Annotated in this window: 53 protein-coding genes (2 of these 53 cut by a window edge); 25 read left to right on the top strand and 28 right to left on the bottom strand. The window is 71.7% G+C overall.

What is annotated here, in order from left to right; genetic code table 11:
- Together OIE67_RS53805 and OIE67_RS53800 are read left to right on the top strand one after the other, a co-directional pair.
- Window positions 1-357 carry the final stretch of a protein kinase domain-containing protein gene (locus tag OIE67_RS53805; RefSeq protein WP_407674819.1) on the top strand. Its footprint begins 2,226 nt before the window's first position, so only the last 357 of its 2,583 coding nucleotides appear in the window; its start codon lies beyond the left edge, outside the window; the stop codon is at window positions 355-357.
- Window positions 357-1,586 carry a hypothetical protein gene (locus OIE67_RS53800; RefSeq protein WP_326645781.1) on the top strand — a complete coding sequence of 410 codons (1,230 nt, stop codon included), beginning with the start codon at window positions 357-359 and terminating at the stop codon, window positions 1,584-1,586. Before OIE67_RS53805 ends, OIE67_RS53800 begins: the two co-directional genes overlap by 1 nt.
- Before the next feature lie 195 nt (window positions 1,587-1,781).
- Here the strand turns inward: OIE67_RS53800 and OIE67_RS53795 are convergent, their stop codons facing one another.
- Window positions 1,782-2,717 (bottom strand): ubiquitin-like domain-containing protein, encoded by a 936-nt coding sequence (locus tag OIE67_RS53795; protein ID WP_326634936.1) that lies wholly within the window; start codon window positions 2,715-2,717, stop codon window positions 1,782-1,784.
- An 83-nt stretch (window positions 2,718-2,800) separates the two neighbouring features.
- Window positions 2,801-3,688 carry a TatD family hydrolase gene (locus OIE67_RS53790; RefSeq protein ID WP_326634934.1) on the bottom strand — a complete coding sequence of 296 codons (888 nt, stop codon included), beginning with the start codon at window positions 3,686-3,688 and terminating at the stop codon, window positions 2,801-2,803.
- Between OIE67_RS53790 and OIE67_RS53785 the strand changes: the two genes are divergently transcribed.
- Both OIE67_RS53785 and OIE67_RS53780 read left to right on the top strand, forming a co-directional pair.
- Window positions 3,675-7,034, top strand: a complete 3,360-nt coding sequence (locus tag OIE67_RS53785; protein ID WP_326634932.1) for an AfsR/SARP family transcriptional regulator — start codon at window positions 3,675-3,677, stop codon at window positions 7,032-7,034. The genes OIE67_RS53790 and OIE67_RS53785 overlap by 14 nt on opposite strands.
- 46 nt (window positions 7,035-7,080) lie before the next feature.
- A complete protein-coding gene (locus OIE67_RS53780) occupies window positions 7,081-8,313 on the top strand; it encodes an FAD-dependent monooxygenase (RefSeq protein ID WP_326634930.1) in 1,233 nt (410 codons plus the stop codon).
- On the opposite strand, the gene metG is transcribed toward OIE67_RS53780, so the two are convergent.
- Together metG and OIE67_RS53770 are read right to left on the bottom strand one after the other, a co-directional pair.
- On the bottom strand, window positions 8,258-10,039 hold the full coding sequence (metG, locus tag OIE67_RS53775) for a methionine--tRNA ligase (RefSeq protein ID WP_326634928.1): 1,782 nt from the start codon (window positions 10,037-10,039) through the stop codon (window positions 8,258-8,260). The genes OIE67_RS53780 and metG overlap by 56 nt on opposite strands.
- Window positions 10,040-10,111: 72 nt before the next feature.
- The gene (locus tag OIE67_RS53770; protein ID WP_326634926.1) at window positions 10,112-11,338 is read right to left on the bottom strand and encodes a glycosyltransferase family 2 protein; all 1,227 of its coding nucleotides are present in this window, start codon (window positions 11,336-11,338) and stop codon (window positions 10,112-10,114) included.
- A gap of 99 nt (window positions 11,339-11,437) precedes the next feature.
- On the opposite strand from OIE67_RS53770, the gene OIE67_RS53765 reads away from it, so the two are divergent.
- The gene (locus OIE67_RS53765) at window positions 11,438-12,985 is read left to right on the top strand and encodes a hypothetical protein (protein ID WP_326634924.1); all 1,548 of its coding nucleotides are present in this window, start codon (window positions 11,438-11,440) and stop codon (window positions 12,983-12,985) included.
- On the opposite strand, the gene OIE67_RS53760 is transcribed toward OIE67_RS53765, so the two are convergent.
- Complete coding sequence (locus OIE67_RS53760) at window positions 12,921-14,507, bottom strand: dolichyl-phosphate-mannose--protein mannosyltransferase (RefSeq protein ID WP_326634922.1); 1,587 nt, start codon at window positions 14,505-14,507, stop codon at window positions 12,921-12,923. The two genes, OIE67_RS53765 and OIE67_RS53760, sit on opposite strands and share 65 nt — an antisense overlap.
- Window positions 14,508-14,517: 10 nt before the next feature.
- The gene (gene rsmI, locus OIE67_RS53755; protein ID WP_407674818.1) at window positions 14,518-15,387 is read right to left on the bottom strand and encodes a 16S rRNA (cytidine(1402)-2'-O)-methyltransferase; all 870 of its coding nucleotides are present in this window, start codon (window positions 15,385-15,387) and stop codon (window positions 14,518-14,520) included.
- A 57-nt stretch (window positions 15,388-15,444) separates the two neighbouring features.
- On the opposite strand from rsmI, the gene OIE67_RS53750 reads away from it, so the two are divergent.
- Together OIE67_RS53750 and OIE67_RS53745 are read left to right on the top strand one after the other, a co-directional pair.
- Window positions 15,445-17,106: a dolichyl-phosphate-mannose--protein mannosyltransferase gene (locus tag OIE67_RS53750; protein ID WP_326634917.1), complete on the top strand. Its 1,662-nt coding sequence runs from the start codon at window positions 15,445-15,447 to the stop codon at window positions 17,104-17,106.
- 112 nt (window positions 17,107-17,218) lie between these two features.
- A complete protein-coding gene (locus OIE67_RS53745; RefSeq protein ID WP_326634915.1) occupies window positions 17,219-18,418 on the top strand; it encodes a hypothetical protein in 1,200 nt (399 codons plus the stop codon).
- A gap of 80 nt (window positions 18,419-18,498) precedes the next feature.
- Here the strand turns inward: OIE67_RS53745 and OIE67_RS53740 are convergent, their stop codons facing one another.
- Window positions 18,499-18,897: a MerR family transcriptional regulator gene (locus tag OIE67_RS53740; RefSeq protein WP_326634913.1), complete on the bottom strand. Its 399-nt coding sequence runs from the start codon at window positions 18,895-18,897 to the stop codon at window positions 18,499-18,501.
- A gap of 47 nt (window positions 18,898-18,944) precedes the next feature.
- Between OIE67_RS53740 and OIE67_RS53735 the strand changes: the two genes are divergently transcribed.
- On the top strand, window positions 18,945-19,733 hold the full coding sequence (locus OIE67_RS53735; protein ID WP_326634911.1) for an MBL fold metallo-hydrolase: 789 nt from the start codon (window positions 18,945-18,947) through the stop codon (window positions 19,731-19,733).
- 46 nt (window positions 19,734-19,779) lie between these two features.
- Complete coding sequence (locus OIE67_RS53730) at window positions 19,780-20,712, top strand: DUF5996 family protein (RefSeq protein ID WP_326634909.1); 933 nt, start codon at window positions 19,780-19,782, stop codon at window positions 20,710-20,712.
- A 205-nt stretch (window positions 20,713-20,917) separates the two neighbouring features.
- Here the strand turns inward: OIE67_RS53730 and OIE67_RS53725 are convergent, their stop codons facing one another.
- Genes OIE67_RS53725 through OIE67_RS53715 form a run of 3 tightly spaced genes read right to left on the bottom strand, consistent with a single transcriptional unit; the run spans window position 20,918 to window position 23,332 of the window.
- Window positions 20,918-21,649 (bottom strand): TetR/AcrR family transcriptional regulator, encoded by a 732-nt coding sequence (locus tag OIE67_RS53725; protein WP_326634907.1) that lies wholly within the window; start codon window positions 21,647-21,649, stop codon window positions 20,918-20,920.
- A 25-nt stretch (window positions 21,650-21,674) separates the two neighbouring features.
- Window positions 21,675-22,916, bottom strand: coding sequence for an RNA polymerase sigma factor (locus tag OIE67_RS53720; protein ID WP_326634905.1), 1,242 nt, complete (start codon window positions 22,914-22,916; stop codon window positions 21,675-21,677).
- A 5-nt stretch (window positions 22,917-22,921) separates the two neighbouring features.
- Window positions 22,922-23,332 (bottom strand): YciI family protein, encoded by a 411-nt coding sequence (locus OIE67_RS53715; RefSeq protein WP_106240384.1) that lies wholly within the window; start codon window positions 23,330-23,332, stop codon window positions 22,922-22,924.
- Window positions 23,333-23,447: 115 nt separating this feature from the next.
- Between OIE67_RS53715 and OIE67_RS53710 the strand changes: the two genes are divergently transcribed.
- Window positions 23,448-24,242 (top strand): alpha/beta fold hydrolase, encoded by a 795-nt coding sequence (locus OIE67_RS53710; RefSeq protein ID WP_326634901.1) that lies wholly within the window; start codon window positions 23,448-23,450, stop codon window positions 24,240-24,242.
- Here the strand turns inward: OIE67_RS53710 and OIE67_RS53705 are convergent.
- Window positions 24,223-25,161 (bottom strand): helix-turn-helix transcriptional regulator, encoded by a 939-nt coding sequence (locus OIE67_RS53705; RefSeq protein ID WP_326634899.1) that lies wholly within the window; start codon window positions 25,159-25,161, stop codon window positions 24,223-24,225. The genes OIE67_RS53710 and OIE67_RS53705 overlap by 20 nt on opposite strands.
- Before the next feature lie 87 nt (window positions 25,162-25,248).
- Here OIE67_RS53705 and OIE67_RS53700 point away from each other — a divergent pair, with 87 nt between their 5' ends.
- Together OIE67_RS53700 and OIE67_RS53695 are read left to right on the top strand one after the other, a co-directional pair.
- A complete protein-coding gene (locus OIE67_RS53700) occupies window positions 25,249-25,722 on the top strand; it encodes a VOC family protein (RefSeq protein WP_326634897.1) in 474 nt (157 codons plus the stop codon).
- Window positions 25,723-26,084: 362 nt separating this feature from the next.
- Window positions 26,085-27,299 carry a Cmx/CmrA family chloramphenicol efflux MFS transporter gene (locus tag OIE67_RS53695; RefSeq protein WP_326634895.1) on the top strand — a complete coding sequence of 405 codons (1,215 nt, stop codon included), beginning with the start codon at window positions 26,085-26,087 and terminating at the stop codon, window positions 27,297-27,299.
- An 18-nt stretch (window positions 27,300-27,317) separates the two neighbouring features.
- Here OIE67_RS53695 and OIE67_RS53690 read toward each other — a convergent pair whose 3' ends face one another.
- A complete protein-coding gene (locus OIE67_RS53690; protein WP_326634894.1) occupies window positions 27,318-27,770 on the bottom strand; it encodes a DUF2000 family protein in 453 nt (150 codons plus the stop codon).
- Between the two features lie 114 nt (window positions 27,771-27,884).
- Between OIE67_RS53690 and OIE67_RS53685 the strand changes: the two genes are divergently transcribed.
- Window positions 27,885-28,382 carry an Lrp/AsnC family transcriptional regulator gene (locus tag OIE67_RS53685; RefSeq protein WP_326634892.1) on the top strand — a complete coding sequence of 166 codons (498 nt, stop codon included), beginning with the start codon at window positions 27,885-27,887 and terminating at the stop codon, window positions 28,380-28,382.
- 208 nt (window positions 28,383-28,590) lie between these two features.
- On the opposite strand, the gene pip is transcribed toward OIE67_RS53685, so the two are convergent.
- On the bottom strand, window positions 28,591-29,541 hold the full coding sequence (gene pip / locus OIE67_RS53680; protein ID WP_326634891.1) for a prolyl aminopeptidase: 951 nt from the start codon (window positions 29,539-29,541) through the stop codon (window positions 28,591-28,593).
- 163 nt (window positions 29,542-29,704) lie between these two features.
- On the opposite strand from pip, the gene OIE67_RS53675 reads away from it, so the two are divergent.
- The gene (locus OIE67_RS53675) at window positions 29,705-30,415 is read left to right on the top strand and encodes a hypothetical protein (protein ID WP_326634890.1); all 711 of its coding nucleotides are present in this window, start codon (window positions 29,705-29,707) and stop codon (window positions 30,413-30,415) included.
- Between the two features lie 50 nt (window positions 30,416-30,465).
- Here OIE67_RS53675 and OIE67_RS53670 read toward each other — a convergent pair whose 3' ends face one another.
- A complete protein-coding gene (locus OIE67_RS53670) occupies window positions 30,466-31,680 on the bottom strand; it encodes a cytochrome P450 family protein (RefSeq protein WP_326634889.1) in 1,215 nt (404 codons plus the stop codon).
- 129 nt (window positions 31,681-31,809) lie between these two features.
- On the opposite strand from OIE67_RS53670, the gene OIE67_RS53665 reads away from it, so the two are divergent.
- A complete protein-coding gene (locus OIE67_RS53665; protein ID WP_326634888.1) occupies window positions 31,810-32,286 on the top strand; it encodes a GNAT family N-acetyltransferase in 477 nt (158 codons plus the stop codon).
- Window positions 32,287-32,353: 67 nt separating this feature from the next.
- On the opposite strand, the gene OIE67_RS53660 is transcribed toward OIE67_RS53665, so the two are convergent.
- Window positions 32,354-33,901: an N-acyl-D-amino-acid deacylase family protein gene (locus OIE67_RS53660; protein ID WP_326634887.1), complete on the bottom strand. Its 1,548-nt coding sequence runs from the start codon at window positions 33,899-33,901 to the stop codon at window positions 32,354-32,356.
- A 401-nt stretch (window positions 33,902-34,302) separates the two neighbouring features.
- Here OIE67_RS53660 and OIE67_RS53655 point away from each other — a divergent pair, with 401 nt between their 5' ends.
- Complete coding sequence (locus OIE67_RS53655) at window positions 34,303-36,123, top strand: rhamnogalacturonan lyase (protein ID WP_326634886.1); 1,821 nt, start codon at window positions 34,303-34,305, stop codon at window positions 36,121-36,123.
- Window positions 36,124-36,178: 55 nt separating this feature from the next.
- Here the strand turns inward: OIE67_RS53655 and OIE67_RS53650 are convergent, their stop codons facing one another.
- Both OIE67_RS53650 and OIE67_RS53645 read right to left on the bottom strand, forming a co-directional pair.
- On the bottom strand, window positions 36,179-37,657 hold the full coding sequence (locus tag OIE67_RS53650; RefSeq protein ID WP_326634885.1) for an MFS transporter: 1,479 nt from the start codon (window positions 37,655-37,657) through the stop codon (window positions 36,179-36,181).
- Between the two features lie 118 nt (window positions 37,658-37,775).
- Window positions 37,776-38,264, bottom strand: a complete 489-nt coding sequence (locus OIE67_RS53645; RefSeq protein ID WP_326634884.1) for a MarR family winged helix-turn-helix transcriptional regulator — start codon at window positions 38,262-38,264, stop codon at window positions 37,776-37,778.
- Between the two features lie 198 nt (window positions 38,265-38,462).
- On the opposite strand from OIE67_RS53645, the gene OIE67_RS53640 reads away from it, so the two are divergent.
- From OIE67_RS53640 to OIE67_RS53630, 3 genes are all read left to right on the top strand, one after another.
- Window positions 38,463-41,795: a glycosyl hydrolase family 95 catalytic domain-containing protein gene (locus OIE67_RS53640; protein WP_326634883.1), complete on the top strand. Its 3,333-nt coding sequence runs from the start codon at window positions 38,463-38,465 to the stop codon at window positions 41,793-41,795.
- Window positions 41,796-41,839: 44 nt separating this feature from the next.
- A complete protein-coding gene (locus tag OIE67_RS53635) occupies window positions 41,840-42,532 on the top strand; it encodes a transglutaminase domain-containing protein (RefSeq protein WP_326634882.1) in 693 nt (230 codons plus the stop codon).
- A gap of 98 nt (window positions 42,533-42,630) precedes the next feature.
- Window positions 42,631-42,804 (top strand): hypothetical protein, encoded by a 174-nt coding sequence (locus OIE67_RS53630; protein ID WP_326634881.1) that lies wholly within the window; start codon window positions 42,631-42,633, stop codon window positions 42,802-42,804.
- Between the two features lie 20 nt (window positions 42,805-42,824).
- On the opposite strand, the gene OIE67_RS53625 is transcribed toward OIE67_RS53630, so the two are convergent.
- Together OIE67_RS53625 and OIE67_RS53620 are read right to left on the bottom strand one after the other, a co-directional pair.
- Complete coding sequence (locus OIE67_RS53625) at window positions 42,825-43,031, bottom strand: hypothetical protein (protein WP_326634880.1); 207 nt, start codon at window positions 43,029-43,031, stop codon at window positions 42,825-42,827.
- A complete protein-coding gene (locus OIE67_RS53620) occupies window positions 43,028-43,786 on the bottom strand; it encodes an SDR family NAD(P)-dependent oxidoreductase (RefSeq protein WP_326634879.1) in 759 nt (252 codons plus the stop codon). Before OIE67_RS53620 ends, OIE67_RS53625 begins: the two co-directional genes overlap by 4 nt.
- Window positions 43,787-43,848: 62 nt before the next feature.
- On the opposite strand from OIE67_RS53620, the gene OIE67_RS53615 reads away from it, so the two are divergent.
- A complete protein-coding gene (locus OIE67_RS53615; RefSeq protein WP_106240350.1) occupies window positions 43,849-44,310 on the top strand; it encodes a MarR family winged helix-turn-helix transcriptional regulator in 462 nt (153 codons plus the stop codon).
- A gap of 107 nt (window positions 44,311-44,417) precedes the next feature.
- Here the strand turns inward: OIE67_RS53615 and OIE67_RS53610 are convergent, their stop codons facing one another.
- A complete protein-coding gene (locus OIE67_RS53610; RefSeq protein WP_326634878.1) occupies window positions 44,418-44,930 on the bottom strand; it encodes a histidine phosphatase family protein in 513 nt (170 codons plus the stop codon).
- A gap of 10 nt (window positions 44,931-44,940) precedes the next feature.
- Complete coding sequence (locus OIE67_RS53605) at window positions 44,941-45,933, bottom strand: MerR family transcriptional regulator (RefSeq protein WP_326634877.1); 993 nt, start codon at window positions 45,931-45,933, stop codon at window positions 44,941-44,943.
- Between the two features lie 79 nt (window positions 45,934-46,012).
- Between OIE67_RS53605 and OIE67_RS53600 the strand changes: the two genes are divergently transcribed.
- On the top strand, window positions 46,013-46,780 hold the full coding sequence (locus OIE67_RS53600) for a class I SAM-dependent methyltransferase (protein ID WP_326634876.1): 768 nt from the start codon (window positions 46,013-46,015) through the stop codon (window positions 46,778-46,780).
- Window positions 46,781-46,794: 14 nt separating this feature from the next.
- Here the strand turns inward: OIE67_RS53600 and OIE67_RS53595 are convergent, their stop codons facing one another.
- Together OIE67_RS53595 and OIE67_RS53590 are read right to left on the bottom strand one after the other, a co-directional pair.
- Window positions 46,795-46,953, bottom strand: coding sequence for an O-methyltransferase (locus OIE67_RS53595; protein ID WP_326634875.1), 159 nt, complete (start codon window positions 46,951-46,953; stop codon window positions 46,795-46,797).
- A 105-nt stretch (window positions 46,954-47,058) separates the two neighbouring features.
- Window positions 47,059-47,613 (bottom strand): dihydrofolate reductase family protein, encoded by a 555-nt coding sequence (locus OIE67_RS53590; protein ID WP_326634874.1) that lies wholly within the window; start codon window positions 47,611-47,613, stop codon window positions 47,059-47,061.
- Between the two features lie 137 nt (window positions 47,614-47,750).
- Between OIE67_RS53590 and OIE67_RS53585 the strand changes: the two genes are divergently transcribed.
- Window positions 47,751-50,648 carry an AfsR/SARP family transcriptional regulator gene (locus OIE67_RS53585; RefSeq protein WP_326634873.1) on the top strand — a complete coding sequence of 966 codons (2,898 nt, stop codon included), beginning with the start codon at window positions 47,751-47,753 and terminating at the stop codon, window positions 50,646-50,648.
- A gap of 52 nt (window positions 50,649-50,700) precedes the next feature.
- Here OIE67_RS53585 and OIE67_RS53580 read toward each other — a convergent pair whose 3' ends face one another.
- Both OIE67_RS53580 and OIE67_RS53575 read right to left on the bottom strand, forming a co-directional pair.
- Window positions 50,701-51,423, bottom strand: a complete 723-nt coding sequence (locus OIE67_RS53580; protein ID WP_326634872.1) for a hypothetical protein — start codon at window positions 51,421-51,423, stop codon at window positions 50,701-50,703.
- A complete protein-coding gene (locus tag OIE67_RS53575) occupies window positions 51,416-52,003 on the bottom strand; it encodes an RNA polymerase sigma factor (protein ID WP_326634871.1) in 588 nt (195 codons plus the stop codon). The genes OIE67_RS53580 and OIE67_RS53575 overlap by 8 nt, the downstream gene beginning before the upstream one ends.
- A gap of 109 nt (window positions 52,004-52,112) precedes the next feature.
- On the opposite strand from OIE67_RS53575, the gene OIE67_RS53570 reads away from it, so the two are divergent.
- Entirely contained in the window at window positions 52,113-52,493 is a 381-nt protein-coding gene (locus OIE67_RS53570; RefSeq protein ID WP_326634870.1) for an ACT domain-containing protein, read from the top strand.
- A 66-nt stretch (window positions 52,494-52,559) separates the two neighbouring features.
- Here the strand turns inward: OIE67_RS53570 and OIE67_RS53565 are convergent, their stop codons facing one another.
- Window positions 52,560-53,444 carry an NAD(P)-dependent oxidoreductase gene (locus tag OIE67_RS53565; RefSeq protein WP_326634869.1) on the bottom strand — a complete coding sequence of 295 codons (885 nt, stop codon included), beginning with the start codon at window positions 53,442-53,444 and terminating at the stop codon, window positions 52,560-52,562.
- Window positions 53,445-53,493: 49 nt separating this feature from the next.
- Here OIE67_RS53565 and OIE67_RS53560 point away from each other — a divergent pair, with 49 nt between their 5' ends.
- Window positions 53,494-53,901: a MerR family transcriptional regulator gene (locus tag OIE67_RS53560; protein WP_326634868.1), complete on the top strand. Its 408-nt coding sequence runs from the start codon at window positions 53,494-53,496 to the stop codon at window positions 53,899-53,901.
- Window positions 53,902-53,917: 16 nt separating this feature from the next.
- On the opposite strand, the gene OIE67_RS53555 is transcribed toward OIE67_RS53560, so the two are convergent.
- Window positions 53,918-54,730: a hypothetical protein gene (locus tag OIE67_RS53555; RefSeq protein ID WP_326634867.1), complete on the bottom strand. Its 813-nt coding sequence runs from the start codon at window positions 54,728-54,730 to the stop codon at window positions 53,918-53,920.
- Between the two features lie 158 nt (window positions 54,731-54,888).
- On the opposite strand from OIE67_RS53555, the gene OIE67_RS53550 reads away from it, so the two are divergent.
- A complete protein-coding gene (locus OIE67_RS53550) occupies window positions 54,889-55,407 on the top strand; it encodes a hypothetical protein (protein ID WP_326634866.1) in 519 nt (172 codons plus the stop codon).
- A 143-nt stretch (window positions 55,408-55,550) separates the two neighbouring features.
- On the opposite strand, the gene OIE67_RS53545 is transcribed toward OIE67_RS53550, so the two are convergent.
- On the bottom strand, window positions 55,551-56,021 hold the 3' portion of the coding sequence (locus OIE67_RS53545; protein WP_326634865.1) for a helix-turn-helix transcriptional regulator. The gene runs 423 nt beyond the window's last position; 471 of the gene's 894 nt are visible here — the last part of the coding sequence; the start codon falls outside the window, past its right edge; it ends in the stop codon at window positions 55,551-55,553.

The raw sequence follows: 56,021 nt of genomic DNA, 5'->3' as shown, positions 1-56,021 counted from the left end.
CGCAGGTTCGCCCTGGGCGCGAACTTCGACGACCCGGTGGCGATCGTGTCGGCGGCGCCGGAATGCGGGCTGAAGGAGTACGAGGGCGTCACCGCGACCAAGGGACAGCTCTGCGTGATCCGCTGGACGATGCTCAATCCGGGCGGCGAGCGAAGGGTGCTGGTCCAGCCGGTGGTGACCATGGTCGACGACCGGGGCGGCGAGCACGACTCGATCCCCGTCACGCTGCCGCCGGCGATCCTGCCCGGCGCCCGGGTGGACAGCGCCTTCGTGTTCGACCTGGCGACGTACCGCAAGCCCGTGAGCATGACGGCGAACATGCTGGAGAACGGTCAGCAGATCGAGGTGGCGCTGTGATGATCGGATCCGCGCTCGCCGCGATCATGCTGGTGGCGGCGGCCGGTGCCCCGGCCGCCGCCACGACGACGGCCACAGACACGACCGAATCCGCGACGAAAGCCGTCGTCGCCTGTGCCGGGGCCGCCGACTTCGACGGTGACGGTGTGGACGACGTGGCGGTGGGCGACCCCTTCGGCGACGACCTGAAGGGGGCCGTGCACGTGCTGTCCGCCGGCAAGGTGACGCCGGTGAGCGTGCCGGGGCTGAGCAAGGGCGACGGGTTCGGCTGGTCCGTACGGCTGGCGCAGGTCAACGGCGACACCTGCGCCGACCTGGTGATCGGCGCCCCGTACGCGGACGTGGACGGCGTCGAGGACGCCGGGGCCGCGTACGTCGTCTACGGCGGCGGCGCCGCTCCCCCGCAGCGCCTGGTGCCGCCGCAGCCGCAGCGGTTCGCGCACTTCGGCTGGGCGTTGGCCGGGCGGGGTGACCTGGTCGCTATCGGGGCGCCGTACGAGGACGAGGGCGACCTTCTGGACGTCGGCGCCGTCTACGTGCGCAAGGGCGCGGGTGACCTGCGCCGGATCAGCCAGGAGAGCGTGGACGTGCGGGGCAACAGCGAGGTGGGCGACCAGTTCGGCTACTCGCTGGCGTTCGGGGCGAAGAACGGGCTGGTCGTCGGCGTGCCGTACGAGAACGACGACGGCCTGGGCCGCCAGATCGAGAAGGGCAAGATCGACTCGGGTTGCGTCGTCTTCATCGACGACGTGATGGCCGAGAGGCTGACGACGCTGAAGCTGGACTCGCCGACCGCCGAGTCCGGCGACCGGTACGGGTACGCGGTCGTCTACGCGGAGGGCGCCGGTTACGCCGTCAGCTCACCGGGACCCGGATACGTGGAGCTGCTGGACACCGCCAGAAAGCCCACCAGCCGGGTGACGCAGGGGGGCAAGCAGGCGTTCGGGTTCTCGATGGCGACCTCGACGGACGGCCGGCTGGCGATCGGCGCTCCCTACGGGGGCGGCGTCCGGGTGGTGTCCTGGAAGGACGCGGCCGAGGACCGGAAGCTGACGACCGGGGACGGGCTGTTCGGGTGGTCGGTGGCCTTCAGCGGGAACCGGCTCTATGTGGGGCAGCCGGACGGGGGGCCGTTCGGGAAGGTCGCGGTGGCCGGGCGCAACGCCGAGAAACTGCAACCGCTCCAGCCCCCCGAGGGCGCCGACTTCGGGGTCTCCGTGTCGGGGTGACGATCCCGTGCGCCGGGCCGACGGTCTCGGCGCCGGCTCGCGCAGGGCTCGGACCGGATCAGCAACCCGGCTTACATAGGGCTCGGACCGGATCAGCAACCCGGCTTGCGCAGGGTTCAAACGGATCAGCGACCCCGGCTTCGGACCGGGTCAGCGGTCTCGGCTGACCGGGTTCGTATGCCAGTCCAGGCGAGGTCAGCGGCGCAGGGCCGTGACCGTGGCGCGGCCGAAGAGGCGGTCGCCGCAGTTCGGCCACTGGCCCCGCCACCTGCCCCCCACCTTCTGGTAGAGCAGCTGAGCCCGATAGGTCTGCTCGTCCTCCGGCCAGTTGGACGGCAGCCCCATGCCGCCGACCGCCTGCCACATCGGCAGGCTGAACTGGTACATGCCGTAGTAGGGCCCGTCGGGGTTGTAGGCCCGCGGGTCCCCGTGCGACTCGCACTCGGCCAGCGCCCGCCAGTCGAGCCGCGCGGTGGCGGGGTCGATCTGCGTGGCACGGGGCGGGACGATCGTGATGACCGTCCCGTCCTCGGGGAAGCTGTCCAGCGGCGGGTCCACGTGGTAGCCGCGGCGCAGCTCGACGCGCTTCTGCCTGAGCACCTGGCGCACCGTCCTGGCGGTGGTCCGCGAGGTCAGCCGGGTGGTGCCCGCGACCACGTACACCTTGCGCCGGGTGTAGACCGTGAGCTCCATCCCCTCCAGCGGCACCGCGTCGCCGGGCGGCGCGGACAGCCGGCCGGCGGCGGGGGTGATGTCCAGCTCGGCCAGGGCCTCGCCCACGTTCGAGGCGGTGACCAGGTGCTTGCTGGTGTGGCCGTCGAGGGTCAGGGTGAGGGGGCGGGCGCGGCGCACCTCGATCGTGGCGCCGTCGCGCACCTCCTCCTGGGCGGATGGACGGACGACGTCGCCGTACGCCATCGTGACGCCCGCGGCGGCGAGCACCTCTTCGACGGTGCCGCCGAAGGCGTGGACGGGCCTGCGTTCGCCGTCCACGACCAGCACGACCTCTTTGACGAGGAACGACACCGCTACGAGCGCGCTCGCGGCCACCACGCCGGCCACGCACACGACGGGCGTCCACGGGGAGCGCCACGGGAGCGGCGGACGGGGCGCACGCCTCTTACCTCGCACGAACCACCTCCGGTAGCGGGGCAGGATCGCCCGAACGCTAACGGCGGCCGCGCGCCGACATCCGCCGCTTCACCGAAAGATGGTCACCACTCGCCGAAGACCGTGACTCCGTTGCCGCTGATCACCTCGCACAGCAGGTCAGGATGGACGTTCTTGACCTCGGCGAGGCAGCGCAGGGTGAGCGGGACGAGGTAGGGGGCGTTGGGCTTGCCTCGGTGCGGGACGGGCGGCAGGTAGGGGGCGTCGGTCTCGACCAGCATGAGCTCGGCGGGCGCGACCTCGGCGGCCGCGCGCAGGTAGGAGGCGTTCTTGTACGTCACCGGCCCGGAAAATGACATGAAATATCCGGCTTCAACGCACTTTTTTGCCATTTCGGCGTCGCCGGAGAAGCTGTGGAAGACCACCTTGTCCGGAGCGCCCTCGGCGGCCAGCACCTTGAGCACGTCGTCGTGCGCGTCGCGGTCGTGGATCACCAGCGCCTTGCCGGTGCGCTTGGCGATCTCGATGTGCGCACGGAAGCTCGCGTGCTGGTCGTCCTTGCTCGCCCAGTCGCGGTAGTAGTCGAGCCCCGTCTCCCCCACCGCGCGCACCGCGTCCTGCCCGGCCAGCGCCTCGATCTCGGCCAGCACCTCGGGCGTGGACTCGTGGGCCTCGTTGGGGTGGATCGCCACGCCCGCGTACACGCCCTCCTGCCCGGCGGCCACCTCCGCGTTCCACCGGGACGACGCCAGGTCGTAGCCGATCGTGACCAGCCGCGTCACGCCCACGGCCCGCGCGTCGTCGAGGATGCTGCGCACGCTGGCCGCCGCCTGCTGCGCGGCCTGCGCCACCGGGTCGCCGGACGACGCCTGCCGGTTGCCGACCATGATGTCGAGGTGGCAGTGGCTGTCGAACACGGGTGCGGAGAGCGGCTCTGGGGCGGCGGGAAGCTTGGTCACGGCATCTAAAGTAGCCCCCATGCGGTACGGCATCCTCGGCACCACCCGCGCGTGGCGGGCCGACGGGAACGAGGTGCCCCTGGGCGGTCCCGCGCGGCGGGCGTTGCTGGCGCTGCTGCTGCTCAGGCCCGGAGAGGTGCTCGGTCGCGATCGGCTCGTCGAGGCGCTGTACGGGGAGCGGGCCCTGGAGGACGGCGTCCATGCCCTGCACGCGCAGGTGTCGCGGCTGCGGCGGGAGGGGGTGGCGATCGAGCTGGTACGAGACGGGTACCGGCTGGCCGTGCGGCCCGACGACGTCGACGCCCATCGATTCCGGCACCTGGCCGAAGCCGGCCGGAAAGCGCTCGACCCTGACGCGGGGGATCCCGCCCGGGCGGCGGGCCTGCTGCGCGAGGCGCTGGCGCTGTGGCGTGGGCCGGCGGTCGCCGACCTCGACCCCTCGTACGGAGCCGCGCTGGAAGAGCGCCGGTTGGGGGCGATCGAGGACCGGATCGAGGCCGACCTGCGCCGCGGCCGGCATCGCGAGGTGGTCGCCGAACTGACCGAGCTGGTCGGACGGCATCCGCTGCGGGAAGGGCTGCACGGCCGGCTCATGCGGGCCCTGCGGGCCGACGGGCGTCCTGGCGAGGCGCTGGCGGCGTACGAGTCGGCCAGGCGGATCCTCGCCGACGAGCTGGGCGCCGACCCGTCCCCCGAACTGGCCGGCCTGCATGAGGAACTGCTGCGCGGCACGCCCGGACGGCCGGCCGGCGACTCGGTCGCGGCACGGACCCGGCCGGGACGGTCGCCGCACGGCACACCCGGGCGGCCGGCCGGCGAACCGGTCGCGGTGCGGGCCCTGCCGGGACGGCTGACGAGTTTCGTGGGACGTGACCGCGATGTCGCGCGGGTGTCGGAGCTGCTGGCGTCCGCCCGGCTGGTCACCCTGCTGGGACCGGGCGGCGCGGGCAAGACCAGCCTGGCCGTCGAGGTGGCCCGCACGACCGTGCCGGCGTCGACGCCCACCGCACCGGAGTCGACGCCCACCCGGCCGCACACCACGCCCGCCGCGCCGGACGCATCGTCCACCGCACCGACCGGCAGCACCGCGTCCGAAGTGGTGCTGGTCGAGCTGGCCGGTGTGGTTTCCGGCACTGATCTCGCCCGTACGGCGCTGGCGGCGCTCGGCGTCCGTGAGAGCGGGCTGCTGGGCGGGCCGGCGACGGGCAGGGGCCAGGAGGGCACCACCGTGGCCAGGCTGGAAGCGGCTCTGCGTAACCGGCCGGCGCTGCTCGTGCTCGACAACTGCGAGCACGTCGTGCACGACGCCGCCGTGCTCGCCGAACGCCTGCTGTCCGCCTGCCCCGCCCTCCGCGTCCTCGCCACCAGCCGCGAGCCGCTCGCCCTCACCGCCGAACACCTCTGGCCGGTGCGCCCCCTCTCCCCCTCCGACGCCGTCCGCCTGTTCACCGACAGGGCCAGGGCCGTGCGTCCCGGTTACGTCCCCGACGAGGCGGCCGGGCGGATCTGCGCCGCGCTGGACGGGCTGCCGCTGGCGATCGAGCTGGCCGCTGCCCGGCTGCGTACGCACGAGGCCGGCGAGCTGGCCGGACGGCTCGCGGCCCAGGACCGGTTCAGGCTGCTCTCGCGTGGCAGCCGTACCGCGGAGGTACGTCACCAGACCCTGCGCGCGGTCGTCGCGTGGAGCTGGGACCTGCTCACCGAGCAAGAGCGGGCCGTGGCCAGGCGCCTGACCGTGTTCTCCGGCGGCGCCACCGCGCGGGCCGCCGTCGAGGTGTGCGGGACGCCCGACGCCGAGGACGTGCTCGACTCCCTGGCCGACAAGTCGCTGCTGGAGGTGTCCGGCGGCCGCTATCGCATGCTGGAGACCATTCGCGCCTTCTGTGCCGAACAGCTGGGCGACGAGGAGCCGGCCGTTCGGCGGGCACACGCCCGGTACTTCCTGGAGCTCGCCGAACGAGCCGATCCCAAGCTGCGTGGCGCCGGGCAGCTGCGCTGGCTGGAGGTGCTGGCGGCCGAGCACGGCAACCTGGCGGCGGCATCGCGCTGGGCGGCGGAGGCCGGGGAGGTCGCGCTGGGTATGCGGCTGCTGGCCGCCCAGTCGTCGTACCAGTACATGCGCGGCACCCGTACCGCGGCTAAGGGCGTGGCGGCGGCCCTGCTGGCGGCGGCGGGGCCCGAGCCCGACCCCGAGCTGGGCGACGCGTACGTGCTGTGCCTGCTCGCCGCGCTGACCGACGGCGAATCGCCGGCCGGGGACCCCGTCGAGGGACGGCGTGACTACTGGGAGCGGCACAGGAGCAGGGCCGAGCGGATGATCGGCGGCACGGTGGGCGGCCGGCGGTATCCGATGGTCACCTACCTGTGGCCGATCGTCACGGCGGGCTCCATCGACCCGGCGGTGGCGCTGACGGTGCTCAGGCGGGCCGAGCGGAGCCAGGACACCTGGGAACGGACGATGGCCCGGTTCATCTGTGCGTATCCGCGGATGGCGGCCGGTGAGTTCGCCTCGGCGGAGGTGGAGCTGACCGGGGCGCTCGACGCGTTCAGAGCGCTCGGCGACAGGTGGGGCGCGGCGCTGGCACTGGACGGGCTGGCCTGGCTGGCGGCCACCTGCGGGGACGACCAGACGGCGCTGGCCCGCACGGACGAGGCGCTGGCCCTGGCCGAGCTGCTCGGCGCGCGGGAGGACCTGCCCGACCTGTTGTGCAACCGGGGTGATCAACGCATCGGGAACGACCCCGCCGGGGCGCGGGCCGACTACGAGCGGGCGGCCGAGCTGGCGCGGCGGGTGGGCCTGATGACGTATCTGAGTTCCGCGCTGCGCGGGCTGGGCGACGTCGCGGCCGGTGAGGGCCGTCTGGAGCAGGCCAGGGAACTGTACGAGCAGGCGTTGCGCCACTCCGACCCCCTGTGGGTGCGGTCGGCGGGCAACCTGACCCGGGTGCTGGTCGGGCTGGGCCGGGTGGCCGAGGCCGATGGGGATCGGCGGGCGGCCAAGTCCTGCTACGAGCGGGCCGTGAGCTGCGCGGTCGCCTCGGGGGCACTGGCCGAGACGGCACGGGCGTTCGAGGCGCTGGCCGGGCTCGCGTTCGGCGGCGGCGCCCGGGACGCGGCGGTCGCGGCGGCCACGCTGCTGGGTGCGGCGGTCGCCATGCGGGGCGTCGCCCTGCCCGAAGAGCCGGAGGTGGCCGGACGGGTGCGGGAGGTGCTGGGCGAGCGGGAGTACACGCGGGCGCGGCGGGCGGGCGCGCGGCTCTCGCACCGGGAGGCCCTGGCCCTGGCCGGAGTCCCCCAGGAGGTCATCGACCGCTCACCGCTGCCCGCCATCACCGCGCTCGCCGGCGACCGCACCGACCGGCCCGACCGGCTCAGGTGAGCGGCCGGTGAGGGTGTGGTGAGGGGTCCCGGGCAGGCTCGGCCGCATGGACATCCTGATCTCCGGCGCCGGCGTCGCCGGCCCCTCGCTCGCCCTCTGGCTCAACCGCTACGGCCACCGCACCACCATCGTCGAACGCGCCCCCGCCCTGCGCGAAGGCGGCTACGCCGTCGACTTCCGTGGCGAACCCCACCTCACCGTGCTGCGCGAGATGGGCGTGCTCGACGTCGTCGAGCGGGCCAGGACGAACATGGGCGCCATGTGGAACGTCAACGCGGCCGGCCGGAAGCTGGCGGCGATGCCGGCGGACCTGTTCGCCGGTGACGTCGAGATCCTGCGCGGCGACCTGGCCCGCATCCTGTACGAGGCCACCAGGGCCGGCACCGAGTACGTCTTCGACGACTCCGTCACCTCGATCGACCAGGACCCCGACGGGGTGACGGTCGGCTTCGAGCGCGCGGCGCGGCGGCGGTTCGACCTGGTCGTGGGCGCGGACGGGCTGCACTCCACCGTACGGTCCCTGGCCTTCGGCCCCGAGCCGCCGTACCTGAAGTATCTCGGCCTGCACTGCGCCGTCTTCACCACGGACAACTACCTGGGGCTCGACCACACCGGGCACGCCTACACCACGCCGGGCCGGATGGTGGCCCTCTACAGCGCCAGGGAGAACACGGAGGCCAAGGCGGTGTTCTGGTTCGGCTCGCCGGTGCTCGACTACGACCGGCGCGACGTGGGCAGGCAGCGGGAGCTGCTGGCGGCGGCGTACGAGGGAGTGGGCTGGGAGGCGGACGAGCTGATCCGGCGCATGTGGCGGGCGGAGGACTTCTACTTCGACTCGATCAGCCAGGTCCGCATGGAGTCGTGGTCGCGCGGCCGGGTGGTGCTGCTGGGTGACGCCGCCGCGTGCCCGTCGCCGCTGTCGGGCATGGGCACGGGGCTGGCCGTGGTCAGCGCGTACGTGCTGGCGGGCGAGCTGGCCGCGACCCCCGACCACCGCACAGCCTTCGCCGCCTACGAGCGCGAGGTGCGCGGCTACGCCGAGGGGTGCCGTCGTTCGGCCGAGGGCGTCGCCGGGTTCATGGTGCCGGAGAGCAGGTTCATGGCCTGGTTCGTCAACCAGAACCACCGGTTGCTGCCCTACCTGCCGTGGAAGGGCCTGATGGCGAAGTCGGCCAGGAAGACCGCCTCCGCCATCGGGCTCAAGGACTACACGGGCTTCGAGGTCACTCGCCCAGGCGGGCCAGCTCCTCGTCGACGACCTTCGGGTCGAGCTTCTTGAACAGCGGCACGGGCGGCGCGAGCGGGGTGCCCGGCTTGATCGGCCGGTGCTCCCAGCGGGCGGCCCCGTCGTACTCGCCGGTGATCACCGGGTAGGGGGTGCCGCCGTCCTCGTCGACCTCGCGGATCTCCGGCATGCCGGACCAGACGCCCTCGCCGCCCAGCATGGCGGACACCTTGTTGGACGAGCCGGGCAGGAACGGCGTGAGCATCGTCTTGGCGTCGTCGACGACCTGGAGCGCGACGTGCAGGATCGACTTCTGCCGCTCAGGGTCGTCCTTGAGCTTCCACGGCTCCTGCTCGGCCAGGTATTTGTTGGCCTCGCGCACGACGTCGAACGCCTCGGTGATGGCGTTCTTGAAGCGCGAGCGGCCCAGCTCGGCCCCGACGGGGGCGAAGGCGGACCGGGAGCGCTCCAGCAGCGCCCGGTCGGCGTCGGTGAGGTCGCCGGGCTCGGGCACCGCCCCGAAGTTCTTCGCGGCCATCGAGATGGACCGGTTGACCAGGTTGCCCCAGGCCGCGACCAGTTCGCCGTTGTTGCGGTTGACGAACTCCTGCCAGGTGAAGTCGGTGTCCTGGTTTTCCGGCCCGGCCACCGCGATGTAGTAGCGCAGCGCGTCGGCGTCGTAGCGGGCCAGGAAGTCGCGCACGTAGATGACGACCTGGCGGGAGGAGGAGAACTTCTTGCCCTCCATGGTCAGGAACTCACTGGAGACCACCTCGGACGGCACGTCGAGCGCGCCGAGCGAGCCCGGAGAGCCGTCACGGGCGCCGATGCCGCTGTAGCCGAACAGCATCGCCGGCCAGATCTCGGCGTGGAAGACGATGTTGTCCTTGCCCATGAAGTAGTAGCCGCGGGCGTCGGGATTCTGCCACCACTGGCGCCAGGCGTCGGGGTCGCCGGAGCGCCTGGCCCACTCGATGGAGGCGGACAGGTAGCCGATGACCGCGTCGAACCACACGTAGAGCCGCTTGTTGGGCTGCTCGCTCCAGCCGTCGAGCGGGATCGGCACGCCCCAGTCGAGGTCGCGGCTGATCGCCCGCGGCTGCAGGTCGCCGAGCAGGTTGAGGGCGAACTTCAGCACGTTGGGCCGCCACTCGCCCTGCTTGGACTGCAGGTAGGAGCCGAGCACCTCGGCGAAGGCGGGCAGGTCGAGCATGAAGTGCTCGGTCTCGGTGAAGACCGGCGTCTCGCCGTTGATGCGGCTCTTGGGGTTGATCAGCTGGATCGGGTCGAGCTGGTTGCCGCAGTTGTCGCACTGGTCGCCGCGGGCCCCGTCGTAGCCGCAGATGGGGCAGGTGCCCTCGATGTAGCGGTCGGGCAGGGTGCGGCCGGTGGATGGCGAGATCGCGCCCATCGTGGTCTTGGGGAAGATATAGCCGTTGTTGTAGAGACCCTTGAAGATCTCCTGCGTGACGGCGTAGTGGTTTTTCGTCGTGGTCCTGGTGAACAGGTCGTAGGACAGGCCGAGCCCGGTCAGGTCCTCGGCGATGACGCGGTTGTAGCGGTCGGCCAGCTCTCTGGCGCTCACGCCCTCCTTGTCGGCCTGGACCTGGATCGGGGTGCCGTGCTCGTCGGTGCCGGACACCATCAGCACCTTGTTGCCCGCCATCCGCTGGTAGCGGCTGAAGACGTCGGACGGCACTCCGAATCCGGAAACGTGCCCGATGTGACGGGGGCCGTTGGCATACGGCCACGCGACGGCGGTCAAGATGTGCTGGGACATGGTCCTTAGCCTACGGGGTCCGTGATGATCGTTTGTTACGGCGGGCGGCCTGCCACGGCGGCGCGGGAACGGTCAGTTCTTCGCCTTGGCCTTCTCCAGCGCGAGGCCCTCGGCGGCCTCCTCGGCCGCGCGGGCGGCGTTGTCGATGAAGGTCTCGCGGGTGCGGCGGATGCCCAGGATGCTGATGAACAGCGAGGCGAAGATCGTCTGGAAGCTCATGATGAGCGCCGTCGCCGACGGCACCACGATGCGCAGCGACTCGCGCGGGTCGAGCTCGCCGAAGCTGCGCACCTGCCAGTGCACCAGCGACATGACCAGGCCGATCAGACCGGCCAGCGCCAGCAGCCCGCCGACCACGAGGCCCTTCTCCAGGCTGACGATGTCGATCAGCTTGCGGATGCGCGGCGACTCCGGCAGGAAGCCCTCCTCGGCCGCGTAGACCTTGGTGAACACCGCGAACAACGCCGCCTGGAAGCCGATCACCACCAGGGCGGACGTGCCGACCAGGGTGTCGACGTCGAAGGCGAGCTCGCCGATCTCGACGGGGCCGAAGGTCAGCGCGGTGCCGGCGACCAGGCCGATGACCATCATCAGCACGCCGGGGTAGAAGAACAGCCACTTCGGGCTGTAGAGGAGCAGGAAGCGCAGGTGACGCCAGCCGTCGCGCCACGAGCGCAGGTGCGGCGGGCGGGAGCGGCCGTCGGGGGCGAGCGTGGTCGGCACCTCGCGCACGTCGAGGCCGGCCAGCGTCGAGCGGACCACCATCTCCGAGGCGAACTCCATGCCGCCGGTCTGCAGCTGCAACCGCAGGATCGAGTCGCGCCTGAAGCCGCGCAGGCCGCAGTGGAAGTCCTTGATCGCCGAGGGGAAGAACAGCCGCCCGATGAACGACAGCACCGGGTTGCCCAGGTAGCGATGCAGCGGCGGCATGGCGCCCGGGGCGATGCCGCCGCGGAAACGGTTGCCCATCACCAGGTCGGCGCCCTCGCGCAACTGCTCCACGAACGGCAGCAGCGCGGTGAAGTCATAGGAGTCGTCGGCGTCGCCCATGATGACGTATTTGCCGCGGGCGGCCCTGATGCCGCCCATGAGGGCGTTGCCGTAACCCTTCTCGTCCACGTGGACCACACGGGCCCCGGCATCACGGGCGAGCTGCTGTGAGCCGTCCGTGCTGCCGTTGTCGGCGATCAGGACCTCGCCCTCGATGCCGTGCTCCTCCATGCACGCCAACGCCTTGCGTACACAGACTTCCACGGTCTCCGCCTCGTTGAGGCAGGGCATGACCACCGTCAGTTCCACGTGTCTACCCTTCAGTTAAGGCTCTTCCAGTGAACCATCATGCCCTGAAGACGACCATGCTCGGGCACGGACCTGAAAACGACTGGCATTCTTTACAACATGGTGAGCGTCGCGGAGATTACCCCTGTGGACCACTCCGCTCCTGGTCGGATAGCGCGCGCGCTGTCCATGTTGCGCAGGCATCGGGTGTTCGCCGCGGCCTTCGGCGTCGGCGCCGTGCTGCGGCTCATCACCATGCTCGGCTACGGCCCGGCGATGTGGTTCAACGACTCCTACGAGTACGTCTCGGTGGCGCTGCACCCCCGGCCCCACCCGATCAGGCCCGACGGCTACAGCACCTGGCTGATGCTGCTCAAGCCGTTCCACAGCTTCAGCCTGGTGATCTTCACCCAGCATCTGATGGGCCTGGCCACGGCCTGCCTGATCTACGCGCTGCTGCGGATCAAGTTCCGGCTGCCGAAGTGGGGGGCCACGCTGGCGGCGGCGCCGGTGCTGTTCGACGCCTACCAGATCCAGCTCGAGCAGATGGTGATGTCCGACACGCTGTTCATGCTGCTCGTGGTCGGTGTGATCACGATGGTGCTGTGGAAGCGGCGGCTCACCTGGCAGGCGGGCGCGGTGGTCGGCCTGCTGCTGGCGATGACCTGGCTGACCCGCTCGATCGGCCTGCCGATCCTCGCCCTCGTCGTGCTCTACCTGCTGGTCAAGCGGGCCGGCTGGCGTACGGTCACGGCGCTGATCACCGCCTGCGCGATCCCGGTGATGGCCTACATGGGCTGGTTCGCCTCCGCGTACGGCAAATTCGCGATGACCAACAGCGACGGCCTGATCCTCTACATGCGCACGGCCATCTTCGCCGACTGCAACAAGATGGACATCGACAAGTACAAAGAGGTTCAGCTGCTGCTGCTGTGCATCAACGATCCGGTCAACCAGCGCAAGGACTACGCCCAGTGGTACCTGTGGGGCCAGGGCAACGGCGACGGCACCGGCACCGGCGAGGTGCTGCACCGGTGGGGCATCAACAAGAAGTGGAGCGAGATCACCAACGACGCCGCCAGCGCGTTCGCCACCAAGGCGATCCTGTCGCAGCCCGGCGACTACCTCCAGGTGGTGGCGCGCGACTTCTTCCGCTCGTTCCACTGGTCGCGGCCGCGTTTCCCGGACGAGTCGACGTACAACATGTACGAGTTCAAGCCGTACGTCCCGCTGGACGAGAACGGCCAGCCCAAGCGGCTGCCGAGGTGGTCGTCGTACGCGGGCGGGCGCACCGACACCGACGCGTTCAGCTACGAGCAGGGCCCGCCTGAGACCCGGATCGTGCACCCGTGGGCCGACATCATGAGCGGCTACCAGAAGGTGTTCTACCTGCGCGGCATCATGCTCGGCGGCATCCTGCTGATCGGCCTGTACGGCGTCGTGGTGCGCTGGCGCAAGTTCGGCGGCCCGGTGGTGCTGCCCTGGCTGGGAGCGGTGGGGCTGCTGCTGGCCCCGGCGGCGACGGCGGAGTTCGACTACCGCTACGTGCTGCCCGCGGTGCCCCTGGCCTGCGTCGCGGCGGCGATCACGCTGCGCAGGGGCGTCACTTGGGCGCGGCGGTCACCCAAGAGCTCAGGAGCATCCGGCTCCACCACTGTGCCTGCGTGATCGTCTCGGCCGCCAGCACCGGATAGAGCCACCAGAAGTTGACCAGCACGATGAGCGCGTACGCGCCCACGACCGCCGCCCCGATCGCCCGCCGGGCGGCCGGGGCGTCCCGCGGCCCCATGATCAGCCCCGCCATGAGCACCAGCGCCAGCACCATGAACGGCACCACGGGGATCATGTAGAACAGGTACATCGTGCGGTTGTCGGCGATGGCGTAGTAGAACCACGGCAGCCAGCCCACCCCGTAGGCCAGCAGCACGGCCCCGGCCCGCCAGTCGCGGGTGGCGACGTACCAGGCGACCAGGCCGACCAGGGCGAGCGCGGCGGCGTACCAGAGCGCGGGGGTGCCGACCCCGAGCACGGCCTGCGCGCACTTGTCGGCGCCGCACGCCGACGGCGGCAGGTTGGTCGGGTAGTGGAAGGAGACCGGGCGTAAGAGCACCGGCCACTGCCACGGCTCCGACATGTACGGGTGATAGTCCTCAAGGCCGCTGTGGTAGCCGAGCACCTGCTGCTGGTAGCGCAGCCACGAGCGGACCGAGTCGACGACGAAGAACAGCGGCCCGGACGAGGTGGCCTGGTCCCAGTCGCGGCCGTAGCCGCCGGCGGTGACGAACCAGCCGGTCCACGACGCCATGAACGTCACCGCGGGCGCGAGCGCCATCGCCCCCGCCGCGCCCGGCAGGTCGTACGTCAGCGCCCCCCGGCACGGCTCGCGCAGCCCCACCGCCCGTCTGGCGCCCATGTCCCACAGCACCGACATGACGGCGAAGGCGAGCAGGAAGAAGATCCCCGACCACTTGACCGCGCACGCGGCCCCTAGGCAGATCCCGGCGGCCAGCCGCCACGGCCGCGGGCCGAGACGCGGGCCCAGCGCGGTGACCGGCGAGCGTTCGTACCAGGAGACCAGCTTCGCGCGGGCCTGGTCGCGGTCGGCCACCAGGCAGGCGAACCCCGCGAGCACCCAGAACATCAGGAAGACGTCCAGCAGCGCCGTCCGCGACAGGACCAGGTGCAGGCCGTCGAGCGCCAGCAACAGCCCGCCCAGGCAGCCCAGGAGCGTCGAGCGGGTCATCCTGCGCGCCACCCTGGCCAGGACGAGGATGGACAGCGTGCCGGCCAGGGCCGCGACGGCGCGCCAGCCGAACGGGTTCATCCCGAACAGCCACTCGCCCGCCGCGATCATCCACTTGCCCAGCGGCGGGTGGGCCACGAAGGAGGCGCAGTCGGCCGGCTGCGGGCACTGCTGGAAGATGTCCAGGTTGCCGGCGATCAGCCGCCGGTCGGCGATGGGGTTCTTGGCGTCGCCGAGCATGGTCCGCTCCACGCCGTGGAGCATCAGCGAATAGGCGTCCTTGACGTAGTAGGTCTCGTCGAAGACGACCGCCTTGGGCTCGCCCAGCCTGATGAAGCGCAGGAGACCGCCGAAGATCGCGACCGCGATCGGGCCGAGCCAGCCCACCAGCGCCGATCCCTGCATGGGCGGGACGAGCCGCCGTGCCGACACCCCCCAGTTGCTCACGTTGCGCACCCTATGGCGTGGCGGTTCGCCTGTGAACCAGGTCGTACAGCTCTCGTCTCGGCATCCCCGCGCCCTTGGCCACGGCGGCGACCGCCTGGCTGCGCTGCTCCCCCTCGGCGACCCGGCGGCCGACCTCCGCGATGAGCTCGTCCACGTCCTGCTCGGCCTCGCCGGGGACGTGGCCCGCGACCACGACCGTGATCTCGCCCTTGACGCCCTTGGCCGCCCACTCGGCCAGCTCGCCGAGCCCGCCCCTGCGGACCTCCTCGTAGGTCTTGGTGAGCTCGCGGCAGACCGCCGCCCGCCGGTCGGGCCCGAACGCCCGCGCCATCGCCTCCAGCGAGCTCGCCAGCCGGTGCGGCGCCTCGAAGAAGACCATCGTGCGCTCCTCCTCGGCCAGCGCCCCGAGCCGCCGGTCCCGCTCGCCGGTCTTGCGCGGCGGGAAGCCCTCGAAGCAGAACCGGTCGCTGGCCAGGCCGGAGACGGCCAGCGCGGTGGTGACGGCGCTCGGTCCCGGCAGCGCGGTGACCTGGACGCCCGCCTCGACCGCCAGGCTCGTCAGGCGGTAGCCGGGGTCCGACACGCCCGGCATGCCCGCGTCGGTGATGACGACGACCGTGCGGCCCTCCTTGAGCGCCTCCACGAGCTCCTGGGCGCGGGCGGCCTCGTTCTGGTCGTAGTAGGACACCACCCGGCCGGTGATCTCGACGTCGAGGTCGGCCGCGAGCCTGCGCAGCCGCCTGGTGTCCTCCGCCGCCACCACGTCGGCGCCCGCCAGCGCCTCACGCAGCCGGGGCGAGACGTCACCCGCCTGGCCTATGGGGGCCCCTGCCAGCACCAACCTGCCGTTCCCAGTCACCTGACCATTGTGGCAGGGCATCCCAATTAGACCGTGTTTCTTGGGTAACCACCGCTCTGGGGCCCGTACGATGTCCGAATGGCGGTGACCGATTCCCCGTACCAGGCCTACGAGAGCCCGGAGTCCGGCGACAGCGGGCCCCCGGCTCGGTCCGTACGCGATCGGGTCCTTCCCCCCATGCGCGGCAGCGTGCTGTGGGGCTGGATCGGGCCGCTGCTCGTCATGGTCTTCGGCGGTGTGCTGCGCTTCCTCAACCTCGGTCATCCCAAGGCCGTGGTGTTCGACGAGACGTACTACATGAAGGACGCCTTCTCGCTGATCACGCACGGCGTGGAGAAGGTCACCGTCAAGGACGCCGACAAGGCGATCATGGCGGGCAACACCGACGTCTGGCAGGCGTGCACGCCCGCGGACCTGGACAAGTGCGCCTCCTACGTGGTGCACCCGCCGCTGGGCAAGTGGATGATCGGCGTGGGCGAGTGGCTGTTCGGGCTCAACCCGTTCGGCTGGCGCTTCGCCGCGGCCGTGATCGGCACGCTGTCCATCCTCGTCATCGCCAGGGTCGCGCGCCGGATGACCCGCTCGACCCTGCTCGGCTGCTTCGCGGGCCTGCTGCTCGCGCTCGACGGCCTGCACTACGTGCTCTCCCGCACGGCGCTGCTGGACATCTTCCTGATGTTCTGGGTGCTCGCCGCGTTCGCCTGCCTGGTGGTCGACCGCGACCAGGCACGCGAGAAACTCGTCTCCTGGTACGAGCGCTCGCCGGTCTCGCCGATCGGCACGTCCATGTCCACGCTGGGCCCGTCGCTCGGCATCAGGTGGTGGCGCATCGGGGCCGGGGTCTGCCTGGCCTTCGCGATGTCGGTCAAGTGGTCGGGGCTGGCGTTCGCGGTGGCGTTCGCGATCATGTCGGTGCTGTGGGACTTCGGCGCCCGCCGCGCGGTCGGGCTGCGCCGGCCCTACGTGGGGGCGCTCAACAAGGACGTGCCGCAGGGGGTCGTGGCGTTCGGCGTGGTGCCGTTCGTGACCTACATGGCGACCTGGACCGGCTGGTTCGTCAACGCGACCGGCTACGGCCGCAACTGGGACCAGGCCACCTCCGCGGGCAACCCGCTGTTCTTCGTGTTCGACTCGATGCGGTCGTGGGTGCACTACCAGTGGCAGGTCTTCACCTTCCACAGCGGTCTTGAGACGTCGCACCCGTACATGTCCGAGCCGTGGCAGTGGCCGCTGCTGCTGCGCCCCGTCGCCTTCTACTACGAGGGCAGGCAGAACGTCTGCGGACCCGGCGTGAAAGACTGCTCCGAGGCGGTGCTCGGCGTGGGCACGCCGGTGATCTGGTTCGGCGCGGTGGCCGCGCTGGTGGCCCTGATCGCCTGGTACTTCTCCTCCCGCGACTGGCGGGCGGGGGCCGTGCTGCTGGCGTACGCGATGGGCTGGCTGCCGTGGTTCTACTTCGCCATCGCCGACAACCGCACGATGTTCCTGTTCTACGCCATCCCGATGGTGCCGTTCATGGTGCTGGCGATCACGTTGTGCGCCGGGCTGCTGATCGGGACGTCCCGGCCGACGATCAAGGGCGTGGTGCCGCTGCGGCGCACCGCCGGAGCGGCGGCCGTGGGCGCGTTCGCCCTGCTCGCCCTGATCAACTTCTGGTGGCTGCATCCCGTCCTGTCCGCCGAAGTGCTCCCGTACCTGGACTGGAAGGCCCGCATGTTGTTTGAAAAAGGGTGGATATGATCACGTTACAGTCGGCTCAATAGGGGTTTCTTAGGTAGTCGCTGTGCAAGACCCAATACGCACCGGTTTCGGTCATCGTCAGGCCCGGGGTCGATACGGCAAACTTCGAGGCATGAGTGCACCGGATGTCACCGCCCTTCTCGCCGAGTTGGAGCGATCTCAGCCGGATCTGGCCGAGGAGGCCAGGACCGCCGTCGAATGGTTGACGGGTGGCGAGCCGCTCGAGTCGGTGACCCAGCTCGACGTCTGCGAGTTCCTCTGGTACACGTTGCCGCTCAAGGTCGGCCCGCAGATGACGGGCGCGGACCAGGAGCGCCTGGCCCATTCGCTGGGGCGGCTGCTCCAGCTCGGCGGCATGGAGCGGTACGCCTCTCTGTGCGTCTCCCCTACGACCCTGCAGATCCTGCGCACCTACGCCCGTGAGGGCGAGGACGCGGGCACCAGCGCCTACCAGCAGGCACTGGAGGCCACGGGTGTGCTCCCGCCCGACGTGCCCGAGCTGCAGTGGAGCATGATCATGGGGCCGGAGGAGCTGGGCGCCCACCTCGCCTGCTCCGCCGCGCTCGAACTGGCGATCCTGGCCGGTGAGAGCATCGACCGCGCCGCCCTGACCCGGCGCTGGCTCACCGAGCCGCGCACCGACCTGGGCGGCGACAGCTGGCTCAACCGGGTGCACGGCGAGCGGCTCAACCGCTGGGTGCTCGGCCGCGGCCCGGCCAGGCGGGAGCTGGCCCAGCCGTTCGAGGTGCGCCTGCACGCGCCCGTGACCCCGCAGCCGCTGCCCGCCCTGCACCGGCTGCTGACGCTGGCCGCCTCGGAGGAGAGCCTGCCGCTGCGGCTGGCGCCGTCGCCCGAGGCGCTGCGGCTGCGCGACCTGGCCGAGAGGGAGCTCGGCGCGATTAAGCGCGACGGGGCCAGGCTCGCCATCACCGACTACGGCCGGCGGCTGCTGGAGTCGAAGTCGGCCATGTGGACGGCGGTCACCAGGCTGCTGCTGGCCAGGGGTGAGCACGAGTTCGAGGTGTCGGCCAGGGAGGCCACGCTGATGCTGCTGGCCGACGGCACGCTGATGTCGCCCGGCCAGCTGCGCGAGCGGGTGGCCGAGGTGGTGGGCGGCGAGGGCTGGCATCCGGCCACGAGCCTGGAGGAGGTGGCGCGGCCGGTGACCGACCTGGTGGCCCAGCTCACGGCGCTGGGGCTGGCCTTCAGCGACGAGCTGGCGGTGCGGATGGACCGGCCCGGCCAGCTCGCCGCGCTGGCGGCGCTCCGGGCCCACGCGCTGCGGCCCAGAAAGTACGTCAGCTCCGCCTGACGGCGTGCGTACGTGACCGGTGGCCTGGAACCCGGGCCACCGGCCATCACCCGTGCGGCCGACCAGCGCTCACAGGGCTTTCAACCCCGAGGCACTCTGCCGAGGGCCTGTCTGAACTCGGGGCAGTCGACCAGCGGATCGTGGTCGCAGGCAGCCGCGTGGCGCAGGCTGTCGCGCAGCCGGGTGAGCTGCGCGATCCGCCCGGTCACCCCGCGTTCCCTGGCCGCCAGGCGCTCGCGCAGCTCCGCGTCGGACGGCCGCGCGCCGAGGAAGGCGGCGATCTCGGCGAGCGTGAACCCCGCGTCGCGGGCACAGGTGATCAGCGCCAGCCGCTCCAGCGTCTCCGGCCGGTACGCGCGGCGCAGCCCGTTGCGCCCCTCGGCCCTGATGAGCCCCTTGCGCTCGTAGAACCGCAGCGCGGACGCGGCCAGCCCGCTCCGCTCCGCCACCTCGCCGATGTCGATCAGGCCCTCGCCCACGCGCCCTCCTTGACTTGAACCGCGGTTCAAGTCGCACTCTATTCGCCATGCGAATCCACCATCTGAACCTCGGCTCCATGCGCGAGATCGACTCCCCCGACGGCCGGCCCTCCGCGCGGGCGGTCTGCCACGCGCTGCTCGTCGAGACTCCGGCCGCCGGCCTCGTGCTGGTGGAGGCCGGGCTCGGCCTGCACGACGTGGCCGAGCCCGGCGAGAGCCTCGACCGCGAGTGGCGGGAGCTGGTCGAGCCGGTGCTGGCGCCGGCGGAGACGGCCGTACGCCAGATCACCGCGCTCGGGTACGACCCCGCCGACGTCCGCCACATCGTGCTCACCCACCTCGACGTGGACCACAGCGGCGGCCTGCCCGACTTCCCGCAGGCCAGGGTGCACGTCACGGAGGCGGAGCTGAAGGACGCGCTGGCCCAGGCGCCCAACCGCCGCTACCGGCCCTCCCACTGGGCGCACGGGCCCCGCTGGGAGACCTATCAGGACACGGGCACCCGCTGGCTGGGCGTGGACGGGGTGCGGCCGCTGGCGGGCCTGCCCGAGGAGGACTTCCTGCTGGTGCCGCTCGACGGGCACACCAGGGGGCACGCCGGCGTGGCGGTCAGGGACGGCGGGCGCTGGCTGCTGCACGCGGGGGACGCCTACTTCTACGCCGGCGAGCTGGAACCCGCGCCGCGCCCCCATCCGCTGATGGACATCGTGCAGCAGAGCGCCCAGGTGGACGCGGAGCGCAGACTGTCGAGCCAGGCGGTGCTGCGCTCGCTCAAGCACGACCACGGGGTCGCGGTCTTCTCCGCGCACGACCCCTGGGAGCTGAGCGAATACTGAGGGTAGTTACGATTGCGGGGAAATGCTCTAGTCGGAGGGGGCCGTCATGGAGCTGTTCCCGGCCATGCCGCTCGCGGAGTGGACAGAGGCCAAAGAGACCTTTCACCGATTCGCGCAGATCGTGGGGAAGATTCGGCTCGCGTCGAGCAACCGGCGCAATCACTGGTGGCAGGTTCCGTTCCACCCGACGGGGCGCGGGCTCACCACGCGCCCGATGGGCGGGCTGGGCGAGCAGCCACTGTTCTGCATCGACTTCGACCTCGTCCGGCACCGGCTGGTGGTGGACGTCTTCGACGGGCGCAGCGCCGAGTTCAGCCTGATCGGCAGGTCGGTGGCCTCGTTCCACGACCGGCTCTTCGAGACGCTGGCCGGGCTGGGGATCCGGCCCGAGATCTGGTCGGTGCCGTTCGACCTGGGCGACGACACACCGTTCCCCGAGGACACCCTGCACGCGCGTTACGACCCCGTGCTGCTCAACCGCTACTGGCGGATCCTGTCGCAGGTCGTGCAGCTGCTCGACCGCTTCGCGGCCGACTTCGCCGGCAAGACCAGCCCGGTGCACCACTTCTGGCACACCTTCGACATCGCGGTCACCCGGTTCACCGGGCGCGTGGTCAAGGTCTCGCCGCAGGCCGATCCGGTCACGCGGGAGGCGTACAGCTGGGAGGTGATCAGCTCGGGGTTCTGGTTCGGCGACAAGGAACGGCCGTGGCCGGCGTTCTACTCCTACACCGCGCCGGAACCCGAGGGCCTGGAACGGGAGCCGCTGCGGCCCGGGCAGGCCGAGTGGGTCGCGGCGCGCGGCAGTCATCTGGCCGTGCTGCGTTACGACGACGTACGGGCCATGGAGGACCCTGTGGGCGCGGTGCTGGAGTTCCTGGACAGCGCCTACCAGGCGGGGGCCAGGCTGACCGGGATCGACGCCGAGGCGCTGGCCTCGCCCGGTGGCATCACCGACCCGTACTGGGAGAAGTCCTGACACACGTGAGCGCCCGCCCTCCGGGGAGGGCGGGCGCCCGACGAGTGCGTACCGGTGTGCGTGTCGCCTCTCGGCGAAAGGCACAACGCGGCTCCAGCCGAACGGTAGTCCGCGAAGGCAATAGGTGAGGCCCGGGGACACTGGGCACACCGGCCACGATTCATGTAACCACACCCGGGGCTCAGGCATTCCCCGTCCACGCCGATCAATTTTCCCGGCCGCCGGCGGCGTAGGCGCCGTGCAGGAACAACTCGACCAGTTCGGCCGAGGTGAGCGGGGCGACGCCGCGGCCCGACGCCATGGTCATGAACTGGAACGCCTCGGCCAGCCGTTCGGGGTCCAGCCTGAGCCGGTCGCGTTCGGGCTCGAACAGGCCCGCCAGCACCTCGCGGGTGGCCGCCATCGAGGCCTCCCGCCCGTTCATCGCCCGCTTCCCGCTCTCCGTCGTACCGCCGGAAGACTCGCTCGCGCTCTCCGTCGTATCGCCGGAAGACTCGCTCGCGCTCTCCGTCGTACCGCCGGAAGACTCGCTCCCCGGGCCTTTCCGAGGTCCGGCCGCCGGGAACTCGCGGCGCAGACCGCCCGAGGCCGCGAGGGCGCCGGCCACCGCGCCCATCCGCGACAGGTAGCCGCGCAGCGCCTCCGACGCCTCGATCAGCCGCTCGGCCAGCGGCAGCTCCAGCGAGATCGCCGCCACGTGGGCGAGCGTGTCGTCCGGCCGGGCCGCCTCGGCCATGCACGCGGCCAGCAGCGCGTCCTTGTCGCCGAAGGCCCGGAAGATGGTGCCTTCGCCGATGCCCGCGGCACGGGCGACCTGGGCGGTGGTCACGGACGTGCCGTATTCGACCACCAAGGGCAGAGCGGCGCGGACGATCATCTCGCGGCGCTGCTCCGGGCTCATCGCCGGCGCTCGCCGCCGGCTCGTCGCTTCACTCATGCCACCCACTCTACGGAGTGAGTACTCACTCCGTCAATGGCTTAGCCGCGAGCCTGGCCGCCCTGGCGTGCAGATAACGCTGCTGGGGCAGGCTCATGGCACGTCCCGCCGCCTCCTCGTAGGCCCGCCGCGCCCCCGTCAGGTCCCCGGACATCTCCAGCAGGTGCCCGCGTACGGCACTCAGCCGGTGGTCGCCGGACACGCGGTCGTCGTCGCGGAGGCGTTCGAGCAGATCGAGCCCGGCTTCGGGGCCCTTGGCCATGGCCACCGCCACGGCCCGGTTGAGCGCCACGATCGGGTTGTCCGCGATACGCATCAGCAGCTCGTACAGCGCCGCGATCTGCCGCCAGTCGGTCTCCTCCGCCGTGGGCGCCTCGTCGTGCAGGGCCGCGATGGCCGCCTGCACCTGGTACGGCCCCGGCCTCCCGCGCGGCAGGGCGGCGGTGACCAGGGCGACGCCCTCGGCGATGAAGCCCGCCTTCCACCGGGTGCGATCCTGCTCGGCCATCGGGATCAGGGACCCGTCGGGGGCCGTACGCGCCGGGCTGCGGGCGTCGGTGAGCAGCATCAGCGCCAGCAGGCCGGTCACCTCTCCGTCGTCGGGCAGCAGCCGGTGCACCATGCGGGCCAGCCTGATCGCCTCCGCCGCGAGCTCGGCGCGCTGCAGGTCGGGCCCCGACGTGCCGGCGTACCCCTCGTTGAAGATCAGGTAGAGCACGTGCAGCACCGCGGCCAGCCGTTCGGCGCGCTCGTCCGGGCGCGGCAGGCGGAACGGCAGGCCGCTGTCCCTGACCGCCCGCTTGGCCCGCGTGATGCGGCGCGTCATCGTGCCCTCGGGCACCAGGAACGCGCGGGCGATCTCGGCGGTGCTCAGCCCGCCGACCGCGCGCAGCGTGAGCGCGATCTGCGAGGTCGGCGAGAGCGACGGATGACAGCACATGAACAGCAGCACGAGCGTGTCGTCCGCGGCGGCGAGCGGCTGGTCGGCGGCGGGCGCGAGCCAGTCGCCTGGCAGGGTCCGCGCGGCGGCGTCGTCCTCGCGGCGGCGGCGCGCCTGCTCGGCGCGCAGCAGGTCGGTCAGGCGGCGCGCGGCGACCGTGATCAGCCAGGCGCGCGGATCGTCCGGCAGCCCTTCCTCCGGCCACTGTACGGCGGCGGCGAGCAGCGCCTCCTGCACCGCGTCCTCGGCGATGGCGAAGTGCCCGTAGCGGCGCACCAGCGCGCCGAGGACCTGCGGCGTCAGCTCACGCAGCAGGCCCTCGACCATCGCGCTCAGAACCCGAGGTCCTCGACCGAGTCCGTGATCGGCCGGATGTCGGCGTACCCGTCACCGCCGCCGGGGATCGGGCACTGCCCCAGGCGGACGGCGATCTCGGTGGCCCTGTCGAAGCTCTCGCACTCCACCACCCAGTAGCCGGCCAGCACCTCCTGCGTCTCGGCGTAGGGCCCGTCGGTGACGAACGGGACGCCGTCGCGGACGCCGGCCCTGCGGGTGTGCACGGGAGCCGCCAGGCCGCGGGTCTCGACCAGCTCCCCGGCCTCCTCCAGCTCCTTGTTCACGGTGCTCATGAACTCGTGCATGGCCGCCGCGTCCTCCGGCGTCCAGACGACCCCTCCCGTGTCCTTGCCGGTCATCTCGTCGTAGTCACGCTGGGAGGCGTACGAGAGAATCATGTACTTCATCGGCTGAGTCCCTTCTGTGGCGTCCTTTCGACCGGTACGTCGGAGCCGGGGCGGCGTTCCGGACATCATCCCCCCGAGTTTTTTCCTTGTCACCGTGTAGGGCACTCTTGGAGGCGTGCCATACGCGACCGCCCCCGACGGTGTGAAACTGCTCTACCAGGTCACCGGCGCCGGGCCGCCTCTCGTGCTGCTGCAGGGCCAGGCCAACGACCATCGCTGGTGGGGCCCCGTACGCGCCGACTTCGACGCGGCCTACCAGTGCGTCACCTTCGACTACCGGGGCACGGGCGGCAGCGACAAGCCCGACGAGCCCTACAGCACGCGCGGCTTCGTCGCCGACGTGCTGGCCGTGCTCGACGAGCTCGGATTGGAGCGGGCGCACGTCTACGGCACGTCGATGGGCGGGCGGGTGGCCCAGTGGCTGGCCGCCGACCAGCCCGGGCGGGTCGGGGCGCTGGTGCTCGGCTGCACCTCGCCGGGCGGCGCCCACGGGATCGAACGGAGCAACGACGTCCGCAAGTCGCTGGCCCAGGCCGACCGGGCCGCCGCCGGGCAGGTGCTGCGCGAGCTGATGTACACCCCCGCCTGGCTGGCCACCCACCCCGGCCCGCACTTCACCCTCGGCGATCCCGGCCTGCCCGCCCACGCCCGCCGCCGCCACCTGGCCGCCAGCGCCGCCCACGACAGCTGGGACGCGCTGCCCTCCATCACCGCGCCCACACTGGTCGTGCACGGCACCGACGACCTGCTCAACCCGGCGGCCAACGCCCCGCTGCTGGCCGGCCGGATCCCCGGGGCCGAGCTACGGCTGATCGAGGGGGCGCGGCACGCGTACTTCGAGGAGTTCCGCGAGGTCGCGAGCCCCGCGGTGCTGGACTTCCTGGCCCGGGCTACCCCGCCGCCCGCGTAAGGCGCGCGGCCAGCGTGCGCAGGCGCGCGACCAGCTCGGGCGGGTCGTGCACCTCGAACTCGCAGTCCAGCGCCAGCAGGCGGAAGGCCAGCCAGTCGAGGGTGTCGGCGTGCATCCGCACCCGGCAGGCGTCCTCGCCCAGCGGGGTCACCTCGCCCAGCGCCCTGACCGGCTCCGTCGCGCCGCAGCGCAGCGTGACGACGGCCGCGTACGTGGGCACCACCGAATACAGCCGCTCCGCCACGTAGGCCGCCGCGTCACCGCCCGGCGGCTCGCGCGGCACGACCCTGACGCCCGTGGCCTGGAGCTCGCCGACGCGGTCGAGGCGGAAGATGCGCCAGTCGTCGCGGTCGAGGTCGTGGCCGAGCAGATACCAGCGCCGCCCGGCCGCCACCAGGCGGTGCGGATCGACCAGCCGCCGGCGCACCGCCCCGTCGTTCGCCCGGTAGACGAACCGCACCCGTTCCCCGCTCTCCACCGCCATCGCCAGCGCGGCGAGCAGCCCCGGGTCCAGCCGCGGGCCGTCGAGTCCTGGCATGGGCTCGGTGGCGCCCCCCAGTGACCTGACCCGGTGCCGCAGCCTGACGGGCAGCACCTGCTCCAGCTTGGCCAGGGCCCGTACCGAGGCCTCCTCGATGCCCCGCACCGGCTGCCCGGCCGCGGTGGACAGGCCGACGGTGATGGCCACCGCCTCCTCGTCGTCCAGCAGCAGCGGCGGCATCGCCGTGCCCGCCACCAGCCGGTAGCCCCCGGTCGCGCCCATTGCGGCCTCGACCGGGTAGCCGAGGTCGCGCAGCCGTTCGACGTCGCGGCGCACGGTGCGGCGGCTGACTCCCAGGCGCTCGGCCAGCTCTCCGCCCGGCCACTCGCGCGGGGTCTGGAGCAGCGACAGCAGGGCCAGGAGGCGGGACTCGCTCATGCCGTCCAGAATGCCGGACATGTAGGACAAGTCCTGACCTACTGCGCTCCTACCGTGATGGTCATCGCCCGCCGTCAAGGAGGAATCATGACCGTCAGCCCGATCCCCGAGGGATACACCACCGTCACGCCGTGGATCATCTCCCAGGACACCGCCGGGATCATCCGCTACCTGGAGGCCGCGTTCGACGCCGTCGAGCTGGGCCGGGTGACCGACGCCGAAGGACGGATCGGGCACGCGGAGGTCCGCATCGGCGACGCGATCGTGATGCTCTTCGACGCCGCGCCGGACGCGGCGCCCACCCCCGCCTTCCTGCGCCTGTACGTCCCCGACGCCGACGCCGTCCACCGCCGGGCCGTCGCGGCGGGCGGGACCTCACACACCGAGGTCACCCACCTGTACTGGGGCGACCGGGTGGGACGGGTCCGTGATCCGTTCGGGAACCTGTGGTGGATCCAGTCCCGGGTCGAAGAGGCGTCGGCGGAGGAGATGACACGGCGGCTGAGCGATCCGGAGTTCGTCCGGGCGATGGAGTACGTCCAGGGCGTCCGGGACCGCTGATGGAGTGGGGCCAGGGCTTGATGGGGCCCGTCCAGGGCGTTCGGGTCCGCTGATCGCCTTGCTATATTGACCGTCATGTCCAGCCCCGAGGCATCAAGACGCTAGCCACCGGTCGTCCGGTGGCCGTCCCGCGCCGTCCCCGCCCCGCCGTCATCCGGCCCGGGGCGCTGACGCGCGTCTGCTGAGTCCGGCGGGGATGTCTCCCGCCTGCCTCCACGCCATCCGGATCACCGTGACACGGGCCGTGCCCGGGACCGCGCGTCGTTCCATGAACGTCCGCCCCCGGGCCACTCCATCGCGGCGGGGCCTGCGCTTCGGCCCCGCGCGCCTTTCTGATCCATGTCGTGGTCGCGGAGTTGTCGATGCCTTTCGCTGTCTACCTGCTCGGACTGGCGGTCTTCGCCCAGGGGACGTCCGAGTTCATGCTGTCCGGGCTGTTGCCCGGCATCGCCGAAGATCTGAACGTGTCCATCCCCGCCGCGGGGCTGCTGACCTCGGCGTTCGCCGCCGGGATGGTGGTGGGGGCGCCGCTGATGGCGGTGCTGAGCCTGCGGTGGTCCAGGAGGTTCGCCCTGCCGGCGTTCCTCGTCGTCTTCCTGCTCGCCCACGTGGTGGGGGCCGTCACGACCGGCTACGAAGTGCTGCTCGTGAGCCGGGCCGTGGCGGCGCTCGCCAACGCCGGGTTCCTGGCCGTGGCCATGGCGACCGCGATCAGCCTGGCGCCGCCGGACGCCAAGGGCCGGGCCACCTCCGTGCTGCTGGGCGGCGTGACCGCCGCCTGCGTGGCCGGGGTTCCCGGCGGCGCGCTGCTCGGGGAGCTGTGGGGGTGGCGCTCGGCGTTCTGGGCGGTGGCCCTGGCACTGGTGCCCGCCATCGTCGCGGTCCTGAGGTCCGTACCGGCCGAGGCTCCCGGCGGCGGAACACGCGGCGCGGGTCATGCCTCCGCGCGTGGTGAGTTCCGTGCCCTGCGCCGGCCCCGGCTGCTGGTGCTCCTGCTGCTGGGCGCCCTGGTGAACGGGGCCACCTTCTGCGCGTTCACCTACCTCGCGCCGCTGCTGACCGGGGTCACCGGGATCGGGACGGCGTGGATGCCGGGGATGCTGGCTCTGTTCGGGCTGGGGTCGTTCGCCGGGGTGACGATCAGCGGGCGGTTCGCGGACCGGCGGCCGGTGCCGCTGCTGGTGTGTGGCGGGGTGGCGCTGGCGGCCGGCTGGGCCGTCTTCGCGCTGAGCGCGGGCGCTCCGGCGGTCGCGGTCGCGCTGGTCTTCGTCCAGGGACTGCTCTCGTTCGCGGTCGGCTCCACGCTGATCTCGCAGGTCCTGTACGCCGCCACCGGCGCCCCCACGCTGGCCGGCGGCTTCGCCACGGCGGCGCTCAACGTCGGCGCGACGTTCGGCCCCTGGCTGGGCGGGCTCGCCCTCGGCTCCGGGTACGGGTTCCGCGCGCCGCTGTGGGTGAGCGCCGCGCTGGTGGGCCTCTCCCTGGCCGTCGCCGGAGCCGCCCGGCTGACCTCGGCGAACACCGGAACGCCGGCCGCCGATCAGGTGGAGACCGAACTGCGTCCTGGGGCACAGTGAGGCCCTGGAAGCCCAGGGCTATCGCAGCAGGGGCAGGCGGCCCGTGAGCCGTTCGACCAGGGCCCTCGGGCCGAAGAGGCTGACCGCGTAGTAGGGCGGGTCCTCGGTGCGGGCCAGCTCGGCCAGATAGTCGTCGTACACGCTGGCCCGCTGCGCGATGGCGGCCATGTCGCAGAGCACCAGGCCGGGCTCGGCCGCCGCCTCGTTCCTGATCCCGGCCACGATCGCGGCGGGCGCGCCGAGCACCGTGCAGCCCGTCCACGGCAGCCCGCTGTGGACGGCGCCGGAGGCGTCCGCGCCGCCCGCCCCGACGATGGCCGGCACGGCGGCCGCGACGGAGGCGGCCAGGCAGGCGGCGGCGTTCGCCTGCAGCCCCTTGGGCAGGTCGCGGTCGATGACGATCGCCCACTTGACCGCGAGTTCCTTGGTGGGCAGGTCGGTACGGCGGTCGAGCTCGTCGAGCACGCTCATCAAGCAATCCCCTCTCCGAAGTTCTCTCCGGAGATTCACATCCGTTCCGTCGATATGACAACTCGGAACGGCTGCTTCCGAAGGAAGTTCGGAAAGTCGTGGCAGGATGCGTACGTGGACGAACTAGATACGGCCATACTCGCCGAGCTGCAGCGTGACGGCCGCCAGACCAACAAGGAGCTGGCCGAGCACCTCGGCATCGCCGCCTCGACCTGCCTGGAGCGGGTGCGCTCGCTGCGCTCGGCGGGCGTCATCGAGGGCTTCCACGCCGAGGTCAACCTCGACGCCGTCGGCCGTCCCGTGCAGGCGCTGATCAACGTACGGCTGCATCCGAAGATCCGCGAGGCCGTCGAGGGCTTCCGCGACTACGTGGCCGCCCTGCCGGAGACGCTGGCCGTGTTCGTCGTGTCGGGCGGGGACGACTTCATCATCCAGGTGGGCGTGCGCGACGCCGGACACCTGCGCGACTTCGTGCTCGACCACGTGGCCCGTCATCGCAACATCGCCGACGTGCGCACGTCGCTGGTCTACGACCACATCCGCAAGACGTCGGTCGAGGTGCTGCCCCCGGAGGGCCCGTCGCGTCCGCGTACCGGCCGGGCGAATAAATAGGTGGTGGCCGCGCGCGCAGCAGCGTACCGTTACCGCAGGTCAGCGGGCTGACAAGGGGTGGCGACGGCCGCCTCGCGGCGCATCGTCGCGCCCTGTCCGCCGGCCGGCCTGCTCGAACCCGCGGCTCATCCGTACGGAATCGACCGACGGCGAGGCGATGGTCGCCAGGGGCACCGTCCAGACCCCCAGATGATCGCGAGCCGCGGGTTCACCGGTCGGCGAAGCGGTCGATGGCCGCCAGGATGGCGTTCCGCATCGTGTCGCTGCCGGTGTGACCGGAGTCCTCCACCATGATCAGCTCGGCGCCGGGCCAGGCCTTCGCCAGCTCCCAGGCCGTCTGCGGCGGGCCGCCCATGTCGAGGCGACCGTGGATCAGCACGCCGGGGATGCCGGCCAGCCGCCCCGCCTCGCGCAGCAGCACGCCCTCCTCCAGCCAGGCGCCGTTGGAGAAGTAGTGGGAGCAGATCCGGGTCATCGCCATGATGGCGTCGGCGGGACGGTCGCTGTAGGCGTTGGGCCTGCCGTTCGCCTCCATCGAGATCACCGCGTCCTCCCAGGTGATCCAGTCGACGGCGGCCTTCTCGCGGACCTTGTCGTCGGGGTCGGACAGCAGCCTGGCGTATGCGGCGAGCAGGTCGCCGTCGCGGTCGGCCTCGGGCACGCCGTCCCTGAACCGGTCCCACGCCTCGGGGAAGAAGCGGCCGACGCCCCGGTAGAGCCAGTCGATCTCGGAGCGGCGGGTCGTCGTGACCGCGGGGATGACGATCTCCGACACCCGTTCCGGGTGGGTCTCGGCGTAGGCCAGGATCAGCGTCGAGCCCCACGAACCGCCGTACAGCAGCCACTTGTCGATGCCGAGGTGCTCGCGCAGCAGCTCCATGTCGGCGATGAGGTGCTGGGTGGTGTTGCGGCTCAGGTCGGTGGCTGGGTCGCTCGCGTGCGGCCGGCTGCGGCCGCAGTTGCGCTGGTCGAACAGCACGATGCGGTAGCGCTCGGGGTCGAACGTGCGGCGGACGCCGGTGCTGCATCCCGATCCTGGACCTCCGTGGACGACGAGCGCGGGCTTGCCGTCCGGGTTGCCGCAGACCTCCCAGTAGATGAGGTTGCCGTCGCCGGTGTCGAGCATGCCGTGGTCGTACGGTTCTATCGGGGGACGCAAAGGGGGTTCCTCTCCAGAGATATAACAGTGCTTCTATATTAGCCCGGAGCAGGGACCTCGATCGGACCGGTAAAGAGGGCTAGATCCAACTATGGAGTAACCGAACCACCACCAAGGGTAATGATCGCTTCGAAAAGCCGATCATCGCCCTACAGGGAGCATCATGTCCAGGCAGGCCATTGCCCTATTCGTCGCGACCTCCGCCGTGCTGCTGGCACCCGCAGGGACGGCGAACGCGGAAGAGGAAGCCGCCTTCCCGCCCGTCGAGTGCACCACCCACGACGGCAGGGTCGTGAACGTCACGCCGCCTCCGCCGTGGCTGGGCACGGTCACCGCCGACGTGGTCGGCGGGCTCATGGACTCGGTCGCGGGCCTCAGAACCATGGAGGGCGCCTACGGGCCGGGCGCGGGGACGGCGAATCCGTATGCGCCGCCCGCGATCCCCGCTCCCGCTCCGACGCCACCCGTCACTCCGGCCCCGGGGACGGCCGAGCAGGACGGGGAGACGATGGAGGGCCTGATCTACAACGCGGTCGTCTGCAGCCACGGCACCAACCACACCACGACCTCGCTGCTGCCGCCCGAGGAGGACCCTGAGCGGGTCGCGCGATACCTCGAAACGCTCTTCACGACCAGCAAGCAGGCCTGCGCCCCCACCGCGCCGCGCCCGAAGTCGCTGCTGTCGGCCCTCGGCGTGCAGCAACTCGTGGACTCCCTGATCGCCGCCCCGGCACCCTGCCTGCCCCCCGCCCAGCCGGGCCAGGTCCCACAGGAGGACCAGATGTACCAGGTGGGCCAGGAGGACCAGGCCCCGACCTCACTCCTGGACGCCATCGGCGTCACCGACCTGCTGAACAGCCTCAGCGGCGACTGACCCACTCCCCGCACCGCCCGGGCGCGGCGGTCACCGGGCGGGCGGGGTGGTCAGGTGCGGGGGCCCAGGATGACGGGGAGTTCCAACGGGCCTTCTGTGATGAGCGAGGAGGTGTAGGCGATCTCGTCCTCCTTGATCGCCAGCCGCAGCTCCGGATACCGGCCGAACAGGGACTCGAGCGCGATCCGCACCTCCAGCCGGGCCAGCGGCGCGCCCAGGCAGAAGTGCGGTCCCCTGCCGAAGCCGAGGTGCACGTCCGGTTCGCGGGTGGCGTCGAAGCGGGCGGCGTCCTGGCCGAACCTGGCCGGGTCCGTGCCCGCCCCGGCGAGCGTGACGATGACCGGCTCGCCCGCCGGGATCGTGGTCCCGGCCACCACCACGTCTTCGAGCGCGTACCGGAAGAAGACGTTGACCACGGAGTTGCGGCTGCGCAGCGCCTCCTCGACCACGTCCTCCCAGGCGTCGTCCGCCCGAACCCTGACCAGCTGGTCGGGATCCGCGCTCAGGGCGATGACCGTGTTGGCGATCAGATGCACGGTCGTCTCGTGGCCGGCGATGAGAACCAGCCACAGCAGCCAGACCATCTCCTCGTCGGACAGGCGGTCGCCGTCCTCCTCCTGCACCCGGATCAGGCCCGTGGTGAGGTCGTCGCCGGGTTCCACCCGCCTGCGCTCGATGAACTCGCCCAGGTACCCGAGCAGCCCGCCGCCGGCCGCGGCCGCCTCCTCCGGCGTGGCGGTGTGCGACAGCAGCACGTTGGTGTAGCCGCGGATCAGGTGCCGCTCGTCCTCCGGCACGCCGAACAGCTCGCAGATCACCGCGATCGGCAGCGGCTCGCTGAAGGCCCGGACCAGGTCGACCACGCCGTCCCGGCCGTCCATCCGGTCGAGCAGTTCGTCGGTGATCTGCCGGATGCGGGGCTCCATGGCCTGCACCCGGCCGGGCGTGAAGGCGCGGTTGACGAGCCCTCGGAGCCGCCGGTGGTCCGCGCCGTCCTTGACCAGCAGGTGGTCGCCCGAGATGACCTGGCGGATCGGCCAGTCGGGCGGGATGGTGCCGTCGTTCAGCGCGGGGAAGTTGCGCGGGTTCTTGCTGAACAGCGTGCCGTCGTTGGTGAGGACGTATTCGACCGTCTCGAACGAGCTCACGATCCACGCGCCGACCTCACCCGGGAGCTCGACGCGGACGACCGGCCCCGCCGTGTCCCGCAAACGGCTGATCGTCTCGGAGATCCGCTCGCCGGGCGTCGGAATCTGCAGTGTCATCGAAGTCTCCCGCGTAGAGGTCTACTCAACTCTCCGCTTCGCCCTGGTACGGGCCAAGGTCGTACGTTGTCACCCCTGGGCCGCCAACACCTGCCGACAGCGCCACTTGCGCAGCCCTATCGTGAGCGGATGGACAGCATCGAGACGCCGCTCCTCGTCCTCACTCCCCTCCATCCTGACCACGCGGGCGAGATGACCGGCGTGCTCTCCGACCTGGCCCTGCACGAGTTCATCGGCGGCGAACCGCTGACCGAGTCCGAGCTGCGCACCCGCTACGAGCGGCAGACCTCGGGGCCGCCCGGCTGGCGCAACTGGGTGATCCGGCTGCGCGCGGAGGATCGGCTGGTCGGCTACGTGCAGGCCACGATCGACGGTCGTACGGCCGAGGTCGCCTGGGTGGTCGGCACTCCGTGGCAGGGCCGCGGGCTGGCCCGCGCGGCCGCCACTGCCCTGGTCGAGCACCTGATGGAACGGGAGGTCGACACGGTCGTGGCGCACATCCACCCCGACCACGCGGCCTCGGCCTCCGTCGCCACCGCGGCCGGGCTGCGCCCCACGGAACGGTGGGAGGACGGCGAGGTCCGCTGGGAGCGCCACCGCGCGTGAGCACCCGGAGGTCCGCTGGGAGCCTGGAGAGGTCGTAGGCCGCACGCCCTCGCCCTCCCGGCGCCGGTCACTGCCCGGCGCGCAGGACGCGTCCTCTGCGCTCGCCGGTGAACTCGCCCGACTCCACCACCGGCTGTCCTTCGAGCAGCACGTACGCGATGCCGGACGGCTGGACGGACGGGTCCGCGTACGTGCCGGAATGGCCGATCGTGTCCGGGTCGAAGACGCAGACGTCGGCCCAGGAGCCCGGGCCGAGCCAGCCCCGCCCGTGCAGGGCGAACTGGTCGGCGGTCGCGGAGGTGGCCTTGCGTACCGCCTCCTCCAGGGGGAGCAGCCGCCGCTCGCGTACGTACGTGCCGAAGAAGCGCGGGAAGCAGCCCCACGTCCTCGGGTGTTCAAGCCCGACCGGCGTCCCGTTGTCGGAACCGACGCCGATGAGCGGATCGCGCATGATCTCGGTCACGTCCTCCTCGGACATCAGCGAGACCACCATCGTGGCGGCCGGGTCGGCGGCGACGAGCGCGCACGCGACCTCCCACGCGTCCCCTTCGAGGTGGGTGAAGGCCGGGTCGGTGGCGATCGCGGCGAGCGTGCGGCCGGAGTGAGCCGCCTCGGCGTGCGCCGTGACCAGCACCGCGTCAGGGGCGGCGTCCTGCCACAGCCCGGCGCCGGTCCCTCCTGACTCGGCCAGGGTGCGCAGCCGGGCCCGCCCGGCGGGGTCCGTGAGCACGTCGCGCACCTGGCCGCCGGCCAGCGCCGACGGGGGCAGCAGCGCGGCGAGCATGGTCGCCCCCGCCAGGTACGGGTACTGGTCGCCTCTCACGTCCACCCCTTCGAGGCGGGCCTGGCGCAGCTTGGCCAGCAGCATGCCGGCCTGCCCGTGGTTGGCCCGGCCCGCGACCTTGCAGTGCGACACCTGCAGCCGTACGCGGGCCCGCCGCGCGATCTCGACGGCCTCGTCCAGCGCGGCGGCGAGCCCGGCGCCCTCGTCGCGCATGTGCGTCGTGTACGGCACCCCGTATCCGTGCGCCACCGTGGCCAGCGCCACCAGTTCCGCGGTGCCGGCGTAGCTGCCCGGCGGGTAGATGAGGCCGCTCGACAGCCCGCACGCCCCTGCGGTGAAGGCTGCCGCCGCCAGCTCGCACATCCGGTCCAGGTCGCCCTCGCGCAGGTGCTCGTCGAACCCGGCCACGGCCCCGCGCAGCGTCGAGTGCCCGACGAGCGTCGCCACGTGGTTGGTCGGCCCGGCGTCCGCGATGGCGTCCAGGTACTGGGCGAACGTCCAGTCGGGCACCTCCTCGCCGGTCAGCTCCTCCAGCGCGGAGGCGTCGGGGGCGTAGGAGAAGCCGCAGTTGCCGTTGACCTCGGTGGTGACGCCCTGCAGCAGCTTGAACGGCTGCGCCTGCGCCATCAGCGGCACCAGGTCCGAATGCGCGTGGGCGTCCACGAACCCGGGGGTCACCGCCAGCCCGGACACGTCGATCACCCGCCGCGCGCTCCCGAGGTCGCGGCCCACCTCGACGACCCGGTCGCCGGTGATGGCGACATCGCTCACGACGGCCGGAGAGCCGAGACCGTCGTACACCGTTCCGCCACGCAGGATGAGATCGACCATGCCCACCACCCAACACCCACCCGAGCCGGGAATTCTTGTGGCCGGCCACCCAACAACGTGTCCCGCATTGGCCGGACACACGAAGACGCTCTCAGCTCACGGAGTCCCCCGGGCCGCGTGACGCGTGCGAACCACGCAGTCCCCGGTCGCGTGACGCATGCGAATCACGGGGTCCCGGCCGCGGCTCGGCCGGCCCGTCGCTCCGACGCCCTTGCGGATCACGTGACCGCTGGCTTTAATACGCGCACCCGCGCTCACCACCGGCGAGGAGCTCCCATGCACGTTCCCGCAGCTCTGCCCCTCCCACCCGCCCTGTTAGCGCTATCACCCCGGTCGCCGCACCCATGAAACTTTCTCTCCGCCCGTCGGGAAAGCGCTTACCATCCGCGAAGGAGACCATCATGCGCCTGCACCTGGCCGCCGCGGCGGCCGTCCTGGCCCTGGCCGCGACCGCGGTCCCCGTCCACGCCGCACCGCCGACCAAACAGATGGAGGACCTGGACCGGGGCCTGATCAGCGTCCGGTCCGGATCCGGCAACCTCGTCTCGTGGCGGCTGCTCGGCACCGACCCCGACGGCGTCACCTTCAACCTCTACCGGGGCTCGGCCAGGATCGCCTCCGGCCTCGCCACCTCCACCAACTACCTCGACGACGGCGCCGCCGCCGACTCCTCGTACACGGTCAGGGCGGTGACCGGCGGCGCCGAGCAGCCCGCCTCCCCCGCCTCACGCCGCTTCACCGGCGGCGCCTACCTGGACGTCCCCATCCAGCCCCCGCAGGGAGGCACCACCCCGGACGGCGTCGGCTACACCTACAGCGCCAACGACGCCGGCGTGGGCGACATGGACGGCGACGGCACGTACGAACTCGTGCTCAAGTGGGACCCGTCCAACGCCAAGGACAACTCCCAGTCCGGCTACACCGGCAACGTGTTCGTGGACGCCTACCGCCTCGACGGCACCCGCCTGTGGCGCATCGACCTGGGCCGCAACATCCGGGCCGGCGCCCACTACACCCAGTTCCAGGTGTACGACTACGACGGCGACGGCCGGGCCGAGGTGGCGATGAAGACCGCCGACGGCACCAGGGACGGCCGCGGCGCCGTGATCGGCAGTTCGAGCGCCGATCACCGCAACTCCAGCGGGTACGTGCTCAGCGGCCCCGAATACCTGACCATGTTCAGCGGCCAGACCGGCGCCGCGCTGTCCACGGTCGCCTACGACCCGCCGCGCGGCACGGTCTCCTCCTGGGGCGACAACTACGGCAACCGGGTGGATCGTTTCCTGGCCGGGACGGCGTACCTGGACGGCGAGCGTCCTTCGCTCATCATGGCCCGCGGCTACTACACCCGCAGCGTCATCGCCGCCTGGGACTTCCGCAACGGCTCGCTGACCAAGCGGTGGACGTTCGACAGCAACTCGGCCGGCTCCCAGTACGCCGGCCAGGGCAGCCACAGCCTGTCGGTCGGCGACATCGACCGCGACGGCCGCGACGAGATCGTCTACGGCGCGATGGCCGTGAACGACAGCGGCAGCGGCATGTGGAGCACCCGCACCGGCCACGGCGACGCCCAGCACCTCGGCGACTTCGACCCCGCCAGGGCCGGGCTGGAGTACTTCAAGGTCAGCGAGTCCACCTCCCAGCCGGGCTCGCTCTACATCGACCCGGGCAACGGCTCGGTCCTCTGGTCCACCGCCTCGGGCTCCGACAACGGCCGCGGCGTGGCCGGGGACATCTCCACGGTCCGGGTCGCCGGCGAGTTCTGGTCGGCCGCCGACGGCAACCTGCGCAGCGTCACCGGCAACAACGCCGGCCGCAAACCGTCCTCGGTCAACTTCCTGGCCTGGTGGGACGGCGACCCCGTCAGGGAGCTGCTGGACCAGACCAGGATCGACAAGTACGGCACCAGCTCCGACACCCGCCTGCTGACCGCCTCAGGCGTGCACTCCAACAACGGCACCAAGGCGACGCCGTCGCTGTCGGCCGACCTGTTCGGCGACTGGCGCGAGGAGGTCGTCTGGCCCACCACCGACAACCGCGCGCTGCGCATCTACTCCACGCCGATCCCGACGGACCGGCGCATCTTCACCCTCATGCACGACCCGCTCTACCGGGTCTCGGTGGCCTGGCAGAACACGGCCTACAACCAGCCGCCGCACACCGGCTTCTTCCTCGGCGACCGCATGCCCACGCCGGCCAGGCCCGACATCTACGTACGCTGACCCAGGCGGCGGAAGGCGCGGCGGCCCCGGCCACCGCGCCATCCGCGCCCCCACCTCAGGAGGTCGTCGCGTCCTCGGCCGCCGGCTCGGCGGTCGCGGTGGCCCTGGTCACCGCTCTCCCCACGCCGCCGGAGCGGCGCGACGGCCCGCGCAGGACGACGGCGGCCACGACGAAGGCCGTGAGCAGCAGCCCGGCCGAGATGCCGAACGCCAGCTGGTAGCCGCCGGTCAGCGCCGCCGCCCGGTCCTGCCCGGCGGCCAGCAGCCCCTCGGTGCGTCCGGCGGCCATCGTGCTCAGCACCGCCACGCCGATCGCCATGCCCACCTGCTGGGTGGTGTTGAACAGCCCCGAGGTCAGGCCGGCGTCGCTCTCCCGCGCCCCCGACATGCCCAGCGTGGCCAGCGCCGGCAGCACCAGGCCGCCGCCCCAGATCAGCAGCATCACCGGCAGCAGGTGGGTGAGGTACCCGGCGTCCGTGGGGATCCGGGTCAGCAGCAGCATGGCGGCCGTGAGCATGGCCAGCCCGCCCAGCAGCACGACCTTCACCCCGAACCGGGCGCTCAGCCGGGCGGAGGCGAACAGCGAGATCGACCCGATGCCGACCGCGGCCGGGAGCAGGGCCAGCCCGCTCTCCAGGGCGCCGTAGCCGAGGACCTGCTGGATGAAGAGCACGAAGAGCACCTGGAAGGCGAACATGCCCGACAGGGACAACATCTGGGCGACGTTGGCGCCGACCACGTTGCGCGAACGCAGGATGCGCAGCGGCATGAGCGGGGTCCTGGCGGTGGCCTGCCGCACCACGAACCCGGCGATCAGGGCCAGCGCCAGCGCGCCCAGGCCGAGGGTGTGGGCGGCGAGCCAGCCGTACTCCTCCACCTTGACCACGGTGTAGATGCCCAGCATCAGCCCGGAGGTGATCAGCACGGCGCCTGCGATGTCGGCGCCGGCCGACAGGCCGATCCCGCGGTCGGCGGGCAGCGCGCGGACGGCCAGCGCGATGGTCAGCACGCCGATCGGCACGTTGATGAAGAAGATCCACGGCCAGTCGAAGGCGTCGGTGAGCACACCACCCAGGACCTGGCCCAGGGAGGCACCGGCGGCCCCGGTGGAGCTGAAGATCGCGATGGCCTTCGCCCGTTCCCGCGCCTCGGTGAACAGCGTCACGAGGATGCCCAGCACGACCGCCGAGGCCATCGCGCTGCCCACTCCTTGCAGGAATCGGGCCGTGATCAGCATCCCCGGGCCGCCCGCCACGCCGGCCAGCAACGACGCGGCCGTGAAGATCACGTTCCCGGCCATGAACATCGTCCGGCGGCCGATCAGGTCCCCCAGCCGGCCCGACAGCAGCAGCAACCCGCCGAAGGCGATCAGATAGGCGTTGACCATCCAGCTCAGCCCGGCGGGCGTGAAGCCCAGATCCCGCTGGATCGTGGGCAGCGCGACGGTCACGATGCTGCCGTCGAGGATGGTCATCAATCCGGTGGCGGACAGCACGCCCAGTGCGGTCCAGCGCGAGTCAGGCGAATACGGCACGGTCTCTCCCGATCAAGGTTCGGCACGTCGACGCCGGCGACATCGACAGGAGAGACCGTAACAGATGGTTCCGTTACAGACGATATGTTTCGGACCTAGTTTTCGCGCACCTTCGGAGCTACCGCTGCCGCTCGCGGGCCCTGCGGGCCACCTGCGGGCTCTCCACCGGGGTGGCGAGGTGCCCTCCGACCAGCCGGTTCAGCGCCCGGACCAGCACCTCGCGCTCGTCGTCAGGCAGGGACGCGAGCGCGTCGCGGTGCACGCCGTCCACGACCTCCTGGCTGCGCGCGGCGACCTCCGCGCCCTTGTCGGTGACCGCGATGATCCGGGCGCGCCGATCGGCGCTGGAGGGGCGGCGCACGGCGTAGCCGGCCTTCTCCAGCGCGTCCACGGTCACCACCATCGTGGTCTTGTCCATGTCGCCGAGCTCGGCGAGCTGGATCTGGGTACGCTCCTCCTCCAGCGCGTGCACCAGCACGCAGTGCATGCGCGCGGTCAGGCCGATCTCGGCCAGCGCCGCGGCCATGCGCGTCCGCAGCACGTGGCTGGTGTGGTCGAGCAGGAACGACAGATCGGTCTCGGTACGGGCGGGGGCCATCGCGGTCATGCCCTTCAGCCTACCCAAGTGGTTCCGGACCGGATTATCCGCAAACTGACGTCCACAGTCATCGGACCTCCCGCCCGTCCCCCGCACTGGACGAGCAGGGCGGCACCCGCGACGCATACATCGGATGTCAACTCTTGTTAAAGGCAGGTTTCGGTGCTATCTCCTAAGGTCAAGGTTTCCGTGTGATCGGAGAGATCCGTGACCCACCCCCCACGACGCCGCCTCGACTCCGTCCTGTTCGCCGCACTGCTGCTCGCCACCGGACTGCCCGCCCCCGCCCAGGCCGTCATCGACGACCGTCAGACACCCGATGACTTGACCCTCTGGTACGACCAGCCCGCCACCGACTGGGAGACCCAGGCGCTGCCCATCGGCAACGGCCCGCTGGGCGCGATGATCTTCGGCGGGGTCGGTTCCGAGCGGATCCAGTTCAACGAGAAGACGTTGTGGACCGGCGGCCCCGGCTCCCCCGGCTACGACTTCGGCAACTGGAAGTCGCCGCGCCCCGGCGCCATCGATGACGTGCGGCGCCAGATCGACCGCGACGGCCGGATGAGCCCCGAGGACGTCGCGGCCAAACTGGGCCAGCCCAAGACGGGGTTCGGGGCGTACCAGACGTTCGGCGACCTGCATCTCGATCTTCCCGGCGCACCCGCCGACGCCTCCGCCTACCGGCGCGAGCTGAGCCTGCGCGAGGCCGTGGCCCGGGTCGGCTACACCGCGGGCGGCGTCCGCTACTCGCGCGAGTACTTCGCCAGCAATCCGGGCAACGTGATCGTCGGCCGGCTGTCGGCCGACCGGCCCGGCAAGGTGTCGTTCACGCTGCGCCACAGCTCGCCGCGCGACGACAAGACGGTCACCGCCGCCGGCGGCCGGCTCACCATCCGCGGGCAGCTCAGCGACAACCGGCTGCGGTTCGAGGCGCAGGTGCAGGTGATCGCGCAGGGCGGCACCCGTACGGACGCGGGGGACGAGATCACCGTCGCCGGCGCCGACAGCGCCGTCTTCGTGCTCTCGGCCGGCACCGACTACGCCGGCGCCTACCCGGCCTACCGGGGCGCGGACCCGCACGCCAAGGTCACCGCGGCCGTGGACGCCGCCGCGGTCAGGAGCTACGAGCAGCTGCGCCGGGCGCACACCGCCGACTACCGCGAGCTGTTCGACCGGGTGAAGCTGGACCTCGGCGGCACGACGCCCGCCGTCCCCACCGACCGGCTGCGCAAGGACTACACCGGCGGCGACGCCGGCGAGGACCGGGCGCTGGAGGAGCTGTTCTTCGCCTACGGCCGCTACCTGCTCATCTCCTCCTCCCGCGAGAACGACCTGCTGCCGGCCAACCTCCAAGGCGTCTGGAACCACTCCACCAGCCCGCCCTGGTCGGCCGACTACCACGTCAACATCAACCTGCAGATGAATTACTGGCTCGCCGAGCAGACCAACCTGCACGAGACGACCACTCCGTACGACCGCTACATCTCCGCCATGGTCGCCCCCGGCCGCATCACCGCGCGGGACATGTACGGCGCGCGCGGCTGGGTGGTCAACAACGAGACCAACCCCTACGGGTTCACCGGCATGCACGACTGGGCCACCGCCTTCTGGTTCCCCGAGGCCGCCGCCTGGACCACCCAGCACCTGTACGACAGCTACCGCTTCACCGGTGACACCGGTTACCTGCGCGACACCGCGTACCCGGTGATCAAGGGCGCGGCGGAGTTCTGGCTCGACTTCCTGCACACCGACCCGCGTGACGGCAGGCTGGTCGCCTCGCCCAGCTACTCCCCCGAGCACGGCGACTTCTCGGCCGGCGCGTCGATGTCGCAGCAGATCGTCCGCGAGGTGCTCACCAACGCCCTGGCCGCGGCCGAGAAGCTGAACGTGGACACCGGCTTCCGCGCCGAGGTGCGCGCCGCCCTGGCCAAGCTCGACCCCGGCCTGCGCGTCGGCTCGTGGGGCCAGCTGCAGGAGTGGAAGAGCGACTGGGACGCAAGGTCCGACACCCACCGGCACGTCTCCCACCTGTACGCCCTGCACCCGGCCAACCAGATCGCCGCGGGCACGCCGGAGGCCGAGGCGGCCAAGGTCACGCTGACCGCGCGCGGCGACGGCGGCACCGGCTGGTCCAAGGCATGGAAGATCAATTTCTGGGCGCGGCTGCTGGACGGCGACCACGCCCACAAGATGCTCGCCGAACAGCTCAAGAGCTCCACCCTGGACAACCTCTGGGACACCCATCCGCCGTTCCAGATCGACGGCAACTTCGGGGCCACCTCGGGGATGGCCGAGATGCTCGTGCAGAGTCAGCACGACGTCGTCCACGTCCTGCCCGCCTTGCCCTCCACCTGGAAGAACGGCTCCGTGACCGGGCTGCGCGCCCGCGGGAACGTCACCGTGGACGCCACCTGGAAGGGCGGCGCGCCCGACACCGTCACCGTGCGGCCCGGCAGGTCCGGCCCGCTCAAGGTCCGGTCGCCGTTCATCGCCGGCCGTTACCGCGTCCTGGACGAGCGGGGCCGCGTGGTCGAGCCGCGCCGTGACGGCGACACCCTCACCTGGAACGCCCGCGCCGGTCAGGCGTACACCATCCAGAACGAGGCCGCCGTCGCCCTGGAGGCGCCCGCCACCGCCGTCCCGGGCACCCCGTTCGAGGCGCGGGTCACGGCGACCGCCACCCGGCGGCGCGCCGTACCGGCCGCCGACGTCGCCCTCACCGCGCCCGCGGGCTGGACGGTCGAGCCGGCCACCCGCCACCTGCCCGCCACCGGCCCCGGCCGCACGCGCACCGCCGTCTTCACCGTCACCCCCGGCCCGGCGGACGGCTCCCGACGCGCCGTGCTCACCGGCTCGGTCACCGGGTCGTGGCGGAGCTCGGTGACCGCCGTACTCGGGCTCGACCCCTGCCCGCCGCCCGAACCCGGCTCTCTTCTGGTCGCCTGGGACCCGGAGGAGGGCGGCACCGTCGCCGACACCTCCGGCAACGGCCGCGACGCCACCGTCACCGGCACCCCCGCCTACGACACCACCGCACCCACAGGCAGCGGCCTCGTCCTCGACGGCGACACCTACCTGACGACGGGCGCGACCACCCTCGGCCTGGTGCGGGAGGCCACGTTCGCGGCCGAGGTCAAGATCGCCGGCTCCGGTTACCGCCGCCTGTTCGACTCGCAGGTGTCCGGCGACCCCGGCACCGATGGCGTGCTCATCGACGTCACCCCGGACAACACGCTGCGCTTCATCGGCGCCGGCGCCAACACCGCGTTGAACGCCACCCTGCCGACCGGCCGCTGGATCGACGTGGTGGTCACCCTCGACCGCACCGGCACGCTCACCGCGTACGTGGACGGCGAACTCAGGGCCACCGCCCAGACCGGCACCGACGGCATCACCGGCTGCACCGCCCGTTCCCTGCGCTTCGCCGCCGACCAGAACGGCGGCCAACGCCTGACCGGCGCCGTGGACCGAGCCGCCATCCTCGCCAGAGCCCTCTCCGCTGCGGAGGTGAAAACCTGGCAGACCCTGACCTTCAAGTAACCGACGCCGACCAGCGTCCATCCCCCGATGGTTACGATCGCCGGGTGATCTCTGGACGCTTACGCTCGCTGCAGCGTCGCCCGACCGCCACGGGCGGCACAGCGGCCACGCCCATCATCGACTGGCGGCATCCTCGGGTGCTGGACCTGCTGGACGAAGCACGGGACCTCGACGGGCGGGCGTTCCTGATCGCGGCCCACCGGCTCGTCGCGGCCCGCGTCCGCCCGGTCTACGCGATGAACGAACGGCGTCCCGTCTCCACGACCCTGCGGCTGGGCCAGGGGTCCTGCAGCCAGCGACTGGCCCTGCTGGAGGGCCTGGCCCGGGGTCGCGGCATCCCCACGCGGGTGAGGGGTCTGCTGCTCGACGGGCGTTTCTGGCATGCGCGCCTCCCCCGGCTGCGCATGCTGATCCCCCGGCACGTGATCCTCGCCTGGCCGGAGTTCCTCCTCGGCGACCGATGGGTGTCCGTCTCCGAGTTGTACGGCGATCTCGACGCCCTGCGAGCAGGAGGCCGGTTCACGAACACGGCCGGGGAGACGCTCTTCGACGCGGTCGCGCGCACCGCCGTGGACTGGGACGGCGCCACCTGCCCCGCCTGCGACCTCTCCGGTCACGTCCGCGCCGACCTGGGCTTCTTCGACTCCCGCGACGACCTGTTCGACGAGCACGGCCAGACCCTGTGCGCGCCCGTGCGCGTCCCCGCGGATCTGGTCATGCGCTGCCGGGCGGCCTGACCTTGCTGACCGCGCTATCGCCGCGCTAACGGCCCGCCAGTGCCTGTCCCGATAATCGCCGATACGTCAATCGGTAAAGGGATACGAGGAGGCAGAACGTGAGAACGCTCATCGACCGGGCGCTAGCGCTGGTACTTCCTGAGGTGAAGGCGGCGGCCGTGTGCGGGTACCAGTACCAGTGCCGCCCGGGCGGGTGGAGCAGGCGGCTGTGCTGCTCGTCCTCCGCCGACAACTGCTCGCCCTGGAAGGTGCTCACGCCCGCCTGCCCGTAGGGAGAGACGGGACCGGCCCGTCAACGTGGCCTCGCGCCCCTCGGCGGGCTGGTCACCGGCACGACGACCGACCACCCGATCGCGTACGCGACGGCGAAGGCTCCGAGGACGAGCATGATGCCGGCGGTCCCGATGGTCGCGGCCATGGGTGCGACCGGGAGCGTGGACACCCCCTGGCGCCCGGCCGGGAAACTGAAGACGAGCACCGTCACGGGCCCGGCGGTCACCGGGTGAGGTGGCGTCCGCCCGCGACGGAGACGATCTCCCCGTTGACGTGCCCGTTCGCGGCCGAGCCGAGATAGGCGACGGTGGAGGCGACGTCCTCGGGGGTGCAGATGCGGCGGGTGGGTGTCATGGCGGCCTCGGCGTCGACGACCTCCTGCCCGAAGCCTGGAGTGTTCAGTGCCCGTTCGGTGAGGGTGAAGCCCGGTCTGACGACGTTGGTGAGGATGCCGTACGGGGCCTCACGGGACGCGTACACCCTCGCGGCCGTCTCCAGCGCGCCCTTCGCGGCCGGATACGCCACTCCCGCCGGCATGGGCTGGGCGACCACGTCCGACGAGAGCACGACCACGCGGCCCCAGCCGGCCGCCCGCATGCCGGGCAGCGCGGCGTCGATCACGGTCAGCGTCCCGGTCACGTTCGCGGTGAAGTCGCCGGTCAGGCTCTCCCAGGTCTCGGGGGCCCGGGCCGGCCAGGAGACGGCGTTGGCGACCAGGACCGCGACACCGCCCAACTCCTGCTCCACCTGACGGGCGGCCGTCCGGATCGAGTCCTGGTCACGCTGGTCGAGCCGGACCGCGATCGCCCGGCCGCCCGCCGCCGTGATCGTGCCGACGAGGCCGTGGGCCCGTTCTTCGCCGCTGTGCCAGGCGACGGCGACCGAGGCTCCCTCCTGTGCCAAGGTCATCGCGATGGCGCCGCCGATGGCGCCCGACGCCCCTGTGACCAGCGCGACGCGTCCGTGCAGTCCGAGGTCCATCTCTCCTCCATACATAGTCGGCTATCTAATAGCCGACTATATACCACGATAGACTGAGGGCCATGGAGGCAAGCGAGGGGATGCGCGTCAATCGAGCGCTGAACAAGATGAGCAAGCTCTACCGCGCCGCCAAGGCCCGCAAGCTCGCGGCGCTCGGCCTGCATCCCGGCCAGGACGTGCTGCTGTGGGTGCTGGCGCAGGAACGCGACGGCATGACGGTCTCGCAGCTGGCCGCCCGGCTCGGCGTCGAGCAGCCGACCGCCACCCGCAGCCTCGCCCGCCTGGAGACCGGCGGCTGGTTCCGGCGCGAGCCGGTCGCCACCGATCGCCGTCAGGTGCGCGTCGTGGTCACCGACGCCGGCCACGCGCTGGTGCCGGAGATCGAGCGGGCGTGGGCGGAGCTGGCCGAGGAGGCGCTGGGCGAGGTGGGCGCGGAGCAGCGCGCGATCGTGCTGCACGCCCTGGAGCAGGCGAACGACCGACTCCGCGCCTCGGTCGGGGAGGCGGTCCTGGCCGAGGAGTGACCCGAACGGCAGGCTCAATCGGAAAGGCCGTTCTGGTCGAAAGTGACCCGAACGGCAGGCTCAATCGGGGAGCGAGCCGAGGATCGTCATCGGCACGGGCGCCGGGCTCAGGCTCGCTCGACGGTGCCCGACGCCAGGTCGACGAGATGCGCGTCAGGGAAGCGGAGGTCCGCCCAGAAGTCGCCGGGGCGGTCCAGGCCCAATCGCGCCGTCACCCAGACGGTCATCGCCATGCCGTGCGTCGCCACCACGAGCGGCCGCCCGCCGGCCAGGGCGAGCTGCTCGGTGATCCCGGCATCGAAGCGTTCGGCGACCTCGGCCCGGGCCTCCCAGTCCGGGTGGTCCGCGCCGTCCACGTAGGCGCGCCGCAGCTCGCGATAGCCGCCTTCCCACGGCTCCACGCGGGCGACCTCGCCGAACCGTCGATCGCGCGTGACCGCGTCGTCGCCGCCCAGGGTCTGCCACGCCTTCACCTCGTCGCTGGAGACGAGCCGGGCGTCGCCGGGCAGCCGGCCGACCAGCCGGCGGGCCGCCTGCCACCCCTCGGCGCTGAGCGTCCACGCGTGCGGCGGTACGTCCGGGCCGTAGGCGGGCATGGCATGGCGGACCAGGAGCAGCACCCGAGGAACCCTACCGGCTCGAAGCCCCGAGAGCCGCCGCCAGCCACCCCGCGAACGACGCGAACTCGCCCGTGTCAGGCGGGAGGTCGTTGATCACGGCCACCAGGGACACGTACCTGCCGTGACTCGCGTCGTACCGATGCGACTCCTCGGGCTCCTCCCGTTCGAACTGCTCGGCCATGAGGAACCCCGTGGCCATGCGGGCGCGCGACTCGGCCGTGGACCGCGTGCCGACGGCCTCGGCGGCCGCCGCCGCCATCCGTACGACCAGGTCCTGCGCCTGTGGCGAGTCCGCCCGCAATCCGGAACGGAACGCCGCCATGACCTCCTCCATGATCGCCGTCCCCGTCTCGTAGATGAAGTCCTGTACGGGCGCGGCGGCCAGATCCCGCCCGGGAGAGGTGGAGTAGGTGTCCTGGAGGTAGGAGCGGACCTTGTTCCTGAACTCCGCGCCCTGGACCAGGTCGGCCAGCTCGATCCAGGCTTCGAGCTGGACGAGCGTCGGATCCTCCGGCAGGCGCGGCCGCATCGTCCGCAACCGGTCCACGAAACCGGCCGGCACGTCGAGTCCTTCGGCGACGTCGTTCCAGAAGTCGTCCACGAGCCGCTCGCGCTCCTCGTCCGGCATCGAGACGAGCTTGCGCATCAGGGCCGCCTGGTCGGCGGTGCCGCCCTGCTTGACCAGGGTCCGCAGCACGGCCCGCCGGGCCCGCAGGCCGCGTTCCTGACGTTCGACGATCTCCAGGTGCGCCACGAGGAGGTCGTGCAGCGACGTCTCACCGTCGAGCAGCCGGCGGATGTCGTCCAGGCCGGCGTCCAGGTCCCTGAGGGTGCGGATGAGCTCCAGCCGCGCGATGGCGCGGACGTCGTACAGGCGGTGGCCGGCGTCGGTCACGCGGGTCGGCGCGACGATGTCGACGTCGGAGTAGTACCGGATGGCGCTGACGTTCAGACCGGTGCGGCGGGCCACATCCCCGATCGAATACAGCTCGTTGTCGTCCATACCGTCACTATCGGATCTCAAGCCGCTTGAGGTTCAAGTCCCATCGAACCGTACGAGCGGGCTCTCGTAGGGTCGGATCATGGAACCTGACGCACTCCATCTGGACCGCGCACGTGCCACCTCCTTCGGCTCGGTGGCCGAGCAGTACGACCGGCACCGCCCGCAGCCCCCGGACGAGCTGATCGACGACCTCATGGCGGACCGTCCGGCGCGCGGCCTCGATGTCGGCTGCGGCACGGGAAAGGTGGCCAGGACGCTGGCCGGCCGGGGGCTGGCCGTGCTGGGCGTCGAGGTGGACGAGCGCATGGCGGACGTCGCGCGGGGCCACGGCGTCGAGGTGGAGGTCGCCCCGTTCGAGACCTGGGACGACGCGGGCCGCCGCTTTGATCTCATCACCTGCGGCGACGCCTGGCACTGGATCGACCCCGAGGCCGGCACCGCGAAGGCCGCACGGGTGCTGGCCCCCGGCGGTCTCATGGCCTGGTTCTGGAACTCCTCGCACATGGAGGAGCCGATGGCCGCCGCGTTCGCCGAGGTGTACGCCCAGCACGCGCCGGAGATCGTCTGGGTCTGGGGGCCACGCGACACGACCCGTTCAGAACGCGTACCGGCGTCGGCCCGTGACGCGTTCACCCCGATCGAGGAGCAGGTCTACCGGCAGGAACGTGTCCTTACCGCCGACCAGTGGACCGGGCTCGTCGCCACGTCGAGCGACCACCTCCGGCTCGGGCCCGACCGGCTCGCGGCGCTGCTCCTGGTGGTAGGCGAGACGATCGGCTCCCTGGGCGGTCACGTGCACCTGCACCATGAGACCACGACCCTGCTCTGCCGGCGCCGGTCAGGCTGAGGTCCTGCGGCGGTTCACCGTCTCCTGGCCGGCGTGACGCCGTCGCGGACCGGCAGCATCACGCTGTCCAGCCGGTCGTCACGGGCCGAAGCCTCGTTCACCTGCCGCATCGCCCGGTGATGGTCCCCGTCCACGCCGGCCCGCCACTCGGCCGGGTCCGGCCGCTCCGGCAACCCGCCGGAACCTTCTGCACCTCATCGCCCACACCACGTTGTCGGACCGCGCCATTCCGAAGTTCCGTTCCGCGCGGTGAGACTCCCCATACGTCTGCCGGCGGCTCAGCGGCGGACGCGGTAGCGGATGTGGGTGGCCTCCGGTGTGTCGATCACGCGGACGATCTCCATCTCGACCTCCGCCGGCAGGATGTCGAACAGCCGGCGGCCACGGCCGAGCAGCACCGGGACCAGATGGATCTGCACCTCGTCCAGCACCCCGGCCTCGATCGCCCGTTGCCCCGTGTACGCGCCCCGCACCTGCACGTCCCGGCCCCCGGCGGCGGCCTTCGCCTGCGCCATCGTGCTCTCGATCCCGTCGGTCACGTACGTCACCAGCGGATAGCCCCAGCGGGCGGCCGGGCCCGGCGGCCGGTGACTGGGCACGAAGATCGGCATACCGTTGTGATCACCACCCCAGTGGTCCATGAGCTCGGCCGTCCGCCGTCCCGCGACCACCGCCCCGGCGGCCCGCCATTCCTCCGCGAACCTTTCGCCCGGCTCCCCCTTCGCGTCCGCCCATCGGTGCAACCGCTCGCCGTCGTCGCCGCCGAGGAAGTCGTCGGGATCGGCGATGTACCCGTCGAGGGACACCGACATGTCGAGCACGGATATGGACACTGTGACCTCCTGCGGTCTCGATCCGGGATCTCCCGGTGGATCACGCTCGCGCGATCGCCATCGTGGCGGACCTGGGGTGACAGAGTGGTGTCAGTCCAGTGACACTCCCCTTTGGACCGGGCGTGTGAAGGAGAGTGATGCGCGTGCTGGCCGTCGAACTGCTCGGGCCGCTGCGCGTTTCCGTGTCCGGGCTGCCGGTCGAGCTGCCCCCGGCGCGGCAGCGCGCGTTGCTGGCGGTGCTGGCGATGTCGGCGGGCCGGGCCGTACCGGCGGAGAAGCTGGTGAGCGCGGTGTGGGGCGCCGATCCGCGCGGCGACCCGCGGGCCAACCTCCGTACCACCGTCAAGCGCGTACGCCGCGCGCTGGGCACCGCCGAACTGATCGCGGCCCGGCCGGGCGGCTACCTGCTGGCGGCCGAGCCCGATCAGGTGGACGCGCTGCGCTTCGGCCACCTGGTCGACGAGGCCGCGGCGGCATCCGATCCGGCGGCCGAGCGGTCCCGGCTGGCCGAGGCGCTGGCGCTGTGGCGCGGCACCCCCTTCGACGGGATCCGATCGGACTGGCTGGAGCACTTCGCGGCCCCCGCGCTGCACGATCGGTACCTGAGCGCGCTGGAGCGCCGGGTCGATCTGGACCTGGCCCACGGAACGCGGCCGGACCCGGCCCCGCTGGCCAGGGCCGCCGACCGGCACCCGCTGCGCGAATCGTTGTGGGCGCGGCTGCTGCGGGTGCTGGAGTCGTCCGGCCGTCCCGCCGAGGCGCTGGAGCGGTACGAGACGATCCGGCGCCGGCTCGCCGCCGAACTGGGCGTGGACCCCAGCCCTGAGCTGCGGCAGGTCCACGCCGACCTGCTCACCGCAGGCGCCCCGGCAGCCGGGCGCACGATGCCCGGCCCAACGCCCGCCGCAGGCGCCCCGGTGGACGGGCGCAAGGTACCCAGTCGACTGCCCGCCGCCGACGCCCCGGCGGCCGGAAGCACGGTGCCCAGTCAGCTGCCCGCCGCCGTCATCGGGTTCGCCGGGCGGGAGGCCGAGCTGGCGGCGCTGGACGCGCTGCTCGGGTCACCGGAGGAGACACGGTCCCCGGCACCGTCGATCACGGTCATCTCCGGCACGGCGGGGATCGGGAAGACCACGCTCGCGGTGCACTGGGCACACCGGGTCGCCGACCGGTTCCCGGACGGCCGGCTCCATGTCGATCTGCGCGGATACGACCCTTCTGGGGAGGCGGTACGACCGGCGACGGCCGTCCGCGCGTTACTGGACGCGCTGGAGGTGCCGCCGCACCGGATCCCGGACGGCCTGGACGCGCAGACCGGCCTCTACCGCAGCCTGCTGGCCGGACGGCGCATGCTGGTCCTGCTGGACAACGCCCGCGACGCCGGCCAGGTCACCCCGCTGCTCCCCGGGGCGCCCGGCTGCCTGGTGCTGGTCACCAGCCGCGATCACCTCACCGAGTTGGTCATGACGTACGGCGCGCGTCCGCTCCCCCTCGGCCTGCTGCCGCCGGACGAGGCGAGGCGGCTGCTGTCCGCCCGGCTCGGCCAGGAGCGACTCACCGCCCGGCCCGACGCCGTCGAGCAGATCGTCCGCCGCTGCGCCGGACTGCCGCTGGCGCTCGCGATCGTCGCCGCCCGCGCCGCGATCCACCCCGCGCACCCGCTCGACGCGCTCGCCACCGAGCTCCGGGACACCCTCGGGGCCTTGGACCGCGTCGCCGGCGTACGGGCGATCTTCTCGTGGTCGTACGACTCGCTCGGCGACGCCGCGGCACGGCTGTTCCGGCTGGTCGCCGGGCTGCATCCGGGCCCGGACAGCACGATCGCCGCCGCTGCCAGCCTGGCGGGCCTTCCGATCTCCGAGGTACGGGCGCCCCTGGCCGAACTGACCAGCGCCAACCTGCTCACCGAACCCGTCCCCGGCCGCTGGTCCTGCCACGATCTGCTGCGCGCCTACGCCTCCGAGCTCTGCCAGGCCCACGACGCGGACCGGGACGCCGCGCGGCGCCGCCTCATCGACCACTACGCCCGTACCGCGTACGCCGCCCATCGGTTGCTCGGCGGCGACGCGGAAGGGGACACGGAGGGAGGAGTGCAGGAGGACGTCGAGACCGTCGGCGCCGCCGCGCCGGCGACGGGCGTGTGTGTCACCGACCTGGGCGGACGGGACGCGGCGGCGGGCTGGTTCGCGGCCGAGCGCCCCGCCCTGCTCGCCGTCCTGGAGCAAGCCGCCGACCTGGGCCTGGACCGGCAGGTCTGCCACCTGGCGCGGGCGATGTTCGTCTTCCTGCACGGACAGGGCTTCTGGCACGACCGGGCCGAGACCCAGCAGGCCGCCGTGGCCGCCGCCGTGCGGCTGGGCGACCCGGTGGAGGAGTCCCGCGCGTACCGCAACCTGGCCTTCGCGCTGGCCGACCTGGGCCGCTTCGACGACGCCCACCACAACCTCGACGCCGCCCTGCACCGAGCGCGTGACGACCTCGCCGGTCAGGCGTGGACGCACTACCACCGCGACATCGTGTACGCCCTCCAGGGCAGGCAGGCCGACGCGCTCGACGCCGCCCGCCGCGCCCACGACCTGTTCGAGCGGCTGGACCACCAGGCGGGCCGGGCCATCGCGCTCACCGATCTCGGCTTCCACCACGGCCGCCTGGGGCACCACGCCCGGGCCCTCGAACTGTGCGAGCAGGCCCTGCTGCTGCACCAGCGGCTGGGCAACCGCCCCCATGAGGCCCACACCTGGTCGTGCCTGGCCGACACCCGGCTCCAGCTGGGCGACCCGGCCGGGGCCGTCCCCTGCTACCGCCGGGCCCTGGGTCTGTTCCGCGAGTTCGGCGACCCGTACGCCGAGGCCAGCACCCTCGCCCACCTGGGCGCCTGTCATCACCTCGCCGGCGACCACCCGGCCGCCCACGAGCACTGGCGTCACGCCCACACGCTGCTCGGCGACCGCGACTCCTCCGCCACCGATCAGATCCACACCCAGCTGGCGATCATCGACCGATCCGCCGCCGACGCCTTCCGTCACCGACGCTGACGACCGGTCAGTCGCCAAGCCGTCAGTCGCCGGGTGGTCAGCGGCCGGGTGGTCAGCGGCCGGGCGGTGGTGTGGCGTCGCCGATCTCATCGGCCGAGGGGTCCGCCACGACCTCGCACGGCGCGACGGGCCCGGTCGTCAGCCGCCCGCTGAACTGCCAGGCGACCCCGGGACGCTCCACCGTGGGCGCGACCGGATTCTCCATGACCTCGATCATCGCGATCTGGCCCGGCCGGATGTGGCGGGGGTAGATGGTGATGCCGTCTCGCGGGCGAATCGCCTGGGCAGAGGGCGTCCGGCCCAGTCTCTCCCGAACCCTGGCCCGCACGGCGGCATCATCGCTCGCCAGTTCCTCCTTGCTCACGTCGACCTGGTCCTCCTTGAGGAAGGGCGCCCTGGCGTTCCCGCAGCGCCGGCCAAGAGGCAGATAGGTGATGTCGGCCGTCACCCCCCAATCCTTCAGCTCCCTCTCGACCTGCGCGGGGTCCCTGAAGTCGTAGATCTTGAGGTTGATCGACCCGTCCTGGTTCTTCGTCAGGGCGTAGGCCGGCTCGGCGGAACCGAGTAGAGAGGGCACGGCCACACCCACCGCGACGGCCGCCGCCACGGCCGCGCCCACCGCGAGCCGCCGCGCGCCCAGGAGCGGAAGCGGCCTCCTCCGGCCTCGGCCAGGCGATGTCCCCGTCGCCTCCTGAACGAGGCGGAGTCGCTGCCGGGCCAGGGACCCGGGCGGCTCGTGCTCCAGCTCTCTGATGAGCGTCTTCAGTTCATCCATGACCGTGCTCCTCCAACGGGTTGATTCCGCCCAGCGCGTGGCGCACCTTGCGCCGGGCGCGATTGAGCCGTGACTTGACCGTGCCGACCGGGATGCCGAGCGCGCGGGCCGCTTCGTCGTACGTCATGTCGCTCCAGGCGACCATGAGCAGAACGTCGCGATCGCCCCGCGACAGCTTCGCGAGCGCGTCCAGCAGAGCGGTCCGCGACCCTCGCGCGGTCAGATCGCGGGCGATCGCCTCTTCCGGCCCCTCCACGGGCTGGGCCGGGCTCTGCCGTTCCAGCGCGCGGTAGCGGCTGACCTCGCTCCGGCGGTGGCCGGTGACGAGTTTCGTCGCGATGCCCAGCAGCCAGGGCCGGGCGTCACGGTAGGCGATGTCGTACGTGTGCCGCCGTCGGAACGCGATCAGGAACGTCTCTCCGACCAGGTCCTCGGCGAGTTCCCGGCCGAGGCGGAAGGAGACGTACCGGTAGAGCGTCGCGGCGTAGCGGTCGAACAGGGCGGAGAACTGCTCCGGATCATCGAGGGAACGCGTGATGATCTCGGCGTCCACCACCAGCGGCGACGTGTCCGTCACCACGGCTGATCTGCTTTCGTCACTGGACTCCCTTCGAGATGTCACCTGTGTCTTGTCGCGAGAGGCTCAGGTGTTCACGGACGGGCGCCACCGGTCTGGTAAACACACGCCCATGACCTCGCTCACGTCCCAGCACCTGCGGATCCTCGCTACCGCGTTCGTCATCGAGCAGTTGCCGCACGACGCGTCGCCCGGTGACGGCTGGCAGGTGCTCGTCCGCGCGCCCGAAGGGCTGACCGTCGTGCGCGAGGCACCTCCCGCCGGACCGCCCGAGGAGGAACGGTGGATCGCCTTCTACGGCGGTGCCACGGCCCACGACCTGGACGTCCCCGGGATGCTGGCGGCGATCGTCGAGCCCCTGGCGGAGGCGGCCGTTCCGGTGTTCGTCGCCTCGACCGTGCACGCCGATCTGGTGCTCGTTCCACGGCAGCGGAGGGAGCGGGCCGTCATGGCGCTGCGGGAAGCGGGACACCAGGTGGAAGAGCAGAAGTGACCACGCCGCCGGACAGCACGGAGGCCCGTCCGGCAGCTCGGACGGGCCTCATCGGCTCGGGTGCGCTCAGTCGTTTCGGGGCGTACGGAACTCCTCGATCAGCACCGGATACTGCTCGCCACCATGCCCGGCCGCGATCGAGCGGTCGGCCATCGCCTTGATCAGCTTCGGCAGCTCGGCGTTGACCCCCACCGCCTCGCTCTCCTCGATCAGATGGGACATCGCCCGCACGTCGGTCTCCAGGGCCGACACCTCGGCCGGGAAGGAGCCCCGGTCGATCTGCTCGGCGTACCCGGGCAGCCAGTCGGCCACGCCGGCGGCCAGCTGCCGCGCGAACGGCGCGAACGTGACGGCGTCGACCCCGGCCGTTCCGAGCAGGGCCGTGCCCTGCAGCCAGGCGTTCAGCACGCTCCACATCATGGCGAGACCGGCCACGTCGTACAGGGAGGCCAGTCCATGGTCCGCCCCCAGGTAGGTGACGGTGCCGAGCGCGTCGAGCGCCCGCCTGTGCGCGTCGAAGTCCGGCTGCGGCCCGCTGTGCAGAATCACCGCCTCGGGGGTGCCGATCGCCGGGGGGATGGCCATGACGGCGCCGTCAAGGTAGCGGGCGCCGCGCTGCTCGGCCCATCGGGCGGCCTGCCTGGCCTGCGCCGAGTCGCCTGAGGTCAGGTTGATCAACGTCGTGCCGTCCAGCTCGGTTTCATCCGCGCCGAGCAGCTCGTACACGGCCTGGTAGTCGGTGACGCAGATGATCGTCAGAGAGCTCGCCCTGATCGCCTCGCCGACCGTCGGCGCCAGTCGCGCGCCCCGGTCCACCAACGGCCCGGCCTTGGCCGGCGTACGGTTCCACACGGTCGTGGGATGCCCTGCTTTCAGGAACGCGCCGGCGAGCGCCCGGCCCATCAGTCCGAGTCCGATGACGGTCACGGGTGTATCGGTTCTGCTGTTCATGGCAGCATCGTCAACGTTGATACCGGTCTGAAGGTCAAGTGAGGGTTCGATGTTGATCGGGGAACTGAGCCGCCGGACGGGCGTGAACGCCCATCAGTTGCGTTACTACGAGGCCCAGGGCCTGCTGGACGCGGAACGCGGCGCGAACGGCTACCGCGAGTACGACGACAGCGCCGTGCTGCGGGTCAAGCAGATCCGGCATCTGCTCGGCGCCGGTCTGTCCTCGGAGGACATCGCGTACCTGCTGCCCTGCGCGGTCGGCGAGGCCCCGGAACTGCTCGGCTGCCCCGAACTGGTGGCCGCCATGCGCTCCCGGCTGCGGCGACTGGACGACCAGCTGGACAGACTCGCACGATCCCGCGACGCTCTCGCCGACTACATCGACGCGGCCGACCGCATGGCCGGCGCGAACTACCCGCCCTTCGACCATGCCTGCCAGGAGCCCGTCCCCGCCTGAGCGATCTCTGGTCGGCTCACGCCTCCAGCGCGGTCTGGGCGGCCGGTTCGTGGTGCGGAACGGCCAGGTCGTGAGCGGTGCGGGTCAGCCAGATCATGAGCAGCACGTTCGCGATCACACTGGGCACCTCGTCTACGCCCGCCTCGCCCGAGAACGGCATCACAGCCAGTGTCAGCAGAATTGGCGCCACCAGGGAGGCCGTACCGTACGCGAAGGTCGCCCTCCCCCAGCGGTCATCGCCCCATTGGGCCCGCAGGACCAGCGCCAACCAGATCAGGCTGGCCAAGCCGCAGAACGTTGCCGCCCGGTCCAGGGCAGGCACGCCAACGAGGTCGAACAGGCCGATGACGGTGAAACCGCCGTACCCCAGCGCTCCCAGGCCCCGCGTGAACATCTGGTCGCCGTCCAGCACCCGCGTGAACCGCAGCACGACCACCCACATCGCGGCGGAACTGATCACTATCCCGACTTCCCAGCTCAACGACGCGGTGACGTGGAACAACCACGTCGCCGCCGCCGCGACGTAAAGCGCGATGCGCAACCGCACGATGTCCTGATCCTGCTCGGCCGCCGACCCCGCCGCCGGCCCGCGCAGGCTCTGCCAGATCGCCCACGTCCAGGCCATCCCGGCCAGAACCGGGACGAGCAGACTCTGCGGCGTCACCACGGCCCCTTCGGCCACGGGCACGAACAGCGTCACCCACCACAACGGACCGAGGTCTCCGGAGACCAGGGTGACGACGAGGGCGACCGCCAGCGCGGCGCCGTACAGACTCGTGAGGATCAGGGCAGGCAGGGCCGAACGATGGCGAGATAACACGAGACGCATCCTGGGGGGTTCGGAGGCGATGAGAACAAGCGCCCCACCCTACAGGCGATCATGACAACCGTCACCACCTCCCCGAGCCCGTCACACCCACGACACGGTGGCTTCCGTAAATGGCTCCCCTCCGGAAGAGGAGAGATGCCTATGATCAGCGTCAGTCGATGATCAGCGATAGCGCATGCGGGGAGATATCCATGTTGAGATTATGGGCCATCGTGCTCCTCACGGCGGGATCCCTCTATCTGCTCGTAAGTGGTGCGGCAGCGGTCCAGCGTGTCATCTCTGGCGAGGGACTTCTGCCCATCGAGACCCTCGAAGTCGAACCCGACGCAGTTCGCGAGGTCAGCAGCATCGGTACGGTCGTGGCGCAGACGACAGTGGATCCCTTCTATGAGCGCACCGTCCAGGTCAGCAATATTCTGATCATGGACGTCGGCGCTTCATCCTACAAAGAAGCTTCCGCCACAGCTCGTACTGCTCTGGAAGGACATGGCTGGGTGAAGTCGGCTGAGCCGATCACCGATCACATCTACATGGAATCGCCCGAATGGGCCTTCACATCCTTGAGCATCGCACCCATCCAAGACCTCGCGGGCTGGGGCGCCGACGTGCCCGATTCGGTCATGGAGTCACCGAGAGCAGATGCGTACGTGCTTATCGACATGACGCCCTTGCAGTAGTCGCCTGGCAGCCGGTCCGCAGGTGCGGCCCGAGGAGTTCCCGTTCCTCAACGACGTGCGCGGACACGACGACGCGGTGGTGCAGGCCCGATCGGCGGCCGACCCCGACGGCTTTCCTTGGGTCGACGGGTGATCGGGGCGGTTCAGCTCGGCTGCCGTGAGTTCGCGCGGCCGGGCGGCGGAGTGGCCGCGAGGCTGGCCAGCAGCTTGAGCCGTTCCTCGGAGGTGCTGCCCGGTTCGGCGGTGTAGATGGTGAGGTCGTACGCCACCCGGCCGGACAGGGGCAGGTTGAGCGACTGGTAGGTCAGCTCCAGGTCGCCGACCTGCGGATGCCACAGCCGCTTGCTGCCGTCGTGTCGGAGGCGTACGTCATGGTCGGCCCACCGGCCGCGGAAGTCGGTGCTGAGCGTGGACAGTTCGCCGATGAGGTCGCGCAGGGCGCGGTCATGAGGCGCGCGGCCGGCCTGGGCGCGCAGCAGCGCGGCGGCGATGACGGCGGCGTCGTCCCAGTCGGCGAAGAACCGCCGCGAGTCGGGGTCGAGGAAGATGTAGCGGGCGATGTTGGGGCGGTCGTGCCGGACGGTGGCGGGGCTGTCGAAGATCGGCGCGTGCAG

This window comes from Nonomuraea fuscirosea, assembly GCF_035917475.1.
Taxonomy (GTDB): Bacteria; Actinomycetota; Actinomycetes; order Streptosporangiales; family Streptosporangiaceae; genus Nonomuraea; species Nonomuraea fuscirosea.
Note: the sequence above shows the minus strand (reverse complement) of the source record. Positions and strands in the feature narration are given on the sequence as shown.

Coding starts and splice junctions, on each gene's coding strand:
- OIE67_RS53550 (WP_326634866.1), top strand. CDS start 54,889: ATGATCAGCGATAGCGCATGCGGGGAGATATCCATGTTGAGATTATGG.
- OIE67_RS53660 (WP_326634887.1), bottom strand. CDS start 33,901: ATGGTCGATCTCATCCTGCGTGGCGGAACGGTGTACGACGGTCTCGGC.
- OIE67_RS53725 (WP_326634907.1), bottom strand. CDS start 21,649: ATGAGTGAAGCGACGAGCCGGCGGCGAGCGCCGGCGATGAGCCCGGAG.
- OIE67_RS53800 (WP_326645781.1), top strand. CDS start 357: ATGATCGGATCCGCGCTCGCCGCGATCATGCTGGTGGCGGCGGCCGGT.
- OIE67_RS53665 (WP_326634888.1), top strand. CDS start 31,810: ATGGACAGCATCGAGACGCCGCTCCTCGTCCTCACTCCCCTCCATCCT.
- OIE67_RS53560 (WP_326634868.1), top strand. CDS start 53,494: ATGTTGATCGGGGAACTGAGCCGCCGGACGGGCGTGAACGCCCATCAG.
- OIE67_RS53750 (WP_326634917.1), top strand. CDS start 15,445: ATGGCGGTGACCGATTCCCCGTACCAGGCCTACGAGAGCCCGGAGTCC.
- OIE67_RS53735 (WP_326634911.1), top strand. CDS start 18,945: ATGCGAATCCACCATCTGAACCTCGGCTCCATGCGCGAGATCGACTCC.
- OIE67_RS53675 (WP_326634890.1), top strand. CDS start 29,705: ATGTCCAGGCAGGCCATTGCCCTATTCGTCGCGACCTCCGCCGTGCTG.
- OIE67_RS53765 (WP_326634924.1), top strand. CDS start 11,438: ATGGTGAGCGTCGCGGAGATTACCCCTGTGGACCACTCCGCTCCTGGT.
- OIE67_RS53615 (WP_106240350.1), top strand. CDS start 43,849: ATGGAGGCAAGCGAGGGGATGCGCGTCAATCGAGCGCTGAACAAGATG.
- OIE67_RS53790 (WP_326634934.1), bottom strand. CDS start 3,688: ATGCCGTACCGCATGGGGGCTACTTTAGATGCCGTGACCAAGCTTCCC.
- OIE67_RS53705 (WP_326634899.1), bottom strand. CDS start 25,161: ATGAGCGAGTCCCGCCTCCTGGCCCTGCTGTCGCTGCTCCAGACCCCG.
- OIE67_RS53690 (WP_326634894.1), bottom strand. CDS start 27,770: ATGAGCGTGCTCGACGAGCTCGACCGCCGTACCGACCTGCCCACCAAG.
- OIE67_RS53555 (WP_326634867.1), bottom strand. CDS start 54,730: ATGCGTCTCGTGTTATCTCGCCATCGTTCGGCCCTGCCTGCCCTGATC.
- OIE67_RS53720 (WP_326634905.1), bottom strand. CDS start 22,916: ATGGTCGAGGGCCTGCTGCGTGAGCTGACGCCGCAGGTCCTCGGCGCG.
- OIE67_RS53580 (WP_326634872.1), bottom strand. CDS start 51,423: ATGGATGAACTGAAGACGCTCATCAGAGAGCTGGAGCACGAGCCGCCC.
- OIE67_RS53700 (WP_326634897.1), top strand. CDS start 25,249: ATGACCGTCAGCCCGATCCCCGAGGGATACACCACCGTCACGCCGTGG.
- OIE67_RS53585 (WP_326634873.1), top strand. CDS start 47,751: ATGCGCGTGCTGGCCGTCGAACTGCTCGGGCCGCTGCGCGTTTCCGTG.
- OIE67_RS53715 (WP_106240384.1), bottom strand. CDS start 23,332: ATGAAGTACATGATTCTCTCGTACGCCTCCCAGCGTGACTACGACGAG.
- rsmI (WP_407674818.1), bottom strand. CDS start 15,387: ATGCCCTGCCACAATGGTCAGGTGACTGGGAACGGCAGGTTGGTGCTG.
- OIE67_RS53620 (WP_326634879.1), bottom strand. CDS start 43,786: ATGGACCTCGGACTGCACGGACGCGTCGCGCTGGTCACAGGGGCGTCG.
- OIE67_RS53670 (WP_326634889.1), bottom strand. CDS start 31,680: ATGACACTGCAGATTCCGACGCCCGGCGAGCGGATCTCCGAGACGATC.
- OIE67_RS53745 (WP_326634915.1), top strand. CDS start 17,219: ATGAGTGCACCGGATGTCACCGCCCTTCTCGCCGAGTTGGAGCGATCT.
- OIE67_RS53565 (WP_326634869.1), bottom strand. CDS start 53,444: ATGAACAGCAGAACCGATACACCCGTGACCGTCATCGGACTCGGACTG.
- OIE67_RS53645 (WP_326634884.1), bottom strand. CDS start 38,264: ATGACCGCGATGGCCCCCGCCCGTACCGAGACCGATCTGTCGTTCCTG.
- OIE67_RS53570 (WP_326634870.1), top strand. CDS start 52,113: ATGACCTCGCTCACGTCCCAGCACCTGCGGATCCTCGCTACCGCGTTC.
- OIE67_RS53605 (WP_326634877.1), bottom strand. CDS start 45,933: ATGGACGACAACGAGCTGTATTCGATCGGGGATGTGGCCCGCCGCACC.
- OIE67_RS53655 (WP_326634886.1), top strand. CDS start 34,303: ATGCGCCTGCACCTGGCCGCCGCGGCGGCCGTCCTGGCCCTGGCCGCG.
- OIE67_RS53600 (WP_326634876.1), top strand. CDS start 46,013: ATGGAACCTGACGCACTCCATCTGGACCGCGCACGTGCCACCTCCTTC.
- OIE67_RS53695 (WP_326634895.1), top strand. CDS start 26,085: ATGCCTTTCGCTGTCTACCTGCTCGGACTGGCGGTCTTCGCCCAGGGG.
- OIE67_RS53780 (WP_326634930.1), top strand. CDS start 7,081: ATGGACATCCTGATCTCCGGCGCCGGCGTCGCCGGCCCCTCGCTCGCC.
- OIE67_RS53730 (WP_326634909.1), top strand. CDS start 19,780: ATGGAGCTGTTCCCGGCCATGCCGCTCGCGGAGTGGACAGAGGCCAAA.
- OIE67_RS53785 (WP_326634932.1), top strand. CDS start 3,675: ATGCGGTACGGCATCCTCGGCACCACCCGCGCGTGGCGGGCCGACGGG.
- metG (WP_326634928.1), bottom strand. CDS start 10,039: ATGTCCCAGCACATCTTGACCGCCGTCGCGTGGCCGTATGCCAACGGC.